This window comes from Paraburkholderia sediminicola (assembly GCF_902859805.1).
In the GTDB taxonomy this organism is placed as follows: Bacteria; Pseudomonadota; Gammaproteobacteria; order Burkholderiales; family Burkholderiaceae; genus Paraburkholderia; species Paraburkholderia sediminicola.
This window is the reverse complement of the sequence record NZ_CADIKC010000005.1, coordinates 1-57,671: the sequence shown is the minus strand read 5'-3', so window position 1 is coordinate 57,671 and position 57,671 is coordinate 1. Positions and strand designations below refer to the sequence as shown.

Sequence of the window (57,671 nt, the reverse complement as noted above, 5' to 3'; positions counted from 1 at the left end):
GACTGCGGCCTGCACTGCCTCGCGCGCCGCTGCCGGATCCGTGACATCCAGCGCAACCGCGCGAACCTGCTCGCCGTAGCGCGTCACCAGATCTGCCAACTGACGCGGATCGCGCGCCGTAGCAACCACCCGCTCACCGGCACGCAACGCCGTTTCAACAATGTCGCGCCCAAGCCCGCGGGCGCTTCCCGTAACCAACCAGACCTTCGACATAATGTGCTCCTGCATTTAATTGAGCGCGTACACGCTCATTAACAAGACAAAAAAATTAGTTCTGGGCAATCGCGTGCCAGAACGCCTCAAAGCCGGCCTTGCGATAACGGTCGGCATTCGCCGGTTCGCGAGCGATGAAATCCATGGTGGTTTCGGCCAATGCCGCCATGATTGCCGACAGGAAAGCCGGCGGATGATCACGCAAGGCGCCGCTCGCCACGCTTGCCTGAATCATTGCGTTGATGTCTGCGAAGGACTCCATGCCGGTTGCACGCGTGCAGTCGGACAGACGCTCCGACACGGACAGTTGCGCCATGGCCCGGCGCTTTTGCGGTTGCGCCACGCCCCAGTCGACAAACCGGTTCCACACGTGCTGGACGCGCTCGCGCACGCTGGCCTGCTTCGGATAGGTCGTCATCATCACTTCGCGCAGATCCGCCTTGATGTCCAGGTAGAGCTGATTCAGCAACTCGTCCTTATTGTCGAAGTACGTGAACAGCGTTCCTTCAGCCACGCCCGCGACTTTTGCGATGCGCGCGGTGGGCGCGCTCAAACCCTGCTCGGCGATGACCTCAGCTGCGGCGGCAAGGATCGCGTTGCGTTTGTCTTCGCTTTTCGGACGGGCCATACGGTTCGTTTCGACTACAGGCAATTAATGAGTGATTGCTCAATCATATCCATGCATGACCATTTGTTCAAGCCGTTTTTTGCTGCCCGATGCTCGCGAACAGATCATTTTCCCAGACACACCCCGAAAAATGAAATGAATATGTAAGACACATGTTTTCACCATGTGCCTAAATATATTCAAATCAACCAAAAATCATGCGTTCTTCGCTCATCGTGCGCAAGCTTAGTAGAGGAATACCCGAGATTTCTTAAGTCCGAAAGAATCCGATCCGATAACCAATAAATGGGATACCCATTTATCGCCTGATGTTCGACGCACCTTCGGGATGCGTCCTGAGGACGGCATAAAGGGTAAACCGCGCGGGGCTGCCGCGATGACCGGCAGCCAGATAGACGCTCCCATGCCCGGACCTGAGAGTCCATTGCGAACGCTTCAACGTTTCGTTATTGGAGAAAAAAAATCGTGGCACTCAAAAACCTCACCATCAAGACCAAGCTCATTGCCGGTTTCGGCACACTGTCCCTCGTTGTCGTCGCGGTTTCCGGCCTTTCCCTGAAGGCGCTGAGCGATTCGACCGATGGGTTTTCCACCTTCGTACACGGCATCAACGCACGCGCCGATATGGCAGTGCAAGTTCGAACTGCCGTGGACCGCCGAGCGATCGCGGCGCGCAACCTTGTGCTCGTGACCAAACCGCAAGACCTCGAAATAGAGAAGGCCGACGTGACACGTGCGCACGAAGACGTGCAAACCGATCTGAAAAAACTCAATGACATGATCGCTAGCGCGACCGATACGTCGGAGAAAGCACGCAGTCTCGTCGCCGACATCAACCGGGTCGAAGCGGCTTATGGCCCGGTTGCCCTCAACATCGTCAATCTCGCGCTCACGAACAAGCGGGACGAAGCGATCGCCGAGATGGACGAGCATTGCCGTCCGCTGCTCGCCTCGCTGATTCGCTCGACCAACGCGTACGCCGACTACACGCGCTCGCGCCAGGAACAGCTGGTCAGCGAGTACACGGCGCATTACGAAAGCCAGCGCAATCTGCTGATCGCGATCTGCCTTATCGCGTTGGGGCTCGCCGTCGGCGCGTGCGTGGTGATCACGCGTGCCGTGACCGGACCGCTGCGTTTTGCGATCGACGTCGCGCGCACCGTGTCGGAAGGCGATCTGCGCACGCGCATCACGGTCGAAGGCCGCGACGAAACCAGCAAACTGCTGACCGCCCTGCGTGAGATGAATGAACGGTTGACGGTAACCGTCGGACGCGTGCGCGACAGCAGCACCAGCATCGCCGGCGCGGCACGCCAGATCGCAGCGGGCAATATGGACCTGAGCCAGCGTACCGAGCAGCAGGCTGCGTCGTTGCAGGAAACTGCTTCCAGCATGGAAGAACTCACCTCCACGGTTAAGCAGAACGCCGACAACGCGCAGCAAGGGAGCATGCTGGCTGCGAATGCATCGTCGGTGGCGCAGAAGGGCAGCGAGGTGGTCGGTCAGGTGGTGAACACGATGCATGACATCAGCGACAACTCGACGAAGATCGCGGACATCACGGGCATCATCGAGGGCATTGCGTTCCAGACGAACATCCTCGCGCTGAACGCGGCAGTCGAAGCGGCGCGGGCGGGCGAACAGGGACGAGGCTTCGCGGTGGTGGCAAGCGAAGTCAGAAGCCTGGCTCAACGTTCATCGAGTGCGGCCAAGGAGATCAAGGACCTGATCGCCACTTCCGTGGACAAGATCCGCGACGGTTCGGCGCTTGCCGGCGAGGCGGGCAAGACGATGTCCGAAGTGACTCAGGCTGTAGCACGCGTGACCGACATCATGTCGGAGATCGCGGCGGCATCGACCGAACAAAGCCGCGGGATCGAGCAGGTCAATCTCGCGATTACCCAGATGGACAACGTCACGCAGCAAAACGCGGCGTTGGTGGAAGAGGCGGCGGCGGCTTCGCGGTCGATGGAAGATCAGGGTGAACAACTGACTGACGCCGTGGCGTTTTTTCAGGTGAAGGATGCGACGCCTGCGGCTGCGGCAGCTCCGGTTCCCGCTCGGCGGGAGGCGCAACGGCGTGAGGTGGCGGCTGCGCCTAAGCGCGTTGCCCGGGCTGCGGCCGCTGCGCCAGTTGCTGCGCCTGCTACCGCAACTGCAGATGAAGGGTGGGATAAGTTCTGATCGGATCGTTCTGATTCAGGAAAGCGCCGCGCTCCCGCATGACAAGCACACGGGAGCGCAGTCAATCACGACGCGGCGCGTCGTCTTAGGTCGGCACATTGGACTTCGTTAGAAACAGAAAACCCCGCAGCCGGAAGGCTTGCGGGGTTTTCGGACAATCTCTGAGACTGGAAGCAATTTCTTGCACTCACCTGGAATCATCTTTTTGCACCGCAACTACGGTGATACAAGGGATCCAACTAATTGAAGAATCGCACCGAGAAGCATGTTTTTGCACTTTGTTGAATCTGGCCGGATTTCGTTGCACTTTGTTCTTAAACGGAACAGTCGGATCGCAAAGATCACAAAACTTTCGGGCGTGAAGGCGATTATTGGAGCTGTTCACGAACATGGGGCCGCATCTCCGGCCCCACGTTCGCGATCTAAAAGAAGCGTCTGACATTGGTGCCCGCGAACTGGGAAAATTCCCAAGGGTGGATCGCTCATTTGCATTCGGGAGCGCCTCTCAATGCACCGAGCCACGAGAAGTCGCGCCAGATCCACGCCAGCACCGTCCAATGCGATCGTCACTCGGAGCCTGTCATGAAATTGGCTCGAACCTGCGCCGCTTGCGGAGTGGCGCTCTCTCCCGAAGCTCCGCCGACGCGAGATGTCCCGGTGTAGCATGCAATTTACGCTCCAATTGGTCCACCTCAACTCACGATTCCGGAGTGCAACTGCCTTGTAATATCGAGCTCCCGTCCTCAATCGCGCGAATGATATGGAGATGTTAAGTGGCTTCCCCCAAACGTTGGATCATTGAAATTCACGACCCTGCTGATGGGAGCGGCGACGGCATCTTGCAGATTCCCGACGAGCTCTGGAACGAACTAGTGGTTCAGGGGTGGCAAGCTGGAGACGTACTCGAAATTGACCCGCTTGCTGAACCCGGCTCAGCGGTGATTCGGAATCACTATGCCGAGTGTCGTCAAATTTCTACGTCACTTAAGTCGTAGACAACGCACGCCGAATGGGATGTATCGTATCCCAGGACTGCATCTGCGTCCGACCACGTTAGCGATCCAGAAAAAGCGTCTGACATTGGTGCTGCGAACTGTCAAAAACGCCCAAGGGTGGATCTCGCAATAGCATTCGGCGGCGCTTCTCGAGGCACCCAGCCGCGAGAAGTCGCTATAGATCTGCATCAGTACCGTCCATGCGGACAACAATGGTCCGTTCAGGATCGCACTGTGAGCGTTGGCTTAGCCCGCCTGGATCGATGGTGCCAAAGCGGACACAGTAGGCCCCACCAAACGATGAACTGAAGAATCGGTAGCAGTACCGTTCACGGCAACACTTGGGGCGTGGAAGCGGTACTGACGGCCCCGCTCGTTAAGCGGCGCCAGAAACTCAAGCGCCGTCTTGTCACCGAGACCAACACTGCGTAGTGCGGCATAAAGCTGGTAGAACTCGCCATTCAGATCACCGGCAAAGATGCCAGGGTCATCTGACCCAAGAGAAACCATAATTTCAGGATCGTGCTCTTCGACAAAACCTGGTACTCGCATCCAGCGCAATGCGTGATGCTCGACGAAGCTGTGATATTGGCTGATGCGTACGTTACTTGACGGCAGCGTCTCTACAACGATGCCCTTGTCCCGTACGAGACGCATCAACGATTGCTGCAATCTCACGTATGTATCGTTATCAAAGAAGGCCCCCTCCACTTCCATGAGTTGCTCGCTGCGCTCCCAAAGATCAACATCGATGAACCAGCGAACAAGCATCGCAACGTCACTAGGATTAGAAGCCTGCGCGTCTGCCACCCTCTTTGCTTCGGGCAACCACAATGCGCTGGCAGCTGAGGCTCGCCAGTCCCAAGATCGCGCAGTGGAATCCACCAGCAGTCGAACGTTCAACCCTCTCAGCTTCATCACGCGACTGAGGGTCGTGCAGCTCACTTCTTCCTGAAAAATTTCTCCTGCCAGATCAAGGATCATTCCTTCCACCCGATAGGCTTCGGCTGTCTCTTCCGGCATTTGACGCAGCATCTGCCAAGCAAAAAGTAGATCGAGCAACCAGTCTCCCTTTTTCGCGACTAGCTGCCCGGGCATCCGATCGACCCAGAGCTTCGGCGATATACCCATCGCAGTTCCATGGCCAAGGCGGTCCCCGCCACCCAAACCGAGCAAATCAATCGCGTCGGCCATGTGTCGCAGGCCACTAACCAAGTGGGTGAAATCTTCGCCGGCGTGATAAGTTCGACGCGTCAGTCCAGCGGTTTCACATACTCTAAAAATACTGGCAAACACCTCGGGCGGCGCATGCAGCTCATTAGCCGCAGCGTCGATGCCTCGCACCCAATTTCTCAATCGCGGCCATCGCGTTAGCGTGGAGATCAAGACGTTGGCACGATCTTCAAGTTCGGCCCGCAAGCCGGCAAAGCGGAATAACCCGGCTTTCCCTCGAGGCGTGGAACTCCACGGAAGCTTGATGAAGTGCGCGACCAGCGCAAGGCTATGGACCCGTCTTGTAGTGTTGCGTTCGGCCTTGAAGAAATTGTCGAGCTCGCGAAGGGCCGCTTCGAGCGAAGTAACCGGGGCGGTAGCTGGAATTTCATCTCGCACCGCAGAATCTCTCAGATATCGGAGATAACCAACTAGAACATCTTGGAGTAGGCCCGCATTCTTCTCGATGGAAGCCTTCGGAGCGAAGCGTCCTTCAAGGTAGATTACCCGACTCGTGTCCGGGGAATCGCCGTGCATCGTGGCAAAACGTTGATAGTAATCACGCTCCGCTGGTTCACGTAAATCAGAATAGGTCAGCTTTTGGAACTGATCGAAACCGAACTGCTCCTCGCTTTGAACCAGAAGCCGATAGTACTGGTTCTGAAGAACGAGGTAGAGATGAAACATGCGACTATAGATCGCATTTGGGCGAGATTGAAGATGCGCGACCACCTTCATCAACCAGACAAGCTCATCACCTCTTCCCGGCATCTGTGGAATCAGACCAACGTCGGCATAGAATAGCGGACGCTTCGCCGTTCCTTCCGCAAAATCATCGTAATGAACGGGTATCGGTGTGTCGTCGTCAACCCAGTTGCACGCTGCGGAAAATAGCCACTTTCGAAGCTGACCAGCAACTCGTAGTTGCCTTGATAATTCGGCCGGCGTGAGCGAAGGATTGACCGAACGGACGAGTTCGCGCAGTTTTGACGCTTGCGGATTCGAAACGTCTCGCCATTTTTTGTTGAAGTCTTTTACTTCGGCGTCGGGCTCGCGCAATGCTCGCAACCAGCAAATTTCCGCATGCGTACTCCCATTCAAATGAAGATGAGTTTCATGAAGACCTTCCCGTCCGATGTAGTCCTCGACACTCGCGTCGTAGGGAGATATTAATTCCCGTGACGACGAATCATCTGGACGACTATCCTCCATTCGCCGGTGCGCATCCGACTCAAGTCTGCGCTCCGAAACACTCGCGAATGCCTGAATCGGCAATCCACCGATTCGACTCAATACGCTTTGTTGCCACGCACCGAACTTGTTCAGTTTTATTCGAGCCGCACGATGGCGAATCTCTACGAACTCGCTCGCTAACTGGGATAGAGAAATTTGGGCAGCATCGCCCTCCAACTCAAATCTCATGCTGCGATGCGCCTTCAGCCACTGCCAACTGTTCTCAAAAATATGATCGGGCTGACGTGCGGCCCAAGGTTGGTATGTCAGGTACACGGCCTCCCTTAAATCACTTTCGGCCAACGACGCATTGAACGACGTTGCCTTCAGGACTTCGAGCACCCGGAAACTGGACAAAACTGCGGTCGCGATAATGCTGTGATTTGAACATGCCTGTTCTTTCATATCAGGCATCATCCATTACATCATCGCTTTCCCGTCCGGCATCGGCTTCACCTCCGTCTTGGTCCTTGCGTTTCGGCCCGAGGATACGGACTTTACGCATACAGTGCCATGAGCCAACATGGCACGTGAAGCTGCTTGTCGGCAGTTCAGTTTCCATCTCCAGCTTGTCTAGCATGGTCCCATAGTTTGTGTCTGACGCTAACAACCCAAGGATCAATGGACTACTAGCAATCAAGAAAGTCAAAGGCAGATCACGCATGTTCACATTAGCTGATTCAAACTTCTGCGTGACGATCCTTCGTGAAGTCAGCGGATTCGATCGATCAACGCGTGTCCATGTTTGCGACAAGTCGACACGGTCGTCGGGAAGTCTGTGATCCATTTCTTCAACTAGGACTGCGTTGATCGCGCAAAGTGCAAATAACTCCATCAGGTCTGGAACACTAACATTGCCGCGTCGATTTGCGGACACTCTCTCCAAACTGAAAAATAAGCGTGTCCAAATCTTTCCAATCAGAATGGCCGACGGTTTAATGCGCGAACGAAGCAACTGCGTATGTCGCAGCCACCTCACTACGCGGTGTGCCAATTTGTCAATGCACCCACTTTCGCGCTCGGTAAGCGATAGGTCCTTCGATGACGTGAAGTCGATTGCCGCGTAGGCTTCATCTTCCCCTACGGTGCCGTCCCATCGCGGTCCCGAAATCGTAGGCGTTTTAAATACACGCGCTAATTCACGTGCAACCTTGTCGTGCGTGGCGTAGCTATCGTCAGCGTCGATCCGAAGTACCCGATCCAGCAACCCCAATATATTGTAGATTGACGCGTATATACGGCCGCCAGATCCCGAAACTTCGACAAGCCCAAGAGCGAGTGCAGGTAGATCATTTGCCTCCATTACGCACTGCTGAACCGCCGTGGCTACGGTTACACGATTTGCGCGTGTCGTCTTGTTTAGACCGATGACACCAAAATCGACGAGATGCCGCCGTGCTGTAACAGGCGACGGGCCAGCCAAGATCGCCGTGGCGTGCCATGCCCAGTGCAACGCATCTTCTTTTCGTCCGATTCCGATATATTTCTTGAATCTTGTCCTAAGCGAGTCCTGATTCGCGTAACCAGCGGGTACTCCGGGTTGGGATCTCCGTAGATATTGGCCATATACAGCGACGCTCCCTGGGCCGCCTAACATGTACTGAAACACAGCGCTGGGTTCGTCGGCACAAAACTGCGTAACTTCAGCGGCAAGGGCCGCAAACGATAGCTTCAACCCCACGTCTGTGGGCTGTGGGCGTAGATATACGGTGTCGTAATCTTCATCTTGAACTACAAGATCGAAAACGGCCTCAATGAGCGCCGGCATCTCGCCAGCAGTGATGGCGTCCACATCGACGTTGTAGTTGTACAAACTCCCCAAGCCTATTGCTCTAAGGCTGTCAGAAACGGCTTCGGACAGATTGGCATTCCAGGTCGCATCGCGATTTCCCTCCATATCGTTTTCACACAGGAAGGCAGCGCAGCGAGACAATACCTGCAAGACGGATCTGAGCGGTTGTTTGAGTAGAAACTCGTAAAACAGATTCAAATCGCTTGCTCCTCGAATCCGCAAGCCACGTCGCATCAGTTCTTCGACAACACTTTTCAGTTGTCGACTGGACTCTGGCCATTTTTCGCTAACAAGCGCAAACTCATTGTGCTTAAGGAGGTTCCACAGAGGACGCAACTGAATTCGACGCCGAATTGGAAACAGTTTAAGTAGATACTGCTCCTCAAGATGATCAATCATTTTGACGCGCTGGGCATCACGTCTTTTGTCAGGTGATCCTTGCGATGCCAACCGCTTTTTGAACTCATCACGCGCCAGCTGCGAGTAAAGTTCCAAGTCTCCGGTGACCAGCACGACCAATCTCGGTGTATCGAGATATTTCCGGATAACTTCAAGGACGCCGATTGCGCTATCAAATTTCGTGTCCGCGTCATCAAATGCCAACGCAAGCGCGTCAACATTCAGAATCTTGCATGCGGTCTCTATCAACGCATGTAATTTTTCGCGAAAGCCTAAACCGTAGCCGGCTCGCTCGAGTCCCCAATCCAAAAATAGCTCGGGATCAAGGTCTTTCAAATGGTCTTTGCCGTGTGCGAGTAGGCTTAACCCACCGGCAAGGTCTTGAAATTGCCGTCGAAACTCGGCTTCCATGTGTGCTCCGCCCTGCGTACGCAATGAACGCTCAGGCCACACACGGCGTTTGAGTTCCTGTAAAAGCGGCAGCAGAATGATGTCACTTGCCTCGATACGGCTTGGATCAATATATGTCCAGGCTCCGATCGTATGCCCCGGAACGAAATTACGTTCTTCAAATGCGCGGAATAGCGAATGAAGAAAAGTTGACTTCCCGGCGCCGCGTGTCCCGTCTATGAAGTAGACAAAGCCCGATCCAGGAGGATGCGGCATATCACGCAGGCCCTTTGCCTGAGAGATATCCCGTCCGATTTCAGCGACAATCTTTCTCAAATTATCTTGCTGAATGAGGCTGCCGGAAGCGATCTCACGACTATTGTCGCTTTTATCAAGGTCAACAATGATGGAATTGACGCTGGATTGCATAGTTTTTTATTATCAGTCTGCAGCTGTTATAACTTGTCGAGCAACGCAACGAATGCCCTGCTTGGAGCATTTGGACGAGTTAAACCCGACCTCTCACATAATTGGCTGTGCCTGAATATTTCCAACACAACCACTTTGCCAAACGGAAAGTCGCCTCGATAAAATTAGAGGGCTAGCATTTCCAGAACCTTCTATCTTGTGATTAACGGCCAAGAGAGCAAAAACTTGAATTCCGTCGGAGGCCTGCGCTCACTAATGAACCCGATGGGGGACTTCGCAGCGGCGCTCAACCAGAATGCGATTGCGATGGGGACGCAGATAAAATCGTGGACTATTTTGAGGTAGGCTACCCAATGTAAGTACTGAGATGAGCCTGCATGTGCTGGCGAACAACCTCAAGCGCGTAATTGCGATATTGGGATTCTCGCGAACCGTGAGGGCAATGCGGTTGGCGGGTGCGTGAGGCACCTGAGCTCTCCACATATCGAGGAAAACAGCCAGCATTACGGTAGTGGAATCACTCGGCATCTCGCAGTTGATCAATTGATTGCGGGAGCGCAAAGCGGCACCATGACTATGGAATCGGATTTCTTGCACGCCGATCTGCGTTTCACGTTTCCACGCAGCCTTATATGGACACCGCCCGGTTTGCCAAGCTGATCTAGATGTGATCTTAAAACGAGGTACTGGCTGCAGTCTTATATCCGGCCTGTGGTGCAAGCCGAAGCCTGCTGGCCCTGATGGAATGCACCAGGAACGTCCTCATCTCGGTCGCGCACGTGTAGTGCAAGGCTGTGTTCAGGTTTGCGTTCCTGCGGTCCGACCTGTTTCGCCATCACATGTAAATCAACCTCAGCAACCTATCGGTACTGCTCTTCGACTGCCTGTCTGCTAGGCAGGTTTTACACTAATGTGATCCTTCTCGTATGCGCAGCCGTGAGCCAGGATGGCCCACGCCGTTCGCGCCATCTTGTTGGCGATGGCGATTGCTGCGACGTTCGCCGGTCGTCGCTCCTGAATCGCTTTTTGCCATGCAGTTGGTACTTTCGAGTGGTACATCACCGAGCGCGAACCGTGGATAAGCAACGTGCGCAGATACGGATCACCGCGCTTCGATATTCTTCCCAGCCACACCTTGCCACCGGTACCACTTTGCCTTGGCACCAGTCCGAGAAAGGACGCAAACTCACGGCCAGATTTGAACGTTTTTGCATCCCCCATCGTGGCGATCAACGCGGTCGCGGTGAGCCTGCCAATCCCCGGCACGGCCGCGATTGCCTGACACGCGGCTTCCTGCTTGTGCCAACCGCTTATCTGCTTCTCCAGTTGATCAATGTCTTGTTCGATCCCATCGATACGCTTCAACTGGTCCTGCAGGCTGTTGAGCATAATTCCCGGCAGGAAATCCTCGAGCTCTGCCATGCGTGCGCGAATCTCGGCCAGTCCAGCCGCACGCCCGGCCCGGAAGGACGCGCCAAACTCGTAAAGCAATCCTCGCAGCTGGTTCACCTGCATGGTGCGAAACTTGATGAGCAACGAGCGCATCCGGTGAAGGCAAGCATCGCCTGCTGCTCTTCCGTCTTTGTCGCTACGGTTCGCATCCCTGGCTGCTGAACGGCTGTCCAGATTGCACGGGCGTCAGCTGCATCCGTCTTGTTTGTCTGAACGAATGGCCGGATGAACTTCGGGTGTAACAGCACCACTTCATGTCCGATCGCCTTGATCTTGCGGGCCCACCAGTGTGCACTGCCACATGCTTCGAGCGCCACGCGACCGGCCGGTCGCCTCGCCAAAAAGCTCATCAGTTCGTCGCGTCGGAAGCGTCGGTTCGCTATCTCGCCGGTTTGAACGTCGACCCAGTACATCTGGAACACGTGCTTTGCAATATCCAGTCCGTATGTCGTAGCATTCATTTGGGCCCTCCGTTCCTCAAGTGGACGTGTCGAAACTCCACTCTGGCACATTGACGCCGTTCGGCTCTGGAGGGCCTCCGCTTTCCCGCCGGACCCTGCGTCCCCGAAGAGAGGGCGGTGTCCATTCCATCTCGGTCGAACTGAGTCAGTACGCATCGGACGGTAGTCGGCCAGGATCCGACACGCCATGCGATCAACCTCGCCGCGATAGGCGCGCACAGTAGAAGAGCTGAGGCGGTTGTCGCGGTCATAGATCCACACTACCGTGGCGTCGGCGAACGAAACGGCAAATGAAGCTTGCACAATCAAAGTTTACGTACTCATAATCTTAGGTTATGCAAGCTAAATCCACCCTGCCGAATTCTGGCGCCGCAGGTGCGGTCGAGCCACTGCTTCGCTGGGCCGGCAGCAAGAAGAAGCTGCTTCCGGTGTTGCTCGCGGCTGCACCCGACGACGCTGAGCGCTACATCGAGCCTTTCGCGGGCTCGGCCGTGCTGTTCTTGCGCCTGGGTGCGGGCAACGCGATCCTTGGCGACCTCAACGAGTCGCTGATAGAGACCTACCGCATCGTGCAGCGCTACCCGCGCGCTGTGTGGGAACGAGCCTCCATGCTGGGCAACACCCCGGACGACTACTATGCGATCCGCGCAATCCCGCGAGCGCGCCTGAACGCCTTCGAGCGCGCAGCACAGTTCGTCTACCTCAACCGCTACTGCTTCAATGGGGTGTATCGGACCAACCGCGCAGGCCAGTTCAACGTGGCGCGTGGCAAGGGTCACCTTTTCATGCCGGACCTCGATGCATTCAAGGCGTTCGCTGGGCGACTGAAGGCGGCCGAGCTGCGCTGCAGTGACTTCGAAGAGCTTCTGTCCGAGGCTGGAAGCGGCGACTTTGTCTACCTCGACCCACCCTATGCCCTAGGTGACAAACGGGACCGCGGCGAGTACGGCTGCGATGCCTTCCGCGAGAAGGACGAGCGTCGCCTGATCGCCGCACTGCGGTCTGCTGATCGCCGCGGTGCCAAGATCCTGCTGTCCTATTCCCCGGCCACGACGGTGCTGCAAGGCCTCAGGAAATGGCAGCGCCATGATCTCACTGTTGCGCGCAACGTTGCAGGCTTCACGTCGGCCCGGAGATCGGCCGACGAGGTTCTGCTATCGAACTACGACTGGTCGCGCGGTTAGCATCCCAACAAACCAATATTCAAGGAAGCGCGTCGTGGTGGAGGACGTTACCGAGCAAGAGATAGGCACAGTTGAAGCCGTTTTCGCGATCTTGGGTGATCCGCATTTTACCGAAGAGCACGGATCCCATCTCAAGATCAAGAAGAGCGGTGAGCTGGCCAGCGACCTTCCAACCACCAACCCATGGGCGGGGCTCAAAGAGTTGGTCGCTGACAAAGGACTGGAAGCCGACGCGATTCTGTGCCCAGGCGACATTGCCTTCCAGAACAGCGCCAACACGCTGTCTGCCGGATGGAAGCACCTGGTTGACTTGGGCAAGCTCATGAACTGCGAGCACGTTGTCAGTGCCACAGGCAACCATGACGTGACGTCACGCAGCCAAGCCGAGATGCTTAAGAAGGCGGTGATCCGCAACCTCAAAGCCGGCTACGGCCCGTTCGAACAGCTCAAGTGCCTGCACCCGCCCTATCCATCGGTGACCCGCGGCGACATAGATCACCAGCAAGGGCGGGACCACCGCATCCGCTATTTCGGCGCCAGCCTGTTGCTAGTGACGGCAGCCAAGTACCAGATACTGATCGTGAACAGTTGCAGCGAGCACGGTCACGACGAGTTCGAGCATGAACGGGGCACCTTCCCGCCCTCGGCCGTCGGCGAACTCAAGGTCGCGCTGACGCAGTGCGACCCCAAGAGGATCAGCGTGGCCATCATGCATCACCCCCCAGAGTCGCATACACAGGATGGAGCCGGTGCCCACGATTTCATCGACAATGGACAGGAACTGCTGAAGCTGTTGGCCGACCAAGGCGACTGGCTGGTCGTGCATGGTCATAAGCATGAAGCTCGACTGGGGCAGGCATCGGGCAGCGGCCTTCAGCCCGTCGTTTTCGGCGCCGCCAGCTTGGCCATCCACATTGAGGAAGTCAAGGGCACCGTAAGGAACCAGTTCTACCTGCTCAAAGTCCGCTTGGAAGCTCACGGATTGACGGGCCGGTTCCAAACCTGGGACTGGTTCACCGGGCGTGGCTGGGAGCCGGCCAGACCGGACGGTGACGGCATCTACGACGGAGCGGCCTTCGGCGCACGAGATGTGGGTCGTGTAATCACTGACATCGCGGCGCTGTCGCCACTGCCCATGGATTGGAGCGAAGTAATCCGCAGGGTGCCTGACGCTGATCTACTGCCTCCTGAGGACCGCAACCGAGTCCGCCAGCGCCTGCGCGCGCGGCACAGCTTGCATATCCACGTCGACGGCAAGGACGGCCAGTGGACGAAGCTTGAAAAGGCAGCATCATGAGTCGCCAAACCTTCCTCGAACCCTTCAACGCCAAGGCGATGTCCTACGCTGAGGTGGCAAGGACGTTCGTGCCATCCACAAAGTTCACCCAGCTGGCCGGCGCTTGGAATTCGGTGCTGGTAGGTCCGCGAGGCGGTGGCAAGACGACGCTGTTCAAGATGCTCAGCGTGGAGGGCCAAGAAGCCTGGACCGGCGCCGCCGCCGAGCCATACAAACAGACGGTTGCCTACACCGGAGTCTACGTTCCCTCGGACATCGCCTGGGGCACGATGCTCGAATCGCTAATCGAGGCTGGCCAAGACGAGACGGTCGGCATCTTGTTCTCTGAGGCCGCTTTTGTCACACACGTGCTGCTCTCCGTGGCGATCGGCATAGACCGGCATGTGGCACTTAACCCCGTGCTTCGCCTCGAACCGGGTGCCGAAACTGCAACTGACGAGCCGACACAGGCTGACCTGGAGCGGGTCATTGCGACGATTGCGAGGCTTTGGAAAGTCCAGCCCGTATCGCTATCCCCGGCCAGCCTGGTCGATGCCCTTAGAGAACGGCTGCTCAATATCAAACGCGACACCCGGCTACGGGCCAAGCTTAAGCTCACCGATACCCCAACTCAGGAATACCTGGGCATTGATATGCTGGAGTCCGCTTCGCAGGCGCTGCAGGCCTTTGATGCGGCCTATCGTAGGCCGCATCACCGCTGGTGTCTGCTGCTCGACGAATTTGAGGTGGCGCCCATGCACCTGCAAAAGACCGTGCTGGCCGCGATGCGCGCGAGTGGCGCGCAAAAGCTCCTCCTGAAGGTGGCACTAGCTCCTTGCGGCCCAGACCTACTCTACGACCAGCAGGGCAGTGCCCCACCCAGCCAGAACAATGACGTGCAACAGGTCCAGCTCTGGTATGCGGACAAAACCGAGGCCATCGAGTTCTGCCAGCAGGTGTTTCTGTCGCGCAGCAGTATCTACCCTGCGCTCGCCGGCAAAATGCCGAGTGAGGTCTTCGGTACCTCGGCCTATGCTGTGGTCGACGATAGCGAAGACGCGGCGCAGATCGACCTGTTTACCCTAACAGGCCGCAATAAAAAACAGGTGACGGAGCAGTTCCAAGCGCTGGCCGAGAAAGATCCGACCTTTCAGGAGTTCTTGCGCCGCAAGCAGATCGACGTGTCGCGTGAGTTGGGAATGCAGCCCAGCGATCGCCACGGCAATACCCTGCGCAAGATCGCGCCACTGGTGGCCTTCCGCAATGCCTACAAGGGCAAGAGTGTTGGGAAGAAGCGCGGCGTAAAGCCATTCAACACGGCCTACTCTGGCTGGGAGTCAATCGCGGCGATCAGCGAGGGTAATCCGCGCTGGCTGATCGGTCTCATTACGCGGATCATGTCGAACAACGATCAAGTCCAGTTCCCGGTGCCAACGCCGCAGCAGACTGCAGGGGTGCAATGGAACTGCCAGCGCTACGCTGAAATGCTGCAGTCCGTCGCCAACGAGCAATTTGGCTCTATCAAAACGTCCACGCCAATCTACGACGTGCTGTCCAAGATCGGTGACTACTTCCACAACCGGCTCGTCACGGCGACCTTCGTCGAAGACCCGCCCATGTCGTTCGTCGTTGATGAGCGCGTCAGCGATGACGTGGAACATGCCTTAAGAATCGCCGTGAACCATGGTGCAATCGTCTGCTACCAGATCGCTGCCGACGTCGGTGGATTTCCCACCCTGCGTGGCTTGCGGTTCCGTCTGACCTATTTGCTCGCCCCGGTTTTCAAACTGCCGATGCGGAAATCGAAGTCGGTATCGCTCTCGACCATCTTAGAGGCCAAGCCGGAAACACCGACCAGCCAAGACGATCCGACCGCCAATCCAGCCGGGCAATTGATCCAGGGAGACCTATGGGCGAACTAGCCGTCCGCAACCTGAGCCAAAAGAGAATCGAGGGCAAAGGGCCTACAGCTAGCCTGAGCAAGGCACCGTCTCTGGTGGTCGTTGCCGCAGACTCTGGTTCGCGCCGCGGCCACATGCTCAATCTACTGCAGGACGAAATCGACGTCGGCGGCTCTCGGGTCGTCGCCGTCTGCGACACTCCTGCAACCACCGACCCCAAGTCGCTGCGCCGTCAACAGATCGAGCAGCTGACCTGCTCCGCAGCGTGTGACACGGTCCGCACCCTGGCGCGTGATGCGGATGGAGCCGCATCGATCCTTATAGACCTGTCATGCCTGGCCCGGCAGCACATTGGCGCGCTCTTTGCTGCGGTTAAGGATCTGGCCAAGGAGGGTCCCGTCGAGCTGCAGATCACCTACAGCCTGGCGCGGTTCGTGAAGCCGCCGGTGAACTGGTCGACGGCCATTCGGCGCATCGCCCCGGTGAACAGCGAGTTCGCGGGCTGGACAGCCGCGCCGGACAACCCGATCGAGTTGGTCATCGCCCTAGGCTATGAGAAAGGCAAAGCCATCGGCGCGGCGGAGTATCTGGAGCCGGGCGGCACCTGGCTCTTCGTGCCAACTTCTCCGGAGGAGAAATACCTCCGCGAGGTCCAAGCCCAGAACAAGGAGCTACTGCTTGAACGTAAGACCAAGCAGTTGGAATACGAGGTACTGTCACCCGTCGATGCCTATCACACGCTGTTGTCGTTGGTGCGTGGCATGCGCAACGTGGCACGCCCGATCCTGTTGCCATTCGGCCCCAAGATCTTCTTTGGACTGTCACTTTTGGTTGCGATGGTCATCGACGAGGCCGCAGTCTGGTTCGTCGATGGCGAGAACACCAGCAGCTCCGATATGAGCCAGCCATCGCTTCATGCGGTGATCATGGGCTGCCGCATCGAGCCCCTCTCGGAATCTGCCACCAACGCGTAGCCGTCGCAGTCGACACTTCGACCTAGCCGCCGGTCCGCCGGCAGCTTACGCTCACAGACCGGTCATTGAAACATGCTGGTTCGCGCCCCAATGACCGCAACGAGTCTGTCGCCGCAAACACGATGAGGGGCACCGACCGACCGAGGTCGTTTAGGTTTATTCAACGCCTGCCCGCACGCGGCGTCGTCACCCACGAGTGCGTGCTTGTGGGCAGGCATCGAATAAACCTAAACGATGACGGTCCACCGCGCCCGGCAAGTTTCGGCCACAAGCAGACTGTCACAGCTGCCCGACAGTGGCTCGCTCAAACGGCCGATATGCGTTGGTCAGTGGACTGATCCATAGTCTGTGGCGTAGTCGTCGCCCTAAAGGTTTTTGTATTCATCTGCCATCGAACCTGAGCAGATGACCAGTTAAAACGATGACTCGGTTCCCGTGACAATTGAACTTGGGCGTGTAATTCACTGATGCGGTGGCCTTCTTCCAGTTGCCGCGTCGAGTCCGGCGCCGAACTGTCGTTCGCGGGCCTCCGCGCCGTATAACGCCATTCCCGCACGGTCTGCGACTAGCGAACCGGAAAAGAAAAGGGCCGGCAGGGGCATCCCATGCCAGCCTTTTCGTTCAGTCTCGTGTAGTTTTCCACTGGGTGCGGCGATAGCGCTTCCAGCAACGGTCGCCGCTGGACGACACACCGTAGTCGTCGTAAGCATCGGGCAGATTGCAGAAACTGCGAGCACTGCGCGGCGGCACCTCGCCTTCTTCCTTAAGCACCAAGGCTGCCTGACGGCGTTCCATCATGCTCTTGGGGCGCCGAAAGTAGTGCCGGCCGCCGCGGTGACAACGCACGCCCGGCACCGGGCCTTCGCCATTCCACTTATTTAGTGGACTCTGCCAGCGCAATCGCCGGCGGCGCACGATGTACGGGTGGAAGCTGGCCAGCGTCACGACTCCATCCGCGTCGTCGCGCATGATGAAGTCACGCAAGAGGTAACGAGGTTCGCAGACACATGCGTTGCGTACCTGGTCAAACCATCGCGTCGAGCGGTCGAACATGCGAAAGTCTGCGCCGACGTTGTCCGTAATCCAGCGCTCGCCGAGTGCCTTGAGCGCCGTTTTCAGCGAGGGGTACACCGAAACGCGGCCGTCGCGCGAGAACAGCGTAACGCTGGACTGGTACTGTTGAATCTGGTGCACTTGAAGCTCCTAGTTATCGATAACTAGGGCACTCCCGATGCAGTAGGCAGGTAGTTTTTCATGGTCAATAGTATAAGCCGGCGAGAACGGTCGCGTGACTCCGGGAATCAGTCGCTGGATGTTCTAACAACGAGCGACCGAGTTCAGTTGCACTCAGCCGCACGCCTTAAGACGACACGGAGCGATTGGATTCGACACGCTTCGGACGGCAGTCGGTCCGGAGCAGACCTTCGACACACTGCCAATCGCCCGTCGCTAGCCGAAAAAATCAACGCTTATCCCCTTGCGCTCGCTCACTCGCCTCTCTTCCGGCTCAATCTATCTCGCAGATGCCCAGAAACGAAAAGGCCGACTCTAGGTCGGCTTTGTCGTCGAAGCATTAAGTTGCACTTTGTATATGAAAGCATATCGCTGCACCTAGTGCAAAAATATCCTTCCTGTCTCATCTCGGACAACTTTCGATGTGATCTATGGTGGAGAGGAGGAGGATCGAACTCCCGACCTTCGCATTGCGAACGCGACGCTCTCCCAGCTGAGCTACCCCCCCAACGTGCAAACAATTCTAGCACAGGCATTTTGCGATTTGCCAAGCCCCCACGGCGCTAAAACCCGGAGGCAAAAGGGGCAGCAAAACATCACTTGGACGGCGCGCCAGCCAGCACCCAATCCACCACAGTACGAATATCCGCGTCGCTCATCGACTGATGCGCCGGCATCGGAATCATGCCCCACACGCCGGAGCCACCGTCCTTCACCTTGCGCGCCAATTTTGCAGGCGCTTGCGCATCGCCTTTGTACTTCGTAGCGATCTGCTGGAACGACGGGCCGACCAGTTTACGGTCTACCGCGTGACATCCCATGCAGGCATTCGAGTTAGCAACGATCTGGCCACGCGGTGCATCGGCCGCACGCGCTGAAGATGCAAAAGCACCCGCCAGCGCGCCAGCCGTCAACATCGCGACAACGAAAGCAACGCCCCGCTTCATGGGGTCGTCGCCTTCGGATTACCCGGATGCACCGCGTTCGAATTGGTGACCGGCGCCGGTGCCTGCTGATCGAGCGGACGCGAGCTCACCGATGAATCGGGGATCGCACCGACAGTCGGCGCGCTCGCGTCCGGCTGCGAAGCGGCAACCGGTGCGGTCGCCGCCGCAGCGGCAGCCGCTGCGGCTTCCTGCGGCTGGATGTACTGGAACACCTTCACGACCTGCACCACGCCCGGCACGCGGCTCGCGACGTCGGCGCCGCGATTGCCTTCGTCCATCGTGACAAGGCCCATCAGATACACCGAGCCGCGCTCGGCCACGACCTTGAAGTTGTTCGCCGAAATGTTCTTCTCGGCGATCAGCGCAGTCTTCACGCGCGTCTCGAGGTAAGTGTCATTCGTGCGCGACGAGAACGAGCTGGCCGGCATGATCGCCAGTTCGTTGACGATCGTGTTGACGTTGTTCAAGCCACGCACGATGGTCTCCGCACGTTGCTTCGAGACGTCCCCCGCCACTTCGCCGGTCAGCAGCACGCGGCGGTTGAACACGGTCACGTTGACGTGCGCGTTGTCGGGCAAGTTCTGGCTGATCTGCGCCAGCGCCTTCACCTGCATCTCGCGATCCTCGGTCTGCGCGCCGAGCGTGCGCCGGTCGGTCGCTACCAGCGCGCCGCCGCCCGCCGCGCCGGCAACGGCGAGAAAGCAACCCTGCAACGTCGCGGACAGTCCCGCGGCGAACCCGACCACCAGCACGGTTCTCACCAGTGTTTTCTTGACGCGGAATACGCTCATCAACTAGCTCTCCTTCGGAATCAATCTCAGTCTTCGCCCAGCAACATGGCATCGATGCCGTCGCACAGACAATGGATGGTCAGCAAATGCACTTCCTGAATACGCGCGGTGCGATCGGACGGCACACAAATATGAATATCGGTATCGCTCAGTACTTCCTGCATACGGCCGCCGCCCTTACCGGTCAGCGCGACCACGATCATTTCGCGCTCGTGCGCGGCATCGATCGCGGCCAGCACATTGGCGGAATTGCCGGACGTGGTGATGGCAAGCAACACATCGCCTGGCTGGCCAAGCGCCCATACCTGCTTCGAAAAAATCTGCTCGAATGAGTAGTCGTTGGCGATGGCGGTGAGCACGGAGGTGTCGGTGGTCAGCGCAATCGCCGGCAAGCCAGGGCGCTCCCGCTCAAAGCGACCGATCAGTTCGGCGGCGAAATGTTGTGCGTCGGCCGCCGAGCCGCCGTTGCCGCACGCAAGAATGCGGCTGCCGTTGGCAAGCGCAGCGAACATCGTGTCGATCGCTGCGGCGATCGGCATCGACAGGGATTCGAGGGCTTCGAGTTTGACTGCCGCGCTGTCGCGGAAGTGTTGTTGAATGCGTTCGACTGACATCGAGTCTCTGGTTTCTACCGCGAATAGACCGCAATGCGCGGCCGTGTTGTGAAGTCGTATTGCGAAGTCGTGCCGCTCTGATGAACCATGCCGGCGACACCGCGCGAATGCGCAAAAACATCTCGAAATGCGCTACGCCGTCGCTGCTTTTTGTACGCCGGTGTGGTTCACGAGGTCCGCACGCGAGCGCAAGTTTATCGCACTCACGCCTGTTCTCCGTGCACTGCATCAGACTTCGTCGGCGCGAAACGCATCGCGCAGCCACACGAGCCGGCCAGCTTCGAACGCAATCACGTCGAAACGGCACGCGGGCTCATCATGCGAAGACCTGGTGCGGGTTGCCAGGTAGTGCCGCGCCGCACGCACGATCCGCTGCTTCTTTTGCCAGCCGATGCTCGCTGCCGCGCCGCCATAATGCTGCTGCGCACGCGCGCGAACTTCGACGAATACCAGCGCGCCGTCACGGTCGCGCATCACCAGGTCGATCTCACCGCCCCGGCACAGCACGTTGCGCGCAACGAAACGCAAACGCTGCCGCTGCAAAAACTCCATCGCACGCACCTCGAAAGCCGCGCCGACGAGTTTGGACCCGCTTGGTCTCGAAAAGTTGTGGCCGTCAGCCCGGGCACTCGCCTGCCCACCGCCCGGTTCACGCGCCGCTGCGTGGCACAATGGCGGCCTCGTTCTGTCTGTCTGCGTCTTCTGCCTCATGACTCCTCTCTCCGAACTCGCGCAAGGGCAGCAGTACCCTGCCGCCGCGCTGTATGTGGTGGCCACGCCGATCGGCAACATTGCCGACGTCACGCTGCGCGCGTTGCATGTGCTCGGACTGGTGGATCGCATCGCCGCCGAAGACACCCGCAACACCGGCCAACTGCTCGCGCGCTATGGCATCTCGAAGCCGCTTGTCGCGGTTCATCAGCACAACGAGCGGGCCGCGGCGCTGCGCCTGATCGAGCATCTGCAAGCGGGCGAACGCGTGGCCTACGTATCCGATGCGGGCACGCCCGGCATCTCGGACCCCGGTGCGAAACTCGTCGACGCCGTGCGCGAAGCCGGTTTCCCGGTCATTCCTCTACCCGGCGCAAGCGCGCTCGCCACCGCATTGAGCGCTGCCGGCGACTGGGTCGCGACGTTCTCGTTCCTCGGCTTCCTGCCGCCCAAGGCAAAAGCACGTGCCGCGGCGCTGCAAGCGCTCGCAAACCACCCGCACGCAATGGTGTTCTACGAAGCGCCGCACCGGATCGTCGAAACGGTGCAGGCGTTGGCTGACGCATTCGGGGGCGAACGCAAGCTGCTGATCGCACGGGAATTGACGAAGTTACATGAAGCGCTGCATCGCGGCACCCTGGCCGAAGGGCCAACGTGGCTCGAGGCCGATCCGAACCGGCAACGCGGTGAGTTCGTTCTGGTGGTGGAAGGCGCACAGCCGGAAGCCGCGGGCGAACACGATCACGACGCGTTGCTGGGCATCCTGCTGGAGGAGTTGACGGTGAGCAGCGCGGCAAAAATTGCGGCGACCCTTACCGGCGCGTCGCGCAATGCGCTCTACACGCGCGCTTTGGCGCTTAAGAAAGACGAGGAATAAGGCGGGAGAGAAGGGATGCCCGCCAGCGGATCAGGCTTGCAGAACGAGCCAGGACCGAAAAGAATGAGCGGCTGCGTGCAGCCACGGTTGATGAGTAAAAGAAAGGGGCCGCGCGAAGCGGCCCTCTGTCTTTTGGCGAACAACGGCGCGAGTTGGCGCCATGTTGCCCGGCGTCACGAGCGCGTCAGAGACGCTCCCGCGGCCACTGCACATTACTTCTCTGAGTTCGACGCCAGCGTTTCATTCATCTCAGCACGTGCTTCCTGGCGCGTCAATCCTTCGATCTGAACGCGCGCGGTACCGGCGTGGCGCATGTCGAGCGCAGAGGCGGCGGCCATCGACAGATCGATGATCCGGCCACGCGCATACGGGCCGCGATCGTTGATGCGCACGACAACCGAGCGCGACGTGGCCGGATTGGTCACGCGAACATACGAGCCGAGCGGCAGCGTGCGATGCGCCGCGGTCAGCGCGTGCATGTCGAAACGTTCGCCGTTGGCGGTGCGGCGGCCATGGAAGCCGCGGCCGTACCACGAGGCGCGACCGATCTGATGAAAGTCCGAAACGCTGGGACTGTCGTCAGTGAGCGGCTGCGCATCGGCCAGCGACGAGCCTTTGGCGGCTGCGCCGGATGCCGGCGCGCTACCGAAAGCTTGCGGGCCGAAGGAACCTGCCTGCGCATTCTTCGTGCTCAGCGGCGCGCCGCTGTCAGACGTGCTGCTCGCGCCCGGAGGCGTGGCACAGCCGGCCAGCACAAAAAAGGCAAAAAGAGTCCCCAGACCACGGGATAACCGAGTTTTCATAAGACGTGCAATCAAATTGTCGAGCCGCATCACGCGAAAAGTTGAGCGTGTTGCCTGCGACTCCGGCGGCAATGGACGACAACGCGCCGCGCAGAAAAGCGCAGTACGTCAAGGCCCGGATGCGGCTACCCAGCCGCTACCGCACGGTTAATTTTCACGTCTGGCGCAACCTGTCCCCGGCAGCCTGACCAGACCCCACATGCCGCCATCGAACGTGGCAAACACGTTCTTGCGCGCGGAACTCAGCGCGCAGGAACAGCGGCGTAGGCCCCACCCAGCGTCACGGCATTTAAGTCCGTTGCAGGCGCGCGGCGCCTGGCTGGGTAAGACGTGTGCATCGAATGCATCGATACCTGATGGCCGCCCAAAACTGCGACAGCCCATACTTGAGTGGCAATCCGCGTGCCCATTTTTGATGGGGACGCATCGCCGTGTGGCATGCACAATTCCTTGTGCATGGAGGCCATTATACCCAAAAGAAAAATTTGGGATGGCAAGCGACTGAAAACCTTGATGAATTTTCACTTCTGCTGCAAAAATGGGCAGCCCAAAGCCTGCTGCGGCAGGGCCTCCGCGCGCTCGACGAGCGTCGACGAGACGCCGGTACAATCAACGTTTTTCCAGCGGCGCCGTCATCCATGAAAGTCACCCTGATCCCCGTTACGCCGTTCCAGCAGAACAGCTCGCTGCTCGTTTGCGAGGCAACCGGACGCGCGGCTGTCGTCGATCCGGGCGGCGACCTCGATGTCATCCAGGGTGAAATCGCGCGCCAGAAAGTGACGGTCGAAAAAGTATTCCTCACGCATGGCCACATCGATCACTGCGCCGGCGCGAAGACACTTGCCACGCATTACGGCGTGCCGATCGAAGGACCGCATCCTGACGAAAGCTTCTGGCTCGACAAGCTGCCGGATCAGAGCACGCGCTTCGGCTTTCCTGCTGCCGAAGCGTTCGAGCCGGACCGCTGGCTGCAAGACGGCGAGACCGTGAAATTCGGCGACGAAACCCTCGAGGTCTATCACTGCCCCGGCCACACGCCAGGCCACGTGGTGTTCTTCAGCCGCGCGCATCGGCTCGCACTGGTGGGCGACGTGCTGTTCGCCGGCTCGATCGGCCGCACGGATTTTCCACGCGGCAATCACGCCGACCTGGTACGCGCGATCCGCGAAAAACTCTGGCCACTCGGCGACGACGTCACCTTTGTTCCGGGCCACGGCCCCACTTCCACGTTCGGCGCCGAGCGCCGCACCAATCCGTATGTCGCCGACGGAGTCAAAGCATGAGCAGCGAAATCTACGTGAGCACCGATGTCGAAGCGGACGGTCCGATTCCCGGTCCGCATTCGATGCTCAGTTTCGCCTCCGCCGCGTACACGGAAGACAAGCAACTGATCGCCACGTTCTCCGCGAATCTGGAATTGCTCGACGGCGCCACGCCGCACCCGGTGCAGGAAGCATGGTGGAAGACGCAGCCGGAAGCGTGGGAAGCCTGCCGCAAGGATTTGCAAAATCCGCAGGCCGCGCTGACGGCCTATGTCGAATGGGTTGAGGCGTTGCCGGGCAAACCGGTGTTCGTGGCAATGCCGGCCGGTTTCGACTTCACCTATATGTTCTGGTACATGATGCGGTTTGTCGGCCGCTGCCCGTTTTCGTGGTCGGCGCTCGATATCAAAACGCTGGCCTTTGCACTGACTGGCCTGCCGTACCGCAAGAACATCAAGCCGCGTTTCCCGAAGCACTGGTTCGACGAACATCCGCACACGCATGTCGCGCTGGATGACGCGATCGAACAGGGCGCGCTTTTCTGCAACATGCTCAAGGATCTGCGCGCCGTCCAGGCGGCCACGCTGACGGCCGCTAGAGATGGGGACGGCTCAGGACAAAACGCCGCTGAGGAACCAGCAAATTAGGTAATCTCCCTCGCCGAAGCCGTTTTACATTGCGTTTCGTTTTCGAGACCTCTACCATGCGTTGATAGGGCGACGCCAACGGAGGCGCAGTTGACACTCGATACGTTCTCTCAAAAAATCCTGCGCCTGCTGCAGCTCGACGCACGCCGGTCGGTGCAAGAGATTTCCGACCAGGTCGGCCTGTCAAGCACCCCGTGCTGGCGCCGTATCAAGGATATGGAGCAATCCGGGGTGATCCAGCGCTACACGGCATTGCTGGATCGCGAAAAGCTGGGGCTGCACGTCTGCGCGCTCGCGCATATTCATCTCACCCGTCACACCGAGGGCGGGGTCGAACAGTTCGAGCGGGAAATCGCGACCTGCCCGGAGGTCACCGAGTGCTACAGCACGACCGGTGAATCCGATTACATCCTCAAGATCGTCGCGCCGGACATCAAGGCGTACGACAGCTTTCTGCACGAACGCATCTTCAAGATTCCCGCCGTCGCGCAAGTGCGCACGAGCGTCGTGCTGCGCGAGATCAAATTCGATACGCAGTTACCGTTGTGAGACTGTGAACCCGTCACGACATATCGCAATACCGTCTTAACCTTAAACCTGCCGCGCCGCCGCCACGCTCTGAGGCGGCGGCTTACGCACGGCTGGCCGATTCTCGGCTCGAGCCCCGGCACTCACGTGGCGCTATGCGGTTGCTCAGCCTTGGCGCTGGCGATGGTGTCGCCGGACCCTGCTTCCGTCGGAACGCTGCTTTCGGCCTGCGGCGCGTCCACTCCCTGCAGCACGTTCAGCTTGCGGGCGCCGAGACGGCGCCTTAGCGCGTCCAGATCGACATGAGCAAGACATGGTTCACCGCTTTCGGCCGCGCGCACACCCGGCGTCGGCAGAACCACTTCGACATCGAGCCCTGTGCTCAAGTAATGCATATTGACCGATGCGGCCTTCACGCCACCCGCGGCGAGCGCCGCGTTGACTTCGGCGACCACCCGCTCCCGGGTCGGCAGATTGACGGGCGGGCGCGCAACCGCGTCGTTCTCCGGATCGACATGGATCAGCGCGTCGAGCACGCGGTTGTCGGCCAGCACGCGCAGGCGCGCCGATTCGGCGATGTAGTGCCCTTCCGATACCGAGATCATCGGGTCGACCAGAATGTGCGCGTCGACCAGCGCGAAGTCACCCATCTTGCGGGTGCGCATTTCATGCACGTCGCGTACGCCGGGCGTCGCGAGCAATAGCGCGCGCATGTCGGCGGAGGCGGCTTCGTCGAGCGCGCGGTCGGAAAGATCTTGCAGCGCGTCCCAACCGAACATCCAGCCCATGCGCGCCACCATGAAACCGACAATCGCCGCGGCGATCGGATCGAGCAGACGCACGCCCGCGAGGCTGCCGATAATGCCAATCGCGACCACCAATGACGAAGCGGCGTCCGAGCGTGCATGCCATGCGTTCGCGATCAACATGGCTGAACGCACGCGTTGCGCTTCGCGCAGCATGTAGCGAAACAGGCTTTCTTTGGAAATCAGCACCAGCACAGCGACCGCGAGCGCGCTCATATGCACGGCGGGGATGCTTTGCAAATCGGCGAGGCGCGTGCCGGCGCGCCACAACATACCAACGCCGACCACAATCAGCAGCGCACCCAAAAACAATGACGCAACCGTTTCATAGCGGCTATGTCCGTAATTGTGATCCGCGTCGGGCTTGGCGCCGCTGTGCCGATTAGCGATTAGCACGACAAAATCGGAAATCAGATCGGCTAACGAATGGATACCGTCGGCGACCAGCGCCTGCGAATGGGCAAACACGCCGATGACAATTTGCAGCCCCATCAGCACCGTATTGAGCGCAATACTGACAAAGGTAGTTTTGCGCGCAACGCGATGTTTCTCGACGGACTGGACGGCGGCGGTGGAAGGCATCTCTGAAACAAACGGAAAAGTTCAATGCCTGCATTCTACCCGGCACATCTCGATATGCGCTGGATAAACCACAAAAAAACCTTTTAAATCAGACGCTTATCTAAACGAAAAGCATTCGCGTTCCAGTTTCATGGAGCGCGTGTGACAAAGAGTCACGGCAATTTGCAGCGGAAATAAAAAAACCGCGCCCTTGACGGTACGCGGTTTTTTTCCGGCAACAGCGCGCGCTTTAGGCGCCACTGATTGACCGTATAACTATTACTTCTGGATCAGAAATTTCTCGCGATCCAGACCTGCGATCCAGCGCGGCGGCTTGCCGCGGCCCGACCACGTGCTGCCGCTATCCGGGTCACGATACTTCGGCGCGACGCCAGCACGCGGACGACCGGCTTTAGCAGCCTTGGCACCACGGCCACCACCGAGTTCAGTCAGCGAAATGCCGTAATCGGCCATTTTCTGCTTGATCTCATTCAACACTTCTGCATATTCACGCGACTTTGCTTCTTCGATCTGCTTTTCGAGCTTCTCGCGCTGTGCGAGTAGTTCCTTGTAGGAAGACATAGGTTCCCTTATGGTTTGGATAAATGACTGCCAGTCTTAAGCCGGCTTGCCCTTTGAAGTGATCATGCCTCGGAATTTGATGGCGAGATTAACACAAAATAGAAAAACTACAAAAGCGGCGCCGTAAAATTAATCTCAATACGTTTCAAAAAATTTCACTGAGACGCGGTGTTACGCGAACCCTTTCAAATAGATAATTTTCGCATTCCGCTGAAAAGCGCGGCTGCACATCAGTGATTAATGAATTAACTATCAAAAAATGAAACGTAAGATAAGAAAATTGCTCCAACATTTCATGCGATGAAAGCTTCAACATGAAACGTCGGAACATATTACGGCCCGCGCTCTTTCTTGTTATTACGGCATGAGTGTTTTCCCCAAACAGCAATCGAAACTCAATTAGCGTGACGCTCGATGCAATCTTCGAGCGCCGCATGCAAGGTTTCAGTATTGCGTTTCACATCGTCGAAGACAAAACGGGTACGCGCGCCGCCCAGCTTCAGATCAGCGCCATAGCGATCGACGCCAAGCAATTGAGGTCCGTCGGCGCCTTGGGAACGAACGGCGAAATGCTCGATGAGCGCGTTTTCTTCATCGAGACCAAGTGGCGGCAGGGGATCGAGGTCGGCGCCGGCAAGCCAGCCCATCGCGCCGAAGCCGCCGATATAGCGCAGCCGTTCCAGCTTCATCGCCCAGAACGTGAAATCGCCGAGAACCAAGTAGCGTTCGGCGTCCGGGTGATAGCGCAGATAGCGCCGTACGACTTCGGGGGTCGAGTCGATCGGTTCGAACGTGCCGAGCAAAGTGACGCGCTGGCCGCTCAGCACGTCGCCGTCCGGTGCGTCGACGACCAGAAAGCCGGCGCGCGGGTCCGCGTGCAAGTTGTGCGTATGCTCGGCGAGCCGGCTCACGAGAATCGTCGGACGATGCTGCGGGTCCGGTGCGAACGGCAGCACCGAAGGGTAAGGAAAACCTTCCGGCTGACGCGCGTGAGTAGCGAGCGTACCGATAGCGGCCATATGAAGCAGATGCAGCGGAGCGTGAGCGGGAATGTTCAAGTGCGCGTTCCTCGATGGCTAAGCATTGGATCAATTCGCTCCAAGCATAAGACAGCGCGCTTCGTTAGAATCGGAAATTCGCTTTCAGCGCGCTTTCTTACGCGCACTCCCTCCTCGAGATTTCCGTGTCAGACCGCTCCTCCGAATTCGTCACCCTCCCCGCTGCTCATCGCGATCTCTCCGACACCGCACGACAGCGCGCCCGTGTCGCCACGATGGCGTTGTTTTTCATCGCCGGCATGATGTACGCGTCGTGGGGGGTGCACGTGCCGACAGTGCGCGACCGCTTCCATCTGAACGCGGCGATGCTTTCGTACGCGCTGCTAGCTCTCGCCGGTGGCTCGATCGGCGCCATGGCGGCGAACGCTTCCTGGATTGCGCGGGTCGGCACGCGCCGGGCTTGTCTAACGGGCGGCCTGGTGATGTCGGCATGCGCGGTGCTGATTCTGATCGTGCCGGCTTACTGGATGTTGCTGATCGTGCTGGCCGTCTTCGGCGCGGGCATGGCCACGCTCGACGTCGCGATGAACGCGGAAGCCAGCGCTGTCGAGAAAGCGCTCGGCCGGCCGATCATGTCAGCGCTGCACGGCATGTTCAGCGTCGGCGGGATGGCTGGCGCGGCGGTGGGCGGGGTCCTGTTATCGCGCGGCATGGCGCCGGCCGTGCACCTCACGCTGGCCGCGGCGATCAGCGCGCTGGTGCTGATCGCGGCCTGCCCTTCCGTACTGCCGCACGTGCCCCACGCCGACCATCCCGACGCCGCCACGCCGCGCGCCAATCGCTGGCGATCGCCGGCCTTGTGGGCGCTCGGTGCCATGGCGCTGGTCGCGCTGATCGCCGAAGGTGCGATGTACGATTGGGCGACCGTCTACATGCGCGACGTCGTGCTGTCCACGCCAGCTCTCGCGAGCGCGGCCTACGCGGCGTTTTCGGGCGGCATGGCAGCGGCGCGTTTCGCCGGCGACGCCGTGCGCGCCCGCTTCGGTGCCCCGCAACTGGTAATGGCGAGCGCGTCGCTTGCCTGCGCGGGGATGGTCGGCGCACTGCTGCTGCCAAATCCGGTCGTCGCCCTCATCGGCTTCACGCTGATGGGTCTCGGCCTCGCGAACATGATGCCTGTGCTGTTTGCGGCAGCGGCGAGCGTCAAAGGCATTCACGCGGCCGAAGGGCTCGCGCATGTCGCCGGGCTGGCGTACTTCGGGTTGTTGCTCGGGCCGGTGATCATCGGCGCGGTGACGCAGGCGACCAGCTTGCCAATCGGATTGTCCGTGGTGGCCGTGTGTTCAGCCCTGATCGCGATCGCCGGTCCGAAGGTGCTGCGGCGTTTGAAGATCTGACGCAGACTCGCGCTGCTGTTGCATCGGCGATGCGTCACGCCATATGAAACCCGGCGTTCTTACGTTACGTTACGCGAGCCCTGCACGCTGATGTGTTCCCCGCCACATCGGTGGCCTGAGCACCCTCCCCGTTTCGTGCGCACGCTCGCAACTTATTGATCTGTATGACTTTATTCTTTGCATCGATCATGCAAACATAAATGGCATAGGCCTTGCAGTTAGCTCCCTGGCAATTTCCAAATTACGGGGGAGCAGACCATGAATCGCAATTTCAAACTATCGGCGATCGCCATGTGCGTGACGTCGATGATCCTACTGACCGGATGCGGAAGCACGTTGGTCAGACCGGGCGTCTCGAGCGGGTCGGGTAGTGGTTCCGGCAACGGTTCAGGCTCGGGCTCCGGCTCGGGGAACGGAAGCGGCACGCCGACGCCGACACCCACGCCTACTCCGACACCGACACCCACTCCGACTCCGACGCCTACTCCGACTCCGACGCCCACACCGACGCCTACTCCGACGCCGACGCCGACGCCGACGCCGACGCCTACTCCAACACCGACGCCCACACCATCCAGCGCCAATCCGATCGGCGTCGTCGTCCAGAACACTGGCAACGTGGTGTCCGCGACCGGCCAGACCGTCTCCGCAATCGGCAACCAGATCGGCCTCACGCCGATCCCCGGCTCGAATCCGGCCACCACGACCGCGCTCGGCAACGTCGTCTCGAATCTCGGCGCCGGTGTCACCGCAGTCGGCACAGGTGCGGCGAACGGCCTCGGTCAGCTCGGCAATTCCACCGATCCGCTCGGTACGACGCTGGCGAGCAGCGGCGGCCTCGTTTATAACGCAGGCCAGGCCGTCAACAGCGCCGGCCAGCTCGTGACGAGTCTCGGCAGCGGTCCCACCGCACCGCTCAGTCCGCTGACCACGCCGCTCGGCAGCACGGTCTCGACGCTCGGCATTGCAGTCAGCGGCCTTGGCACGCAACTGACCTCGCAGCTAACGAACGGCCCGATCCAGCAAGTGACGCAGACCGTCAGCACCGCGATCACGCCGATCACCGCCACGCTCGCGCAAACGACCCAAACCGTCGGCGATACGACCGGACTCGGCGCACCGCTGAACGGTTTGCTGTCGACCATCGGCCACGGCCTCGATACCGCGGGCAGCCAGGTCAGCAACGCGACCAACAACCCGATCGGTCAGAACCTCGGCAATGTCGTGACCAAGCTCGGCGACACGGTCACGTCGGCCGGCGGCCTGCTGACTGCGGGCGGCACGAGCAGCGGCAACCCGCTCGGCGGTCTCACGGGCATCCTGAATCCGGGCGGCAGCGGCGGCGCAACGGGCAATCCGCTGGCGCCGTTGACCAGCATTCTCACCGCATTGCCCGGCACCTTGAGCGGCGGCCTGACCGGAGGCAGCGGTTCGGGCAGCCCGCTTGCGCCGATTACCAGCGTCCTCAATACCGTAACGGGCAGTCTCGGTGGCCTCGGCGGCAGTTCAGGCAGCAGCCCGCTGGCACCACTGACCAGCGTCCTCAGCACCGTAACGGGCAGTCTCGGTGGCCTCGGCGGTAGCTCGGGCAGCAGCCCGCTGGCACCGCTGACCGGTGTGCTGAACTCGGTCACGGGTGCATTGGGCGGCGGGACCGGCGGCAGCGGCGGCGGCAGCAACCCGCTGGCACCGGTGACGTCGGCAGTGTCGTCGCTGACAGGCGCGCTCGGATCGGCTGCGGGTTCGGGCGGCACGGGCAGCACCAGCAACCCGCTTGCGCCGATCACGGGTCTGCTGGGCACCGTCACTGGCGCATTGACCGGTTCGGGCACCTCGACCGGCGGCACCACGGGCGGTGGCCTGCTCGGCGGTCTGGGCGGCCTGACGAGCAAGAAGTAACGAATACGAAAAACGACAGTCAATAAAGACGCGAAAAAAACAAGCGTCGAAGGGGGGAGCGGCGAGCCGGGTCAACCGGTTCGCCGTTTTTTTTCACAGCTCGTGATACGTCACGTAGTCGCGCGAGAAGTCGTTACGCTGCAGAAAATTGGTGAACGTCATCGTCACCGACGCATCGAGTCCTTCCACGTAATGCCACCAGCCGATCGGCAGAAACAGCAATTCGCCGGGTTCGAGCGTGCACTCCATCAAATGCGCATTGCGCATCGACGGGAAACGCTCGTAGTCGATCGCACCACCGTCCACCTCCGAATAACAATGCAGCATGTTTGCCATATGCGGCGTATCGGACAACGGCACCAGCTTGATCTGTTTGCGGCCGACCACCTGCGCCATGAAGTTATTGGTCAGATCATGGTGAAACGGCGTTTTCGTTCCTGGCGGCCCCATCCAGAAAAAACCCGTCTCGGGCGACTCGGCATCGAGATATTCGCGGATAGCCGGCACGTCTGACCATAACGCCGCAAGGGCCGCGCGATTGTGCGAGGTGTTATTGGCGGTCATGTAGAAATCGTTAGTCGGGCCGCTGCGCTCGACGAGATCGACATAATCGGCAAAGCGCATCATGCGCTTGAGCTTGGGCTGATTGATTTCGTAATTCGCATCCGACTCGCGGCCGAACTGCACTTCGACTTCACACTCGCCGCACCGCTCGCGAAAGTAGTCGAAACTCCACTGCGTGCGCGCCGGCCAGAAATCGAACGCGCCGGTGATGATGACCGGCCGGTTCTGAAAGTAGTACTGCTCAAAGAACTCGTCACGCGATAAGCGCTCGCGCCGTTCGACCACACCGCTTCCGGCGCGCATGCGATTGAGCGTGCCGTACACCGACAATATCCATTCGCGTTTGCGCAAACGATTGCGCAAACGCACGGCACCCTCAAAGTAGGGACTCGCGAGCGCCGTCTCGATTTCGCGCGCGGCATCGGCCGGGTCGAAACCATGTCCGACCAGCGCACCATGCAGCGCGGGCGGCGGTGCGTCGAGCAGCAGATTCTCGGCAATCCAGCGGCGCCAGCCGTTGTCGATCGAACGGATCTCAGTGGTCACGGCATTCTCCCAAACGATGTTCCCAAGCTCGCCAGCCTCGCACGCAAACGCTCAAAAGAAAAGGCACGCGAGCCTTGCGGCGCGCGTGCCTTTTAACTGCATGACCGAAGACAAACACAGCTGTCTTCGGTCATGCGGCTCTTACATCTTCACTACGTCGAGCAGCGTCTTCTTGCCTGCCTTGTAGTTGTACAGCGAGATCACGCCGTGTTGAAGGTCGCCCTTCGAGTCGAACGTGGTTTCGCCGATCACACCCTTGTAGTCGGTCGCCGGCATTGCTGCCAGGATCTTCGCCGGATCGGTCGAGTTCGCACGCTTCATAGCGTCGACGATGATGTACACAGCGTCATACGTGAACGGAGCGTAGATCTGGATCGGCTGACCGAAACGCTTCTGATACTTGGCGAGGAACGCTGCGCCGCCAGCCATCTTCTCGAGCGCCATACCGGCTTCCGAGCAGACGATGTTGTCGGTTGCGTCGCCAGCCAGGTCCGACAGCTTGTCGGTACACACGCCGTCGCCTGCCAGAACCTTCGCACGCAGGCCGAGCTGCTTGGCTTGCTTGGCGAACGGGCCGCCGGTTGCGTCCATACCGCCGTACATGATCGCGTCCGGGTTTTCGCCCTTGATCTTCGTCAGAATCGCGCGGAAGTCGACAGCCTTGTCGTTCGTCGCGTCATGCGACATCACGTTCAGGCCCAGCGACTTGGCGGTCTTTTCGAATTCGTTGGCGAGACCTTGACCGTAAGCGGTCGAGTCGTCGACGATCGCGACGCTCTTCACTTTCAGGCCCTTGGCTGCGTAGTTAGCCAGTGCCGGACCTTGTTGCGCATCGGTCGCCACGACGCGGTACGTCGTCTTGAAACCTTGTTGCGTGTAGGCCGGGTTCGTTGCCGACGGCGAGATCTGCACGATGCCAGCATCGCTATAGATCTTCGAAGCCGGGATCGACGTGCCCGAGTTCAAGTGGCCGACCACTGCGACGACCTTATCGTCAACCAGCTTCTGCGCAACTTGCGTAGCCGTACGCGGGTCAGCTGCGTCGTCTTGTGCGTCGAGTTGCAGCGTGATTTTCTGGCCGCCGATCGTCAGGCCCTTGGCGTTGATTTCTTCAACAGCCAGACGCGCGCCGTTTTCGTTGTCTTTACCCAGGTGAGCGATACCGCCGGTCAACGGTGCAACGTGGCCGATCTTGACGACCTCGTCCGCCACCGCGCCCGTAGCCAATGACGCAAACAACATGGCCGCAGCGCTGATCGGCAAAAGCTTTTGAATCTTGATGTTCATGTAAGTCTCCAGTTTCGGTCCCAAAAACAACGTAATCGCCCTGTGCCCCCGCTTCCCTACACGTGTCGCTCAGTCCCGTGGACGACCACGCCGGTTGCATCGTTCATGCACTTGGCCAGCACGTTCACCGGACTGTTTGTGGCAGACGGCAAACCGTACTTGCGCGCAAGTGTAGGCCATCAAATTAAATTGTGGGACTTTTTTGAGGAAGTGGGATGAACACTAATAGCGTTTATCCAACAAGAGCCGATTCCGGCTGGGAAGACAGGCTGGAAAGCACCAGCCCATGCGGGTTTCCGCTAGGTATGCCTATCGTCTAACAGCGCAGCCTAAAGCTTTTAGCGTGTTAAACCGTTAATGGTTCGAATAGGCTTTTTGCGTAAAAACAAAGCGCGCCGCAGTTGCCGCGACGCGCGTCCGAGCCATGCCGAATCAACGCTTGAGCGCGCCGATCCGTGTTGCCACCGCATGCCATTCCTGCTCGAGTTGCCCAACCAGTTCGGCAGCGCCGAGGCCTTCCCGGCGCTTGCGGGCAAGCGGCGCGCCCTGGCCTGACCAAAGAGACAGATAGTCGCCGTTGCCCGCGCGGCTCGCGGTTTGCCGCAGCTCCTGCGTCAAGGCGTTTTGCACCGGATAAGGCGCGACCTTATGCGCCGACTCGCTTAAGCGCTGCATCAACGGATTGCGTATGCCGCGCGCATGGCGGCCGGTGATCGCGCGCGTCACGGAGGTCGATGTATCCGACACCGAACGCACTCGGGTTTTCCATGCCTGCGGTATCGCACTCTCCAGACAAGTGAGGAACGCCGTGCCCATTACCGCGGCTTGCGCGCCGAGCGCGAGCGCGGCGACGATGCCGCGTCCGTCCATGATGCCGCCGGCGGCCAGCACCGGCAGGCCGGTCGCATCGACGAGTTGCGGCACGAGCGCCATCGTGCCGACCAGCGCGTCTTCGAATGCGCCGATGAAGGTGCCGCGATGCGCGCCCGCCTCCGCGCCTTGCGCCGCGATTGCATCGGCGCCCGCGTCGCGCCAGGCGACACCCTCGGCAACATGCGTCGCGGTGCCTATTACATATAGCCCGTTTTCATGCAGTCGGGCGACGTCGGCAGCTGGGAGCAAGCCGAATGTGAAACTCGCCACCGGCACGCGCAATTCAATCAGCGTTTCCAGTTGCGCGCGGAAATCCGGCGCATAGCGTTCGAGCGGCTGGCCCGATGGCAAACCGAGATCGGTGCGTAATGGATCGATGGCTTCGAGCGCGCGGCGCACGGTGGCTTCGTCCGGCGCGGCCGGCTCCAGTACAAACAGATTCACGCCGAAGGGGCGATCCGTCAGCGCGCGAATCGCCGCGACTTCGCTCGCGATCTTCTCGGGCGACAGTGCCGCCGCCGCGAGGAAGCCGAGACCGCCGGCATTCGATACCGCCGCCACCATCGCCGGCGTCGTCGCGCCGCCCGCCATCGGCGCCTGCACGACCGGTACCCGTAATTCGAAACGCGCCGCAAACGGCGTCACAAAACTGCCTTCATTCATGATCGATTCCTCTCCGGCAAAGCGCTCGTAGCATCGACGAGCCAGTACTTTGGACTCTACCGAGCCATGCGCGCGCGGAGAAATGAATTATCGAGAATGTTTCATTCGCCTTACGAGATCATCGCCGTGCGGCGGGCGTTGTCGGGCCGCGCCCGGCCTCACTGCAAGCCGTTTCTTTTGGTGGCAAACTGACCGCCCGTCTCAGGCATTCAGGCCTCGGGCATTCATTCAGACCGACCGCGCGCATCAACGCACGAGTAAATGGAGAGCAACATGAGCACGACTTCCCGCTGGATCGACATTCCCGCCGGCAACGACAGTTTCGGCGGCTATCTGGCGCTGCCCAAAGGCGGCAAGGGACCGGCCGTCATCATCATTCAGGAAATCTTCGGCGTGAACAGCCATATCCGCTCGGTCGCGGATCAGTATGCGCAAGACGGATACGTCGCGCTCGCACCGGACGTGTTCTGGCGCGTGCAGCCGCGCGTCGAATTGACATATGACGGCGCGGATCGCGAGAAAGGCATCGAGCTGATGCAAAAGACCAATGTCGATCAGGCAGTGGCCGATATCGGCGCAGCCGCCGCAGCATTGCGCGCGATGCCGGAAGTCACCGGCAAGATTGCGGCGATCGGCTTCTGCTTCGGCGGTCAACTCGCGTATCTGGCGGCTGCGCAAGGCACGCTCGATGGCGCGGTGGCGTACTACGGCGGCGGCATCCAGAACAAGCTCGATCAGGCCGCGAAGATCAAAGTGCCGATGCAATTCCACTACGGTGAACTCGACGCGCATATCCCGCTGTCGGCAGTCGGCCAGATTCAGGAGCGCTTCGCCGGCCGTGCCGATGCGGAATTCAATATCTATCCGAACGCCGATCACGGCTTCAACTGCTCGGACCGCGCGTCGTACAACCAGCCCGCTGCAGCGCTCGCGCATGGCCGCACGCTGACCTTCCTCGGTGAGCGGCTGTAACTTCGCGGCCTTAACTCGCCGCTTCGACCCGCCGCTTTGACTCGCGGTTGTGATCGCCGCCTGTAACTCACCCCTGTACCTGAGTTACTCTCTCGAAGACGACGTGCCATCGGTGCGTCGTCTTCTCCCATGCGTGCCGATGAACCAGGAACATCCGGACGTCCAGCCACCACGTTCATCACGCGCATAGGCAACCGGCAGATTCAACACTCGATAGCGAGGGTCCCTCCGTCGTGCAATCAGACTATCTCGCCTATGACGCCATCGGCCTCGCCGAACTGATTCGAAGCCGCGAAGCAAGCGCGCGCGAGTTGCTGGACATCGCGATTTCGCGCACCGAGGCCGTCAATCCCGCGATCAATGCAATCGTCCTGAAGGACTACGACGCCGCGCGTCAGCGCGCCTCGCGTGATGACGCGAGCAGAGCGAACGGCGCGAACCCTGCGAATGACGGAAGCACCCAGGCAGCGCTCGCGGGCGTGCCCTATCTGATCAAGGATCTGGGCGCAGCCGTCGCCGGATTGCGGATGTCGATGGGCAGCCGTCACTACCGCCATTTCATTCCTACCGAGGACGCACCGGTCGTTGCGCTCGCAAAAGCGGCCGGCCTCAACATCTTCGCCAAGACCAGCACGTCCGAACTCGGCCAGATGCCTTATACGGAGCCCGAATTGTTCGGCGCGTGCCGCAATCCGTGGAATCTCGACCACACGCCCGGCGGTTCGAGCGGCGGTGCGGCAGCTGCGGTCGCCGCGGGCATCGTGCCGCTCGCACATGCATCGGACGGCGGCGGCTCGATCCGCATTCCCGCTTCGTGTTGCGGACTGTTCGGCCTCAAGCCTTCGCGCGGACGTGTCCCGCGCGCGACACCGACTCCCGCCGTCGGTGAGCTCGGCATCGATCACGCGGTATCGCGCAGCGTGCGTGACAGCGCGTTGCTGCTCGATCTGCTGGGCGGCAACGCGGACAGACCGCTCGGCGCAGCTGGCACCTTCCTTGGCGCCAGCCGCGAGCCATGCAAGCCGCTGAACATTGCCTACGTCACCGATTCGATGCTGGCGCCCTCGCTTTCCGCCGACTCGCGCGCCGCACTCGAAGACGCCGCGCAACTCGCCAGTTCACTTGGCCATAACATCGAACCGGTATCGCTCGGCATCGACTTCGCGGCAGTCCGCCATGCGTTCCTGATGCTCTGGTCCGTGACAGCCGAAGAGATGGTGCTGAACGCCGATCGCATCACCGGCCGCAAGCCGCTGCGCGACGAATTCGAAATCTCGACGTGGGCAATGGCGCACGTCGGCCGCAAACTCGGCGAGCGCGGCTTGCCCAGCGCGCTCGAAGAACAGCGTCGCATCACCGAACGTCTCACGGATTTGCTGAGCCGCTACGACGTGGTCCTGTGCGCGACGCTTGCTGGCGCGCCGATCAAGATTGGCGAAATGCATCCCACCTCCGCGGAGCGCATGCAGATGCGCGCCGTCACGGCGATGCCGCTCGAAGCTTTGATGAAGAAGCTGCTCACCGAAGCGTCGAACAAGGCGTTCGCGTGGGCGGGATGCACGGAGTTGTTCAATCTGAGCGGACAACCGGCGATGTCAGTGCCGCTCTACTGGAACGCACGCGGACTGCCTATCGGTGTGCAGTTCGCCACGCGTGACGGCGGTGAGGCAACGCTTTTGCGACTGGCCGCGCAACTCGAAGCAGCGCGGCCCTGGTTCGACAAGCGGCCGCCGTTGATACCGGCACGCAGCTAGACGAACGGACGCCGTTCGGCTGAACCTTCAAGCCGGTTTGCGCCGCGCATCGAGATCCGCGTGGCGCTTGCCGGGAATGCACGCCACGGCCACGATCGACAACGCCAGTCCGCCCATCACGTAATAGGTCGGCGCGAGCGGCGAACCCGTGGTGTTGATAAGCCAGGTCACGGCGAACGGCCCGAAGCCGCCGAACAGCATCACCGCGACGTTGTACGCGAGCGATAAGCCGGTCGAGCGCACGTTCGCCGGGAACAGTTCGGCGATCAACGCACCGAACGGCCCGTAGTATCCGGACAGCGCAATCGACAGCAGTGCCTGCACGAGAATCAGTTTGGACACGCTCGGCGCCGCCGCGAGCCACGCAAATAGCGGATAGATGATCACGAGCGTCAGTATCAGCGACCACAGCGAGAGTCCCTTGCGTCCGATCCTGTCCGACCATGCGCCCGTCAACGGTGAGAGCACGGTAAGCAGCAGATTGCCGACGATCACCGCGTAAAAGGATTGCGCATAAGGCAGCTTCAGTTGCTTGACCGCGAAGGTCGGCAGATAGCTGATCAGCACATAGATCGTCACGGTGAGCGCGATCACGGCACCGAGTCCGCACAGTACGTCGCGGCTATGGCTCCTGAACACTTCCCCGAGCGTTGCGCGCCGCGCCGTTTTTTGCGCAAGCAGAAAGGCTTCCGAATCGGAGAGACGCCGGCGGATATAAAAGCCGATCGGCCCGATGATCAAGCCGAGGATGAACGGTACACGCCAACCCCATGACTTCAGCGCCTCGGGCGAAAGGCCGTGCGTGATCAACGCGCCAACCACAGCACCGAGCAGAAGCGCCGCCGCCTGGCTCGCCATCTGCCAGCTGCCGTAGAAGCCGCGCTTCGAGAACGGCGCCGCCTCGATCAGCAAGGCCGTAGAACTGCCGAATTCACCACCGGCGGAAAAGCCCTGCAGCAAGCGCCCGAGCACGATCATCAAAGGCGCGCCGATGCCGATTGCCGAATACGGCGGGGCAATCGCCAGCAGCAGAATGCCGAGCGTCATCAGTGCAATGACGAGCGATAGCGCCGCCTTACGTCCCGCGCGATCCGCGTAAAGTCCGAGCACGATGCCGCCGATCGGCCGCATGACGAATGCGACGCCGAAGGTCGCGGTAGTCAACAGCATCGACGAATAATCGTTTCCTGCCGGAAAGAATAATTGGGCGATCACCACCGTGAGGAAACCGAACACGGTGAAGTCGTACCATTCGAGCGCGTTGCCGATCACAGCCGCCACGACGGCGCGTGTGTTGAGGCTCCGTGACGCTGGTGCCATTCGAATCTCCAGCCTGCGAAAAATGTCGCGTGGTACGGCGTCTCAGCGTAGATGTGCTTCAGCGTGCGTGGGTGCACCCTGGCGCGAGCGAGAAAAAATAACGCCCGCCGCAGCAATCGCCTTGGAGTGTAAAGAGCGGGCAAGCTGTTTTCAAGCAACAAAAAGGCGTCTGTCGCGCAGAGCGGCAGACGCCTCGATGATCGGACCGCAGTCCGGCGCCGCAATGTTGCGACGCACTTACCGCGACACTGAATGTGTGTGCGGCTGAAACGGAATCAGGCCTTCTTGTTATATGCGCTGCACCAACCCTTGCTCGCGACCTGCTTGCCCGCGAACATCGGGCAGCCGGCGTAGGCGTCGGTTGCCTTGCCTTGATAGAAGCTGCAGTTGCCGCAGTCCTGGCCCGCTGCGTATTTCGCGAACTTGGCCTTGTCGACTTTGCTCGCGTCGGCCTTGTAGCCAAGCGCTTGTGCGGTCGGATCGGTCTCGGCGACCTTCGGTGCGTCCGCGAAAGCCTGACGCGACAGGGCGAACGTGGATGCCACACCAATGCTGGTGATCAAAAACGTACGACGGGAAGATTTCATGGGGGACTCACTCCATTTATATTGAACTGATCGCCGTTCTGATGACAGCGGTCCCCAAGGATAGCAATGAAGCCGTCGCGCGTGACGGCCCAAATGATAGAGATAACCGAATTGGTACGAGTCCGCGCGCGCGTTGTACGCTCGGAATGCCTGTTGATCGCATGGCCTGAGCCGCGGGACGCGAACGCGAGGGGTGCGACAATCAAGCGCGCCCGCTCAACTCGCAGACACGCTGAGCAATCGCAAGCGACGCCGTCAATCCAGGCGATTCAATTCCGAACAGATTGACGAGTCCACGCACGCCATGCGCGGCCGGACCTTGAATTACGAAATCGGCTGCGGGCTCGCCCGGTCCGGAAAGCTTCGGACGAATGCCTGCATAAGCGGGCTGCAACGCGTCGTCAGGAAGCGCGGGCCAGTACGCGCGAATCGCCGCGTAGAAGGAATCCGCGCGATGCGGATCGACGTCGTAATTAATCACATCGACCCATTCGACGTCCGGACCGAAACGCGCCTGGCCACCGAGATCGATCGTCAGATGCACGCCGAGGCCGGCTTCGTTCGGCATCGGATAGATCAGACGGCTGAACGGCGCACGCCCAGAGATACTGAAGTAGTTGCCGCGCGCGAGATAAAGCGGCGGCACATGCCGCGCATCGAGGCCGCGAATCGAGCGCGCCAGCGCATTCGCCTGCAAACCGGCGCTATTGATCACGCAGGCGGCGCTGATCGTGGTCGGCGCGCCGCCACCCACCTTGATGATGAAACGGCCGTTGCTCGCTTCGATCGCCTCGACCGGTGCATGGAACGCACACACCGCGCCGTCGCGCTCGGCGTCGCCCTGAATCGCCAGCATCAGTTGATGACTATCGACGATGCCCGTCTGCGGCGAGAACACCGCTTCCACACATTCGAGCGCGGGTTCGAGCGCTTGCGCCTGGTCGCCGTTGATTCGCATCAGGTCGAGCACGCCGTTCTCACGGCCCTTTGCCATGATGCTTTCGAGCTGAGGAATCTGATTGCGCGAGGTGGCGACCAGCAGTTTGCCGCAGCGCGAATGCGGCACGTTGTGCTCGACGCAGTAGTCGTAGAGCATCTCCCGGCCGCGCACACAAAGCGCCGCTTTCAACGAACCGCGTGGGTAGTAGATTCCCGCGTGAATCACTTCGCTATTGCGCGAACTGGTGCCCACGCCAATCGCTTCGGCCGCTTCCAGCACGATCACCTCGCGCCCGCGCGCCGCTAATGCGCGCGCCACGGCAAGACCGACGACGCCAGCGCCGATCACTACACATTCGATCTGATCCATGTCCCTTGACGCGGCTAACCTCGCCGCGCGCTGCCTCGTTCACCCGATATTCATGAAGACAGGGTACGGCTATCGAGGACCGCACACCGCTCGCTGTCGAACGCACCTGGCCTTACGCAACCGTTCTACAAAATTGTACGACGCTGCACAGACAGAAATGCCCGCAGTCAGACGACTGCGGGCATTCGGTCTTGAGCAGGGCTTAAACGTATGGGCCGGACAAGACCAGTGTACGCCGTCGACGGTTGTCGCGCTCGATTCTTGATGCGCGCGATGGCATCGCTCCGCGCCCTGCGAAATCGCGAAACTCGCAACAATTGCTGCGACATTCATCCTGTTTTAAGTGTCGAACCGCCTGTTTCGCGTCGGCAGAAAGCCGTCCGAAGACGGTTTTCTGCCAAAAACAGGGCAAAAACACTCAAAAACCGATCGGTTTCCTGCGATTTCCGTAATCCAGGCGGATATCGCCGGCTTCGATCCGATCGCGCCCGTCGATACGCGCCGCGCCGAAGCCATTCAGGATCGCACGCCGCATTTCGCGCGGCGAGGCCCGCTTCAGCGCATCGAGCGCGGCGTCGCCGAGCGTTTCGGGAAAGCGCAGGCCCCAGTTATGCGCCGAACGAATCTCGTCGTAAATCGATTGAGCGATACGGCGCGCGCCATCACGATCCGGCGGCGGAATCTCATACACGTTCATCCGGTTCAGAATCGGCTCTGGGATCGAGCGTTCGTCGTTCGCGGTCGCGATCCAGATCACGTGGCCGGCATTGATCGGAATCTCCGCGAATTCGTCGATAAACGTCTGCGCCGTGTCGTGTTCGAGCAGCGCGTAAAGCGCGCCGAGCGGGTCGTATTGCGAGTCGCCAGTGGCCTTGTCGATTTCGTCGACGGCTATCACGGGGTTTGCGTAGCTGCCGTTCACGAGCGCATCGAACACCTTGCCCGGCTTCGCGTTCTTCCATTGCGACGATGCGCCCGACAGAATCCACCCCGCTGTCAGCGAACTCATCGCTACGTATTGGTATGCGGTGCCGAGTATGCGCGCCAGTTGCTTGGCAAAGTGCGTCTTGCCGATGCCTGGGTCGCCGAGCAACAGGATCGGCATCAGTTCGAGCCGGTCTTCGGTCTCGAGACACAAGGCGACCTGCTTGCGGATGTCGTCGAGCGGTTCCGAGAAGTTGGGCAGCGCGTCGATCAGATCGTCGATCGACGGCATCCGGTTCGGCTTGACGCAGAAGCGCAGATTGCCGGTTTTGAGCATCTTTTCGTACGTGGCGCGCAGCGCCTCGTTCGCCCCTTCGCTGAGCTCGTTCAGCGCGGTCTCGACCTGATCGAGGTCGTACACCCTGCTGAAAGATGCCACGGCGATTTCCTGTTTGACCATTGCTGTTGTCATCGCTCACCCCGTCTGGCTGGTCTTGCTGCTGCGGCGCCTGATGGGCACCGTTTCAGGTTCAGTGTAACGAGGACATATTCGCGTGCAAGCCAGCAGTCATGCGGGTCTGCTGCTAACAGGGGCATGTTTCCTGCGAGGCCCCGGAGGCAGCCCCGTTGAGGATTCACCTTCTCATCGGAAATGGTGTTTTGCTGAACCCGGCCCCGTTTGAGGTGTCAGAAAGGCGTTCAGCCCATCAGGCGTAAGATGGCCTTCTGTCTACTCTGCCGGATGCAGTGACCGGAGAAACCTTCTATGTGGAAAACCAGTATCGTCGCCGTGCTAGCCGCCGCGCTGTTCGGCACTTCGCTGCTTGCGAACGCGCAACAAGGGGCGACGCAACAGTCCGTGCAATGGCAGTTGCAGGTCATGCGCGACGGCCAGCAGATCGATTCGTTCGACGGCACCACCACCGTCGGCCAGGCGCGCACGGACACGCATCACAAGATGGTCCAGCATAACGTCGGTTGTAAAGACCAGCCCGGCGGCAGCATCGATCTGGCGCGCACGCTGACGATCTCGCCGCTGCAGGCGGATGCGAGCGCGGTCACGCTTTCGATCGAAGCCCAGGAAACATTCGAGGAAGACGCCGCGCGACAAACCGACACCGGGTGCAAGTTGCCGCCGCAACCGCGTCAGGTGAGCGCGAGCCATCCGGGTCTGAAGGTGCCGCCTGGTCAGTGGGTCAGCTGGACGATCGTCGACAAGAATCCGAACCTGGTTTATCGCGTGCGTGCAAGCCTTGCGAACAGCGCGAACTAGTGCAATGTGAACTGCACGCACCGAAGCGGATAACCCAGGCGAACAACCGAAGCCCCCAACAGAACACGTGGACAACGCGGCATGCGAAACCCAGAAGAATTGATCCGCGAGAGCGCAGCGCCCAAGGATTTCATTGCGGTCAGCTGGAATCTGCATAAGGGCCGCACACCGCTCGGCTTTCAGGCCTGGCAGGCGATGCAGCGCTGGGTTCAGTCGACCCATGCGGACGCGTATTTTTTGCAGGAAGCGATGGCGCGGCGCATGCCCTCGCCGATATTGGCCAGTAGTTTCGGCTCACCGCTCGCCGATCCGTTGAGCGATGTGTGGCACTGTCAGGCCACCGAGATCGCGCGCGCGGCCGAACTCGAAATCGCGCTTGGGCCGAACGTTTTCAAGCCATCGTGGCGGCACGGCAATGCGATTCTGTCACCGCATCCGCTCGATCTCGGCGGGCGCTGGGATATCTCCGCGCATCGCTTCGAAAAGCGCGGACTGCTGGTGGCCCGGGCGACCTTCGGTGGTCATTCGGTCACGCTGCTGTGCGCGCATCTCGCGCTCACACGCTCGGCGCGCTTGCGGCAAATGAACTGGATCGCGCACTGGATCGCGAAGGAAGCGCCAGAAGGTCCGCTGGTGCTGGCCGGTGACTTCAACGACTGGCGCAACGACTCGGTGCCGCTCTTCGCCGAACACGGCCTGCAGGAAGTGGCCACGCTACTCGGTGAAGCAGGCCGTACATTTCCGGCCTTCTCGCCGGCGCTCGCGCTCGACAAGATGTTCGTGCGCGGCATGGAGCCGGTCGAATGGATCCAGCCGACGCAGGAAACCGCGTGGCTGTCGGATCATTTGCCGTATATGGCGCGGTTGCGAGTCGAGTGAGCGTAAAGCCGGCAGTGTAGTTGCCGGCCTACGCGTATTAACCTCTTCGCGGCGTCCAGTTCAGCGCCGCCGCGATCTCCTCACCCGGCTGCAACACGCAGCCGCCCACCTGCTCCCGCATGCCCACCGCGTTGAAGCAATCGGTGGTGTTGGTCACCGGCTCCACGCACAGTTGCGCATCGTTGGCGGGCGCGAATATCACCATGTGATCGAAGGGCGCATCGGCGGTCATCGTCAGTTGACGGTGTTCGTCGGGCCATGCAATCGTCGCCTCGCGCGACCAGTTAGCGAAATTGTTGTCGAGCGCGAACGCGTCCGGCGACATGCCGTGGCGCAACGCCTCGACCGCCGGGTGCGGGCCGAGATGCGTGGGCAGCACGTCGGCGTCGGCATGCCACATAGCTTGCACATCGGCGTAGACGCGGGTCTGCGCGGTGCGCGGATAGTACGGGTGATGCCCCATGCCGAAGGGCATTGGCCGGTCACCAAGATTCTGCGCGGACAGCGTGATGCGCAACGCGCCGCCGATCAGCTCGATACGCTGCCGTGCGCGATAACGGAACGGCCAGTCGCCGGGATGCCGCGGATCCGGTTCGTGTTCGAAGTGCAATTCCACCGAACTCTCCGTGCGCGCCACCACCTGCCACGGATGCCGCCACGCGTTGCCATGCAGCGCATGCGTAAAGCGCAGGTCATTGCCGTTCAGATCGACTGTGCCGCCGTCGAACTGGAAACGCGCGTCGCGAATCCGGTTGCAATAGGGAAAGAGTGGAAAGCTCGCCATGCGCAGCGGATCACGTTGATCGAACGCTGCTTGCGTGGCGGGTCGCAGCCAATGCAGCGGGCCCTCTGGCGTCGACTCGTAGTAAGCCGCGAGCGCACCGCCGACATCAGGCGCGACTACCACATGCATGGCGCCGGCCGTCAGCGTGACAAGCGACGGCGCGAGCGCGGGGTCGTCGAGCCACGTGAGTCCAGTTGCGAATGGCCGGATCGGATTCAAGGAAACGTCGCGCATGGTCAGGAAAGGCTGGGCCTCAGGCAGATGGCGGCATGAACGCCCATCGATGTCTCCTATGACGTGCCGCGCACAGCGCGCGGCCGGCGGAACCCTCAAGGTCCGCGCGACCGAGAATCGCACGCCAAAGCGCATCGGTCAATATTATTAGTAATAAATTCATCGAAACCAGTCGATTTCTGCCTTACCAAATCTCCCAAATGGCGGGTTAGCGTGCGTTGCCGCGCGCATATTATTAGTGGTACCGTCAGCATCACGAATGCCACCGGCATGCCTCTGCCTTAGCGCCGCTGCAGCGCGGCCCGCACAATGAAAAAATCGACTCAACGCCGCCCGACCATGACCGACATCGCCAAGCTCACCGGCGTGTCGCAATCCACTGTCTCGCTCGTGCTGAACAACGCGACCGGCGCGAAATTCTCCGAGACCACCCGCAACAAGGTGCTGAAAGCCGCGCACGACCTCGGCTACCGGCTGTCGCTGCGCGAACCGGTATCGGTTTCGGCCGATGAACGCAACCTGATCGTCTATCTGGCCGATGAGATTTCGACCAGTCCGCATCCGGTCGTCAACGTCGACGGCGCGCGCGATGCGGCCTATGCGAGCGGCAAGATGCTTGCCGTCTACTCGACGCACGGCAACGCCGACATCGAAAAGCAGGTGCTCGATGCGACGCTGTCGAACCCGCACGTGTTCGGCGTGATCTACGCGACCGTCTACACCCGCAAGGTCACCTTGCCGGCGGCGCTCTCGCAGGTGCCCACCGTGCTGCTGAACTGCTACACGAGCGAGGGCGGGTTGTCGTCAGTAGTGCCGGCCGAGGTCGCGGGGGGCCATCTGGCGACCGACTACCTGCTGCAGTCGGGGCATCGGCGCATCGGCTATATCAACGGCGAACCGTGGCAGGACGCCTCGAAAGACCGCCTCAAGGGTTATCGCACGGCGCTCGCCACCGCCGACCTGCCGTACGCGCCGGAACTGGTGCGCGACGGCGACTGGAGCTCGGGGGTCGGTTTTGAAATGACGCTCTCCCTGATGCGCGAGGCGCATCCGCCGACCGCCATTTTCTGCGCCAACGATCTAACCGCGCTGGGCGCGATCGAGGCCCTGAAGCAACTCGGCCTGCGCGTGCCCGAAGACGTGTCCGTGCTCGGCTACGACGACCAGGAAATTGCCCGCCACACGCATCCGCCGTTGTCGACGGTGGTGCTGCCGAACTACGAGCTGGGACGCTGGGCCGTCGAAACCCTTCTGCAGGAAGAACACAACCGCGCAGCGGGCGCGCCGGTGCGGCATCGCCTCGTCAAACTCGACGGACCACTCGTCGAACGCGGGTCGGTCAGGGTAATTACCGAGGCAGAAAAGCCAATAATTAATATTATTAGTGATTGACCGATAATAATTCCCGGTGGAATAATCGGCACGTCCGGTCGAGGTGAATCAGCTCGGCCGACAGGAGAAACACTAAAAAGCAAATACACCTCACCAGGTACTGGAGGAAGACAATGGCGTCGCTCAACACGCAGTCGCGCAAGCACGCGCGCAGGCAGCAGAATCGTCCGCTGGCAGGTTCGCTGCTGGCTCTGGCCATCGGTTTCGGCGTCGCCACGGCACACGCCGACGACGCGCTGCCGAAGTTGCCTACCAAGACTCCGCTGAAAGTCGGCTTCGCGCAGACCGAAAGCAACAATCCGTGGCGTCTCGCGGAAACCAAGAGCTTCAAGGACATCGCCGCGAAGTGCGGCTGGCAGGTCGTGATGACCGACGCCAACGGCTCCAACTCCAAGCAGGTTTCTGACATTCAAAGCATGATCGCGCAGCACGTCGATCTGCTGGTGTTCCCGCCGCGCGAAGAAAAGCCGCTTGCGCCGGTTGTGCTGCAAGCTAAAAAGGCCGGCATTCCGGTAATCCTGGTGGACCGTGACGTCGATCAGTCGGTGGCCAAGGCGGGCCGCGACTACATCACGTTCATCGGCTCGGACTTCATCGATCAGGGTCATCGGGCGGCGGACTGGCTCGTCAAGGCGACCGGCGGCAAGGCGAAGATCATCGAACTCGAAGGCACCACGGGCGCGTCTGCTGCGAACGACCGCAAGAAGGGCTTCGACGAAATCATCGCGAAGAACCCGGGCATGACGATCATCGCCTCGCAAAGCGGCGACTTCGCGCGCGACAAGGGCCGCCAGGTGATGGAAACGCTGCTGCAGGCGCATCCGGAAGTGACCGCCGTCTACGCACATAACGACGAAATGGCGCTCGGCGCGATCGCTGCGATCAAGGCCGCCGGCAAGCAGCCGGGCAAGGACATCCAGATCGTCACGATCGACGGCACCAAGGGTGGCATGGACGCGATCGCCGCCGGCGAACTCGGCGCGAGCGTGCAGTCGAGCCCGTTCTTCGGCCCGCTCGCCTGCGACGTCGCTCAACGTTACGCGAAGGGCGAAAAGATTCCGACGTGGGTCAAGGTCTCGGACCGCTTCTACGACAAGAGCAACGTGCAGCAGAGCATGCAGTACGGCTATTGATCGACAGCCGCCGCCGTACACGCGATTTTGCAGCTTGAGGGTAGCGCTTTAGCGGAGTGTCCAAGCGCTCCGTACCTCGGAGAAAGCCTCTTCGAGGGCTGTGCCCACAGGACGTCTCCGCCCCGAATCAGTCTCCTCGGGGGGCGGGTGACGGGAAGGGTTCGGAGCGACGCGTTCGTGGCAGCACGGACCGTCGCTTCGCTTTTATGCGGCGTAACATGGTTCGACGACACCGCCGGCATGGAGCCCGAACGAACGGCCACAGCGGCTCGCACGGCCCAGCGCATAACGCAGCACGTAAAGCAGCACGTGAAGCAGCACACGCATCAGGAGGACACCCCGTGACGGAATCCGGCACGCAGACACCGCACTCTCCCCTTACCCGTTCGCCGCTGCTCGAGATGCAGGACATCGGCATCAGCTTCGGCGGCGTCCCTGCGTTGCGCAGCGCCAATCTGAGCGTGGCCGCCGGCGAAGTGCATGCGCTGATCGGCCAGAACGGCGCCGGCAAATCGACCATGATCAAGATCCTGACCGGCGCCTATCGGCGGGGCTCGGGCAGCGTGCGCTTCGAAGGCCGCGAAGTCGATTTCCGCACGCCGAAGCAGGCGCGCGAAGCCGGCATCAGCACGATCTATCAGGAGATCAACCTGGTGCCGTTCCGTTCGGTGGCGGAAAACATTTTCCTCGGCCGCGAGCCACGCCGCTTCGGCCTGATCGACTGGCGCGCGGTACAGCAACGCGCCGCCGCCTTGCTCGATTCGTTCGGTTTGCAGATCGATGTGAAGAAACCGGTCGGCCGCTATTCGACCGCGATCCAGCAGATGGTGGCGTTGGCGCGCGCCGTCTCGTCAGACGCGAAGATGGTCATCATGGACGAGTCGACCTCGTCGCTCGATGAACGCGAAGTGGAATTGCTCTTTACCGTGGTGCGCAAACTGCGCGACGACGGCCGCGCGGTGATTTTCGTCTCGCACCGGCTCGACGAACTGTATGCGCTATGCGACCGCGTCACCGTGATGCGCGACGGCCAGACAGTCGCGCAAAGCACGATGGCGGAGATGGACAAGCTGCAACTCGTCACGACGATGCTCGGCCGTACGCTCGCCGCCGTCGTGCACGAAGACGCCGCTGCGCGCGAGGCGAACCTTGCGCGGCGCGGCAAGCAGGCGATCGCCGCGACGAACCTGAACGCCCATCCGAAAGTAAGCGACGTATCGCTTGAAGTGCACGCGGGCGAAGCGGTGGGGCTCGCGGGCCTGCTCGGCTCGGGCCGCACCGAAACCATGCGCCTGATGTTCGGCGCCGATCCGCTCGAACACGGTTCATTGTCGATTGGCGGAGAAAAGGTGGCATTGAAGTCGCCGCAGGATGCCATCGCGCGTGGGCTGGCTTACCTCACCGAGGACCGAAAAGCCGAAGGCATCGTCCCCGAACTCTCGGTGCGCGACAACCTCACGCTCGTCTGCTTGCGCACGCTGGCGAAGAACGGCGTGGTCGACGTGAAGAAACAGCAGGTGATCGTCGACCGTTTCATTGCGTCGCTCGGCATCAAGCTGCGCTCGGCCGATCAGCCGATTCGCGAACTCTCGGGCGGCAATCAGCAGAAGGTCCTGCTCGCCCGCTGGCTCGCTGCCGAACCTTCGCTATTGCTGCTCGACGAGCCGACGCGCGGCATCGACGTCGGCGCCAAAGCCGACGTGGCGAAGATCGTGCGTGAACTGCGCGATGCGGGCCTCGCCGTGCTGCTGTCCGCCTCCGAACTCGAAGAACTGACCGCCGTGGCTGACCGCGCGGTGGTGATCCGCGACGGCCGCACCGTCGCCGAACTGAACGGCACCGACATGAGCGAAACCGCGATCATGGATGCCATCGCCTACGGCAGCGAAGGTCAATCGCAACTGGTCGAAGCCGCCCAGACCGCACATATCGAAGACGCGTTGGAGGGCGACCGTCATGGCGCTTAAGTTGCACACCGAGTCGTTGCATAACGAAACCGCACCGCCGATGCCTGCTACTGCCGCGCCGCGCGCCACGGCTGCATCGACGGTGAAGAAATGGCGTCATCTCGCCATGCAACGCGAGGTGATCGTGTTGCTCGCCATGGTGCTCTTCAACCTGATCTTCACCCCGCACTTCTGGTCGCTGCAGACCTTCAACGTCAACATGACGCAGGTGGTGACGATCGTGATCGTCGGCATCGGCATGACGCTGGTGGTGGCGACGGGCGGCATCGATCTGTCCGTGGGCGCGTCGATGGCGATCTCGGGGGCGCTCGCCCCGATGCTGTTCCTGAATATTCCAGGACCAGGCGGCATTGCGCTCGCATTCGTGCTGCCGGTGCTGGCCGCCGCCGCGTGCGGTGTCTTCAACGGCTTGCTGGTGACGAGGCTATCCGTCCAGCCGATTGTCGCGACGCTGGTGCTGTTCATTGCCGGGCGCGGCATCGCCCAGGTCGTCACTGATGGCAGCCTGCAGGCGTTCAACACGCCCGCCTTCCAGTGGATCGCTTTGGGCAAGGTCGCCGGCGTGCCGTTCCAGGTGCTGCTGATGCTTGCGCTGGTCGTGCTGTTCGCGTGGATCGTGCGCAAGACGCTGTTCGGCCAGTATCTGCTGATTACCGGCGGCAACGAAAAGGCCGCCTATCTGTGCGGCGTGCCGACGGCCACGGTCAAGCTGATCGCTTACACGTTGTGCGCCGCGCTCGCCGGGTTAGCGGGGCTGATTTCGATTTCGGTGAACTCGTCCTCGGATGCGAACGTGGTAGGGCTCGGCGTCGAACTCGACGCGATCGCCGCAGTGGCGGTCGGCGGCACGGCGCTGACGGGCGGCAAGGCGTATATCGGCGGCACGCTGATCGGCGCGCTGATCATCCAGTTGCTGCGCTATACGCTGCTCGCGCACGGCATTCCCGACGCGGCGGCACTGGTCGTGAAGGCCGGCATCATCGTCGCGGCGGTTTATGTGCAGCGGCGCTCGCGCTAACGCCTCCAGGACACTTCGGATTCGATGCGATGAAAAAGAACCTTCCTATCCTGCTTGCTCTGGTCGCGCTGATCGTGCTCGGCCTTGTGCGCTACGACCATTTCGGCTCGGCCTACAACATCACCTCGTTCTGGCGCTACAACTCGATGTTCGCGCTGATCTCGATCGGTATGGCCTTCGTGATCATCACGGGCGGGATCGACCTGTCGGTCGGCACGGTGGCGGCTTTGGCGAGCGTCGTCGCCGCGTTGACCAGCGTGTACGGCGGCTGGGTCGCGGTCGCGGCCGGTTGCGCGGCAGGCATGGCCGTCGGCGTGCTCAACGGCCTGATCATCACGCGGCTGAAAATCCTGCCCTTCATCGTGACGCTCGCGACCAGCCTCGGCGCGCACGGCGTCGCGCTGCTGCTGGGCAAGAACGATGCTGTGTCGATTGCCGCCGACTCGAACTTCGGCAACTTCGGTCAAGGCGATCTGTTCGGCCTGCCGATCCCGGGGATCGTCGCGGCGGTCGCCGCAATCGCCGGCTGGCTCGCGCTGCGCAGCACGCGCTTCGGGCGGCATTCGCTGGCCATCGGCGGGAGCGAGGAAGCGGCGCGGCTGATGGGCCTGAACGTCGACCGCACGCTGGTGATGGCTTATGCCGTGAGCGGGCTGCTCGCCGGCATGGCGGGCGTAATCCTCGCCGCGCAGTTCGGCGCGGGGCAACCGAACGAAGGCGTCGGCTGGGAGCTGTTCGCGATCTCCGCGGTAGTACTTGGCGGCACCTTACTCACCGGCGGCGAAGGCTCGATTGCGATGACGATCGCCGGCGTGCTGTTGCTCGGGCTGGTGTTCAATCTGCTGAATTTCGAAAACGGCCTGGGGTTCATCAGCCTGTCGGCGTACTGGCAATCGGTGATTCGCGGGGTGTTCCTGCTGCTGGTAATCGTGCTGCAGGCGAGAGTGCTGAAGCAGCGCGGCAAGAAGCGCGTGACGGCTCCGGCGTAATCAAAACAGGAAACGCTGGAATCCTTATTTCTCAGCGGATTCCGGCTCTTCGTCCAAGCGCCAATCCGCCTTTGTGTACCAACCGGCAAGACCAGGCAGCGCGAACATAATTGAACGTGTTCGCCCTGCGCGTCTCGCCTTTACGGCCCAATTTCCTCAACTTTCGCACCGACCTCCCGCCCTTTTGCCAGTTTTATCAGCAGGGTCAATGCTGCGGTGCACGGCGGGTTTCGGTATCATCCTGAAAATGTTGCCCGCGCGGGGCGCCTATCCGGCGCATGCCGGACAGCCGATGGCAGCCGCCCTGCGCGGTTTTCGCCCATCGCCGTACCCTTGCTGAAGCGCGGCTGCAACCACGCCAACGTCCTTCGCGGCGCCGATCGTCACAACCGTCGACGCCGACGCTTCCAGGTCCGGTAACCCGCTTCACCACGCTCAACCGCCGCGCCAGAGCCCTCGGGCAGCGGGCGCGGTAAAATAGCGGATTGCGCGTGATTCCCGATCTCGGGTTAGCGCAGCATCGCCCTTGCCGTGCCGGCCGGCTAAAACGACTGGCCGCCTTTGTTTTCGCACTATCCAAGAAGCCATGAGCAACCTGAATTCACAAACAGTCCTGAGCGTCCATCACTGGACCGATACGCTTTTCAGCTTCACCTGCACGCGCGATCCGTCGTTCCGTTTCGAAAACGGCCAGTTCACGATGGTGGGCCTCGAAGTCGACGGCAAGCCGCTGATCCGCGCCTACAGCCTTGCAAGTGCGAACTACGAAGAGCACCTCGAATTCCTGAGCATCAAGGTGCAGGACGGCCCGCTCACGTCGCGTTTGCAGCATTTGAAGGTCGGCGACGAAGTCCTGATCGGCAAGAAGCCGGTCGGCACGCTGATGGCCGACAACCTGCTGCCGGGCAAGACCCTGTGGCTGTTGTCCACCGGCACGGGTCTCGCGCCGTTCATGTCGATCATTAAAGATCCTGACATTTACGAGCGCTACGAGCGCGTGGTTCTGACGCACACCTGCCGTTTCGTCGACGAGCTGGCGTACAAGGAATACATCACGGATCACCTGCCGGCGCACGAGCATCTGGGCGAGCTGGTGCAGGAAAAGCTGCTGTACTACCCGACGGTGACGCGCGAAGCGTTCCAGAACCGCGGCCGCATCACCGAGCTGATCGAAACCGAAAAGCTGTTCGCCGACCTCGGCGTGCCGGGCTTCTCGCTCGAAAACGACCGCGTGATGCTCTGCGGCAGCCCGCACATGCTGCGCGACACGCGCAAGCTGCTCGACGACGCGGGCTTCCAGGAAGGCAGCAACAACGCGCCGGGTCACTACGTGGTCGAAAAGGCGTTCGTCGGCTAAGCAGACGCGCAAATTGAGCGGCCCACGCCGCCTCGTCAACAGAAAGGAGCCTTCGGGCTCCTTTTTTGTTGCGCAGTTACAAATCGCCGCCATCGCCCTGACATTTGATGTCAGCATTCTTCCTACAATACCAACGCCGCACGACATCAACCATTGCGTCAAATGTAGGCGCTAACCCTTGGTGCACCTGCATTTTTTTCTTTTTTTGAGATATCATCGCGGCGCACGATTAGTCGGATTAATATGACACCCATCGTACGGTCGACTTGTTACTGAATGTAAATTTCGTTACGCCGCGACGTAGCAATCTGTCCATCGCGCACAACGCGTAACGGACGTCACTGGAGGCCAGAGACTCGCATGCGTTCTTTCGTCTTCGCGCCGCCGATGCGCACCTGCTTCGCCGTTCGCACTGCTTCCTGAGAGGGAAAGTCATGGATACGTCGACCGTCGTCCCGTTTAGCGCCCACATCCCGCCTTCACTTGCGCACGCCGCGCCGCCCTCTGCTGCTGAGCGCGAGCTCGCGCAGCTGCGCGCCCGCGTACGCCAACTGTCGGCTGAGCTCGTCCAGGCACAGGAAGCTGCCTGCCGCCATGTGGCGCGCGAGTTGCACGACGGCGTCGGTGCCGAGCTGACCGCGACGCGCTTCGCCCTTGCCGGCGTCGAAACCTGGCTGCCCGCCGATGCGCCGCCGCAGTGCGCGGCCGCGCTCGCCGTTGCCAATCGCTCGCTCGACGCCGTGTGCGCCGCCAGCCGCCAGGCCGTCGCGGAACTGCATGCGCCATCGCTCGAGGCGGGCATTGTCGGCGCGCTGGCGCAATGGACCGGCGACTTCGCCGCGCGCACGAACCTGCGTACGAGTTTCGTCTGCGCCGCCGATGTACGGCTCACGCGCCTGCCCAGCGACGCGGCACTGGCCGTGTTCCGGGTCGCCCAGGAAGCACTGAACAATATTGCCAAGCACGCACGCGCCGAATCCGCCGACGTGCGGATCGAGGCCGGCCGCCGCCACCTGACCTTGATCATCAGCGACGACGGCATCGGCTTGACACGCACCGCCCGCAGCCGTCGCGGCCATTTCGGCCTGAGCGGTATGCAGGCGCGCTGCGCCGCCTTCGACGGCACGCTGCGGATCAGCGCCCGGCGAATCGCCTCAGGCCGCGGCGACAGCGGCACCGCGTCGCGCGGCACGCTCGTGCAGGCCCGCTTTGCCTGGGACGCGATGCTGGCAAGCGCACCGGGCGCCGAGCGTCGCGCGCTGCAATCGTGAGCACGCCATCATGAGCCTGCGCATCCTCCTCGCCGACGACCATGCGGTGGTTCGCCAGGGCGTCCGCCAGTTGCTGCTCGACCGCGGCGTGGCGCGCGAAGTCACCGAGGCGCAAACCGGCGCCGAAGCGCTCGAGGCCGTTTCCCAACACAGTTACGACGTGGTGCTGCTCGACATTTCGCTGCCGGACATGAACGGCGTCGAAGTGCTCAAGCGTTTGAAGCGCAAGGCGCCGCGCGTGGCCGTACTGATGTTCTCGATGTACCGCGAGGACCAGTACGCGGTGCGCGCGCTGAAGGCCGGCGCCGCCGGCTACCTGTCGAAGACGGTCGACGCCGCGCAGATGATCGGCGCAATCCAGCAGGTCGCGGCGGGCCGCAAGTACGTCAGCCCGGCCATGGCCGAAGCGCTGGCGGACTATGTCTCCTTCGACGGCGAACAATTGCCGCACGAAAAGCTCTCGGACCGCGAATACCAGACGCTATGCATGCTCGCGTCCGGCAAGCGGCTCACGGATATCGCCATGACGCTATCGCTCTCGGTGAAGACGGTCAGCGTGTACCGCACCCGGCTGCTCGAAAAGATGAAGCTGCGCAATAACGCCGAGCTGACCTTCTATGTGATGAGCAACCGTCTCGTCGACTTGAATCCGGCGATGGCCGGTTGATGGCCGGTTAAAGCTTTCTTCCCCAGATCGCTAAATAAGCTTCAACCAGCGCCGGTGCGATCGCACGGGCGCGCGATTTCACCCGATGGGTCGTGCGGCGCGCGAAAGGCTTTCCACCACGCGTTGCGCTCAGGCAAACGCCACGCCCAAATCGCTTTCATCAGGCATTTTTCGCCTCCCCTTCAGACGCTAAAAACACCGTCCCAAAATGGTGCAAAGGCGCGCATCCGTTAAAATCGCGGGTTTCCCCTGACATTCGGCGCGCAAGATGCGTGCACTACTGGAGACCCACCGCCAATGTCCCTGTTCCGCAAGAAGAGCGTCGAGCACATGATCGCCGCGAGCGCTCAGAACGCCGGCCTGAAGAAAGCGCTCGGCGCACTCGACCTGACTTTCCTCGGCGTCGGCGCCATTATCGGCACCGGCATTTTCGTGCTGACCGGCACGGGTGCCGTTCAAGCCGGCCCGGCCCTGATGGTGTCGTTCCTGATCGCGGCGATTGCCTGCGGATTCGCCGCGCTCGCCTATGCCGAGTTCGCCTCGACGATTCCGGTTGCGGGGTCCATCTACACGTATTCGTACGCGACGCTCGGCGAACTGGCCGCGTGGATCATCGGCTGGGACTTGATGCTCGAGTATGGGCTGGCTACGTCGGCGGTATCGGTCGGCTGGTCGGGCTATCTGCAATCGCTGCTGTCGGGCTTCGGCGTGAGCTTGCCGGTCGCGCTGACGGCGGCGCCGGGCGCTTTGCCGGGGCACGAGACATGGTTCAACCTGCCCGCTTTCCTTGTGATGATGGCGATCACGGCACTGTTGTCGCTTGGCGTGCGTGAATCCGCGCGCATCAACAACATCATGGTGGCGATCAAGGTGATCGTGGTGCTGCTGGTGATCGGCGTGGGCGTTTTCCACGTGACGCCGGCGAACTGGCATCCGTTCATGCCGAACGGCTGGAACGGCGTGTTCGGCGCGGCGGCGGTGATGTTCTTCGCGTTCATTGGGTTCGATTCGGTGTCTTCCGCGGCGGAGGAAGTGAAGGATCCGAAGCGCGATTTGCCGATCGGAATTATTGCGTCGCTGGGCGTGTGCGCGGTGCTGTACGTCGCGGTGGCGGCTGTGGTCACGGGTATCGTGCCGTCGGCGCAGTTCGCGAACATTTCGCACCCGGTGTCGTACGCGTTGCAGGTGGCCGGTCAGAAGTGGGTAGCGGGCTTTATCGACCTTGGCGCCGTGTTGGGCATGCTGACGGTGATTCTGGTGATGGCGTATGGCCAGACGCGCGTGATTTTCGCGATGTCGCGGGATGGGTTGTTGCCTGCACGGCTTTCCCGGGTGCATCCGAAGTTTGCGACGCCGTTCTTTACGACGTGGCTTGTGGGGATTTTCTTCGGGCTGATCGGTGCGTTGGTGCCGTTGAATGTGCTGGCTGAGCTGATCAACATCGGCACGTTGGCTGCGTTTTCGATGGTGTCGATTGCGGTGCTGGTTTTGCGGAAGACGCATCCTGAGTTGCCGAGGGCGTTCCGGTGTCCTGGTGTGCCGGTGGTGCCGGTGTTGGCTGTCGCATCTTGTCTGTTTTTGATGCTCAATCTTCAGGCTGTTACCTGGGTGGCGTTTGTTGTTTGGTTACTGATTGGGATGGTTATTTATTTTGGGTATTCTCGCCGGCATTCTAAGTTGGCGAAATGAGGGTTCTGGTTTTTTTGCCTGCTCGGCGCTTTTGTTCGTGTTCCTGGCGCTTTGGCCTTGTTCTGGCTTTGGTGCCTTTCCTTGCTTTGTTAGTGGTCTATTAGCGTTGCCCCTGTGCGGGGCGGCACCTACTTTTCTTTGCCTGCCGCAAAGAAAAGTAGGCAAAAGAAAGCGGCTCAAACCGCTAATGCTAAGTGGGGCCCGTGGTCTGCTACAGGTAGTGGTGCATCTGGAATCTGGGTTCGTGCACCTGCATACGCTTGTGACAAGGGCGTCATACTTCCGGCGGCGCTGCGCGCGCCGAAGAGCACTTCTTAAAACCTCCCTCTACGTTTAACTCCTACGCCTCGCCGACGGGTCGTGGCTCGTCATTGCACCGCCATCACCATCTCGATTCCGATTGCAACGCCAACGGCAACGGCAACCGCAGATGCGAACGCGACCGTGGCTGTGATTGGGGCAGGATGGAGCGGGGAGGGGCGGTGATTCAGCACACCGGCATATCGTTTAAAGAGGGCGTTCCGCGCTGAATGCAGAGGCGCGTCGCCGAGGCGAAGCCGACGGCCCCCACGGACCTCAACCGAAGCCCGTGGTTTCCCATGCAGACCCGTCCGCGACGCACGCAGTGCGGAGTGGGAGCTGATGACACCTTTGTCACTAGCGTGGAGTGTGCGAGAGCACGGATTCCAGTCGCACCACTACCCGCAGCAGACCACGGGCCCCACTTAGCATTAGCGGTTTGAGCCGCTTTCTTTTGCCTGGCGGTTTCAAAATACAAGTGCAACAGCCTCAGTTAGGATGCGTTGCATGGGAAAAATATACGAACATCTGAGCGCCGAA

46 protein-coding genes, 1 tRNA gene and 1 pseudogene (1 of these 48 running past the window's edge) are annotated in these 57,671 nt (G+C 60.7%); 25 read left to right on the top strand and 23 right to left on the bottom strand.

Features of this window, described 5'->3' with window-relative positions; genetic code table 11:
• Together R8871_RS18965 and R8871_RS18960 are read right to left on the bottom strand one after the other, a co-directional pair.
• Positions 1-213, bottom strand: the 5' end (the start) of a protein-coding gene (locus tag R8871_RS18965) for an SDR family NAD(P)-dependent oxidoreductase (protein WP_175051858.1). 663 nt of this gene lie to the left of the window's left edge; 213 of the gene's 876 nt are visible here — the first part of the coding sequence; its start codon is at positions 211-213; the stop codon falls past the left edge of the window.
• 55 nt (positions 214-268) lie between these two features.
• Positions 269-841, bottom strand: coding sequence for a TetR/AcrR family transcriptional regulator (locus R8871_RS18960; protein WP_175051857.1), 573 nt, complete (start codon positions 839-841; stop codon positions 269-271).
• A gap of 465 nt (positions 842-1,306) precedes the next feature.
• Between R8871_RS18960 and R8871_RS18955 the strand changes: the two genes are divergently transcribed.
• Together R8871_RS18955 and R8871_RS18950 are read left to right on the top strand one after the other, a co-directional pair.
• Positions 1,307-3,025 (top strand): methyl-accepting chemotaxis protein, encoded by a 1,719-nt coding sequence (locus R8871_RS18955; RefSeq protein WP_175051856.1) that lies wholly within the window; start codon positions 1,307-1,309, stop codon positions 3,023-3,025.
• Positions 3,026-3,798: 773 nt separating this feature from the next.
• The gene (locus R8871_RS18950; RefSeq protein ID WP_175051855.1) at positions 3,799-4,020 is read left to right on the top strand and encodes a hypothetical protein; all 222 of its coding nucleotides are present in this window, start codon (positions 3,799-3,801) and stop codon (positions 4,018-4,020) included.
• A gap of 246 nt (positions 4,021-4,266) precedes the next feature.
• Here the strand turns inward: R8871_RS18950 and R8871_RS18945 are convergent, their stop codons facing one another.
• The 3 genes and pseudogenes from R8871_RS18945 to R8871_RS18935 all read right to left on the bottom strand — a co-directional run bounded on the left by R8871_RS18945 (position 4,267) and on the right by R8871_RS18935 (position 11,388).
• Positions 4,267-6,870 carry an amidohydrolase family protein gene (locus tag R8871_RS18945; RefSeq protein ID WP_175051854.1) on the bottom strand — a complete coding sequence of 868 codons (2,604 nt, stop codon included), beginning with the start codon at positions 6,868-6,870 and terminating at the stop codon, positions 4,267-4,269.
• A 1-nt stretch (position 6,871) separates the two neighbouring features.
• On the bottom strand, positions 6,872-9,475 hold the full coding sequence (locus R8871_RS18940; RefSeq protein WP_175051853.1) for a hypothetical protein: 2,604 nt from the start codon (positions 9,473-9,475) through the stop codon (positions 6,872-6,874).
• Positions 9,476-10,366: 891 nt separating this feature from the next.
• Positions 10,367-11,388: pseudogene (locus tag R8871_RS18935) on the bottom strand (IS110 family RNA-guided transposase).
• A 335-nt stretch (positions 11,389-11,723) separates the two neighbouring features.
• Here R8871_RS18935 and R8871_RS18930 point away from each other — a divergent pair.
• Genes R8871_RS18930 through R8871_RS18915 form a run of 4 tightly spaced genes read left to right on the top strand, consistent with a single transcriptional unit; the run spans position 11,724 to position 16,723 of the window.
• Positions 11,724-12,572: a DNA adenine methylase gene (locus R8871_RS18930; RefSeq protein ID WP_175051852.1), complete on the top strand. Its 849-nt coding sequence runs from the start codon at positions 11,724-11,726 to the stop codon at positions 12,570-12,572.
• Positions 12,573-12,606: 34 nt separating this feature from the next.
• Positions 12,607-13,869, top strand: a complete 1,263-nt coding sequence (locus tag R8871_RS18925) for a metallophosphoesterase family protein (protein WP_175051851.1) — start codon at positions 12,607-12,609, stop codon at positions 13,867-13,869.
• The gene (locus R8871_RS18920) at positions 13,866-15,770 is read left to right on the top strand and encodes an ORC-CDC6 family AAA ATPase (protein WP_175051850.1); all 1,905 of its coding nucleotides are present in this window, start codon (positions 13,866-13,868) and stop codon (positions 15,768-15,770) included. The genes R8871_RS18925 and R8871_RS18920 overlap by 4 nt, the downstream gene beginning before the upstream one ends.
• Positions 15,758-16,723, top strand: coding sequence for a hypothetical protein (locus R8871_RS18915; RefSeq protein ID WP_175051849.1), 966 nt, complete (start codon positions 15,758-15,760; stop codon positions 16,721-16,723). Before R8871_RS18920 ends, R8871_RS18915 begins: the two co-directional genes overlap by 13 nt.
• A 621-nt stretch (positions 16,724-17,344) precedes the next feature.
• Here R8871_RS18915 and R8871_RS18910 read toward each other — a convergent pair.
• The 6 genes from R8871_RS18910 to R8871_RS18885 form a co-directional block, all read right to left on the bottom strand.
• Complete coding sequence (locus tag R8871_RS18910; RefSeq protein WP_175051848.1) at positions 17,345-17,917, bottom strand: hypothetical protein; 573 nt, start codon at positions 17,915-17,917, stop codon at positions 17,345-17,347.
• 471 nt (positions 17,918-18,388) lie between these two features.
• Positions 18,389-18,464, bottom strand: a tRNA-Ala gene (locus R8871_RS18905).
• A gap of 88 nt (positions 18,465-18,552) precedes the next feature.
• Positions 18,553-18,903 (bottom strand): c-type cytochrome, encoded by a 351-nt coding sequence (locus R8871_RS18900; RefSeq protein ID WP_175051847.1) that lies wholly within the window; start codon positions 18,901-18,903, stop codon positions 18,553-18,555.
• On the bottom strand, positions 18,900-19,694 hold the full coding sequence (locus R8871_RS18895) for a BON domain-containing protein (RefSeq protein ID WP_175051846.1): 795 nt from the start codon (positions 19,692-19,694) through the stop codon (positions 18,900-18,902). Before R8871_RS18895 ends, R8871_RS18900 begins: the two co-directional genes overlap by 4 nt.
• Positions 19,695-19,720: 26 nt before the next feature.
• A complete protein-coding gene (locus tag R8871_RS18890) occupies positions 19,721-20,308 on the bottom strand; it encodes a phosphoheptose isomerase (protein WP_175051845.1) in 588 nt (195 codons plus the stop codon).
• Between the two features lie 228 nt (positions 20,309-20,536).
• Positions 20,537-20,980 carry a YraN family protein gene (locus tag R8871_RS18885; RefSeq protein ID WP_407673176.1) on the bottom strand — a complete coding sequence of 148 codons (444 nt, stop codon included), beginning with the start codon at positions 20,978-20,980 and terminating at the stop codon, positions 20,537-20,539.
• A gap of 37 nt (positions 20,981-21,017) precedes the next feature.
• Between R8871_RS18885 and rsmI the strand changes: the two genes are divergently transcribed.
• Entirely contained in the window at positions 21,018-21,896 is an 879-nt protein-coding gene (rsmI, locus tag R8871_RS18880; protein WP_175051843.1) for a 16S rRNA (cytidine(1402)-2'-O)-methyltransferase, read from the top strand.
• A 212-nt stretch (positions 21,897-22,108) separates the two neighbouring features.
• Here rsmI and R8871_RS18875 read toward each other — a convergent pair whose 3' ends face one another.
• Positions 22,109-22,699, bottom strand: a complete 591-nt coding sequence (locus R8871_RS18875) for a septal ring lytic transglycosylase RlpA family protein (RefSeq protein WP_407673167.1) — start codon at positions 22,697-22,699, stop codon at positions 22,109-22,111.
• A gap of 638 nt (positions 22,700-23,337) precedes the next feature.
• Between R8871_RS18875 and R8871_RS18870 the strand changes: the two genes are divergently transcribed.
• The 3 genes from R8871_RS18870 (at position 23,338) to R8871_RS18860 (ending at position 25,157) form a co-directional block, all read left to right on the top strand.
• Complete coding sequence (locus R8871_RS18870; RefSeq protein WP_175051841.1) at positions 23,338-23,982, top strand: MBL fold metallo-hydrolase; 645 nt, start codon at positions 23,338-23,340, stop codon at positions 23,980-23,982.
• Positions 23,979-24,608, top strand: a complete 630-nt coding sequence (locus tag R8871_RS18865) for a 3'-5' exonuclease family protein (protein WP_175051840.1) — start codon at positions 23,979-23,981, stop codon at positions 24,606-24,608. Before R8871_RS18870 ends, R8871_RS18865 begins: the two co-directional genes overlap by 4 nt.
• Positions 24,609-24,698: 90 nt before the next feature.
• A complete protein-coding gene (locus R8871_RS18860) occupies positions 24,699-25,157 on the top strand; it encodes an Lrp/AsnC family transcriptional regulator (protein WP_012431468.1) in 459 nt (152 codons plus the stop codon).
• A gap of 122 nt (positions 25,158-25,279) precedes the next feature.
• Here R8871_RS18860 and R8871_RS18855 read toward each other — a convergent pair whose 3' ends face one another.
• The 3 genes from R8871_RS18855 to R8871_RS18845 form a co-directional block, all read right to left on the bottom strand.
• On the bottom strand, positions 25,280-26,524 hold the full coding sequence (locus R8871_RS18855; RefSeq protein ID WP_175051839.1) for a cation diffusion facilitator family transporter: 1,245 nt from the start codon (positions 26,522-26,524) through the stop codon (positions 25,280-25,282).
• 258 nt (positions 26,525-26,782) lie between these two features.
• A complete protein-coding gene (locus R8871_RS18850) occupies positions 26,783-27,085 on the bottom strand; it encodes an H-NS histone family protein (RefSeq protein WP_054037926.1) in 303 nt (100 codons plus the stop codon).
• Between the two features lie 395 nt (positions 27,086-27,480).
• Positions 27,481-28,143 (bottom strand): HugZ family pyridoxamine 5'-phosphate oxidase, encoded by a 663-nt coding sequence (locus tag R8871_RS18845; RefSeq protein ID WP_175051838.1) that lies wholly within the window; start codon positions 28,141-28,143, stop codon positions 27,481-27,483.
• Positions 28,144-28,268: 125 nt separating this feature from the next.
• Here R8871_RS18845 and R8871_RS18840 point away from each other — a divergent pair, with 125 nt between their 5' ends.
• Positions 28,269-29,480: an MFS transporter gene (locus R8871_RS18840; RefSeq protein ID WP_175051837.1), complete on the top strand. Its 1,212-nt coding sequence runs from the start codon at positions 28,269-28,271 to the stop codon at positions 29,478-29,480.
• 258 nt (positions 29,481-29,738) lie between these two features.
• A complete protein-coding gene (locus R8871_RS18835) occupies positions 29,739-31,379 on the top strand; it encodes a collagen-like triple helix repeat-containing protein (protein ID WP_175051836.1) in 1,641 nt (546 codons plus the stop codon).
• 93 nt (positions 31,380-31,472) lie between these two features.
• Here the strand turns inward: R8871_RS18835 and R8871_RS18830 are convergent, their stop codons facing one another.
• The 3 genes from R8871_RS18830 to R8871_RS18820 form a co-directional block, all read right to left on the bottom strand.
• On the bottom strand, positions 31,473-32,489 hold the full coding sequence (locus R8871_RS18830; protein WP_175051835.1) for a cupin-like domain-containing protein: 1,017 nt from the start codon (positions 32,487-32,489) through the stop codon (positions 31,473-31,475).
• Between the two features lie 141 nt (positions 32,490-32,630).
• On the bottom strand, positions 32,631-33,776 hold the full coding sequence (locus R8871_RS18825) for a branched-chain amino acid ABC transporter substrate-binding protein (protein WP_054037935.1): 1,146 nt from the start codon (positions 33,774-33,776) through the stop codon (positions 32,631-32,633).
• A gap of 432 nt (positions 33,777-34,208) precedes the next feature.
• Positions 34,209-35,312 (bottom strand): NAD(P)H-dependent flavin oxidoreductase, encoded by a 1,104-nt coding sequence (locus R8871_RS18820; RefSeq protein ID WP_175051834.1) that lies wholly within the window; start codon positions 35,310-35,312, stop codon positions 34,209-34,211.
• Positions 35,313-35,585: 273 nt separating this feature from the next.
• On the opposite strand from R8871_RS18820, the gene R8871_RS18815 reads away from it, so the two are divergent.
• Entirely contained in the window at positions 35,586-36,284 is a 699-nt protein-coding gene (locus R8871_RS18815) for a dienelactone hydrolase family protein (RefSeq protein ID WP_175051833.1), read from the top strand.
• Positions 36,285-36,517: 233 nt separating this feature from the next.
• Positions 36,518-38,038, top strand: coding sequence for an amidase (locus R8871_RS18810; protein WP_175051832.1), 1,521 nt, complete (start codon positions 36,518-36,520; stop codon positions 38,036-38,038).
• 27 nt (positions 38,039-38,065) lie between these two features.
• Here R8871_RS18810 and R8871_RS18805 read toward each other — a convergent pair whose 3' ends face one another.
• The 4 genes from R8871_RS18805 to R8871_RS18790 all read right to left on the bottom strand — a co-directional run bounded on the left by R8871_RS18805 (position 38,066) and on the right by R8871_RS18790 (position 42,650).
• Positions 38,066-39,358 (bottom strand): MFS transporter, encoded by a 1,293-nt coding sequence (locus R8871_RS18805; protein ID WP_175051831.1) that lies wholly within the window; start codon positions 39,356-39,358, stop codon positions 38,066-38,068.
• A gap of 275 nt (positions 39,359-39,633) precedes the next feature.
• Positions 39,634-39,945: a high-potential iron-sulfur protein gene (locus tag R8871_RS18800; RefSeq protein WP_175051830.1), complete on the bottom strand. Its 312-nt coding sequence runs from the start codon at positions 39,943-39,945 to the stop codon at positions 39,634-39,636.
• 202 nt (positions 39,946-40,147) lie between these two features.
• The gene (locus R8871_RS18795; RefSeq protein WP_175051829.1) at positions 40,148-41,254 is read right to left on the bottom strand and encodes an NAD(P)/FAD-dependent oxidoreductase; all 1,107 of its coding nucleotides are present in this window, start codon (positions 41,252-41,254) and stop codon (positions 40,148-40,150) included.
• Between the two features lie 418 nt (positions 41,255-41,672).
• A complete protein-coding gene (locus R8871_RS18790; protein WP_175051828.1) occupies positions 41,673-42,650 on the bottom strand; it encodes an AAA family ATPase in 978 nt (325 codons plus the stop codon).
• 294 nt (positions 42,651-42,944) lie between these two features.
• On the opposite strand from R8871_RS18790, the gene R8871_RS18785 reads away from it, so the two are divergent.
• Both R8871_RS18785 and R8871_RS18780 read left to right on the top strand, forming a co-directional pair.
• Complete coding sequence (locus R8871_RS18785; protein ID WP_175051827.1) at positions 42,945-43,451, top strand: hypothetical protein; 507 nt, start codon at positions 42,945-42,947, stop codon at positions 43,449-43,451.
• 81 nt (positions 43,452-43,532) lie between these two features.
• Positions 43,533-44,330: an endonuclease/exonuclease/phosphatase family protein gene (locus R8871_RS18780; RefSeq protein ID WP_093644867.1), complete on the top strand. Its 798-nt coding sequence runs from the start codon at positions 43,533-43,535 to the stop codon at positions 44,328-44,330.
• A gap of 37 nt (positions 44,331-44,367) precedes the next feature.
• On the opposite strand, the gene R8871_RS18775 is transcribed toward R8871_RS18780, so the two are convergent.
• Positions 44,368-45,348, bottom strand: coding sequence for an aldose 1-epimerase (locus R8871_RS18775; RefSeq protein ID WP_175051826.1), 981 nt, complete (start codon positions 45,346-45,348; stop codon positions 44,368-44,370).
• 339 nt (positions 45,349-45,687) lie between these two features.
• Here R8871_RS18775 and R8871_RS18770 point away from each other — a divergent pair, with 339 nt between their 5' ends.
• The 9 genes from R8871_RS18770 to R8871_RS18730 all read left to right on the top strand — a co-directional run bounded on the left by R8871_RS18770 (position 45,688) and on the right by R8871_RS18730 (position 56,831).
• A complete protein-coding gene (locus R8871_RS18770) occupies positions 45,688-46,740 on the top strand; it encodes a LacI family DNA-binding transcriptional regulator (RefSeq protein ID WP_175052178.1) in 1,053 nt (350 codons plus the stop codon).
• A 113-nt stretch (positions 46,741-46,853) separates the two neighbouring features.
• The gene (locus R8871_RS18765; RefSeq protein WP_175051825.1) at positions 46,854-47,873 is read left to right on the top strand and encodes an ABC transporter substrate-binding protein; all 1,020 of its coding nucleotides are present in this window, start codon (positions 46,854-46,856) and stop codon (positions 47,871-47,873) included.
• Positions 47,874-48,274: 401 nt separating this feature from the next.
• Positions 48,275-49,840, top strand: a complete 1,566-nt coding sequence (locus tag R8871_RS18760) for a sugar ABC transporter ATP-binding protein (RefSeq protein ID WP_246287633.1) — start codon at positions 48,275-48,277, stop codon at positions 49,838-49,840.
• Between the two features lie 40 nt (positions 49,841-49,880).
• Positions 49,881-50,858, top strand: coding sequence for an ABC transporter permease (locus tag R8871_RS18755; protein WP_175052177.1), 978 nt, complete (start codon positions 49,881-49,883; stop codon positions 50,856-50,858).
• 29 nt (positions 50,859-50,887) lie between these two features.
• Entirely contained in the window at positions 50,888-51,847 is a 960-nt protein-coding gene (locus tag R8871_RS18750) for an ABC transporter permease (protein ID WP_175051823.1), read from the top strand.
• A 586-nt stretch (positions 51,848-52,433) separates the two neighbouring features.
• Positions 52,434-53,204, top strand: coding sequence for a ferredoxin--NADP reductase (locus R8871_RS18745; RefSeq protein WP_175051822.1), 771 nt, complete (start codon positions 52,434-52,436; stop codon positions 53,202-53,204).
• A gap of 434 nt (positions 53,205-53,638) precedes the next feature.
• Positions 53,639-54,475: a sensor histidine kinase gene (locus R8871_RS18740; RefSeq protein WP_175051821.1), complete on the top strand. Its 837-nt coding sequence runs from the start codon at positions 53,639-53,641 to the stop codon at positions 54,473-54,475.
• Positions 54,476-54,485: 10 nt separating this feature from the next.
• Positions 54,486-55,142, top strand: coding sequence for a response regulator transcription factor RqpR (gene rqpR, locus R8871_RS18735; RefSeq protein ID WP_175051820.1), 657 nt, complete (start codon positions 54,486-54,488; stop codon positions 55,140-55,142).
• A 297-nt stretch (positions 55,143-55,439) separates the two neighbouring features.
• A complete protein-coding gene (locus tag R8871_RS18730; protein WP_175051819.1) occupies positions 55,440-56,831 on the top strand; it encodes an amino acid permease in 1,392 nt (463 codons plus the stop codon).
• The last annotated feature ends 840 nt before the right edge of the window (positions 56,832-57,671 follow it).

What these genes read in the sequence shown, in the direction of transcription:
- R8871_RS18900 (WP_175051847.1), bottom strand. Translation starts at nt 18,903, where the DNA reads ATGAAGCGGGGCGTTGCTTTCGTTGTCGCGATGTTGACGGCTGGCGCG.
- R8871_RS18805 (WP_175051831.1), bottom strand. Translation starts at nt 39,358, where the DNA reads ATGGCACCAGCGTCACGGAGCCTCAACACACGCGCCGTCGTGGCGGCT.
- R8871_RS18745 (WP_175051822.1), top strand. Translation starts at nt 52,434, where the DNA reads ATGAGCAACCTGAATTCACAAACAGTCCTGAGCGTCCATCACTGGACC.
- R8871_RS18855 (WP_175051839.1), bottom strand. Translation starts at nt 26,524, where the DNA reads ATGCCTTCCACCGCCGCCGTCCAGTCCGTCGAGAAACATCGCGTTGCG.
- R8871_RS18730 (WP_175051819.1), top strand. Translation starts at nt 55,440, where the DNA reads ATGTCCCTGTTCCGCAAGAAGAGCGTCGAGCACATGATCGCCGCGAGC.
- R8871_RS18765 (WP_175051825.1), top strand. Translation starts at nt 46,854, where the DNA reads ATGGCGTCGCTCAACACGCAGTCGCGCAAGCACGCGCGCAGGCAGCAG.
- R8871_RS18870 (WP_175051841.1), top strand. Translation starts at nt 23,338, where the DNA reads ATGAAAGTCACCCTGATCCCCGTTACGCCGTTCCAGCAGAACAGCTCG.
- R8871_RS18770 (WP_175052178.1), top strand. Translation starts at nt 45,688, where the DNA reads ATGACCGACATCGCCAAGCTCACCGGCGTGTCGCAATCCACTGTCTCG.
- R8871_RS18775 (WP_175051826.1), bottom strand. Translation starts at nt 45,348, where the DNA reads ATGCGCGACGTTTCCTTGAATCCGATCCGGCCATTCGCAACTGGACTC.
- R8871_RS18790 (WP_175051828.1), bottom strand. Translation starts at nt 42,650, where the DNA reads ATGACAACAGCAATGGTCAAACAGGAAATCGCCGTGGCATCTTTCAGC.
- R8871_RS18835 (WP_175051836.1), top strand. Translation starts at nt 29,739, where the DNA reads ATGAATCGCAATTTCAAACTATCGGCGATCGCCATGTGCGTGACGTCG.
- R8871_RS18760 (WP_246287633.1), top strand. Translation starts at nt 48,275, where the DNA reads ATGCAGGACATCGGCATCAGCTTCGGCGGCGTCCCTGCGTTGCGCAGC.
- R8871_RS18875 (WP_407673167.1), bottom strand. Translation starts at nt 22,699, where the DNA reads ATGAAAACTCGGTTATCCCGTGGTCTGGGGACTCTTTTTGCCTTTTTT.
- R8871_RS18850 (WP_054037926.1), bottom strand. Translation starts at nt 27,085, where the DNA reads ATGTCTTCCTACAAGGAACTACTCGCACAGCGCGAGAAGCTCGAAAAG.
- R8871_RS18940 (WP_175051853.1), bottom strand. Translation starts at nt 9,475, where the DNA reads ATGCAATCCAGCGTCAATTCCATCATTGTTGACCTTGATAAAAGCGAC.
- R8871_RS18750 (WP_175051823.1), top strand. Translation starts at nt 50,888, where the DNA reads ATGAAAAAGAACCTTCCTATCCTGCTTGCTCTGGTCGCGCTGATCGTG.
- R8871_RS18960 (WP_175051857.1), bottom strand. Translation starts at nt 841, where the DNA reads ATGGCCCGTCCGAAAAGCGAAGACAAACGCAACGCGATCCTTGCCGCC.
- R8871_RS18915 (WP_175051849.1), top strand. Translation starts at nt 15,758, where the DNA reads ATGGGCGAACTAGCCGTCCGCAACCTGAGCCAAAAGAGAATCGAGGGC.
- R8871_RS18865 (WP_175051840.1), top strand. Translation starts at nt 23,979, where the DNA reads ATGAGCAGCGAAATCTACGTGAGCACCGATGTCGAAGCGGACGGTCCG.
- R8871_RS18945 (WP_175051854.1), bottom strand. Translation starts at nt 6,870, where the DNA reads ATGAAAGAACAGGCATGTTCAAATCACAGCATTATCGCGACCGCAGTT.
- rsmI (WP_175051843.1), top strand. Translation starts at nt 21,018, where the DNA reads ATGACTCCTCTCTCCGAACTCGCGCAAGGGCAGCAGTACCCTGCCGCC.
- R8871_RS18780 (WP_093644867.1), top strand. Translation starts at nt 43,533, where the DNA reads ATGCGAAACCCAGAAGAATTGATCCGCGAGAGCGCAGCGCCCAAGGAT.
- R8871_RS18920 (WP_175051850.1), top strand. Translation starts at nt 13,866, where the DNA reads ATGAGTCGCCAAACCTTCCTCGAACCCTTCAACGCCAAGGCGATGTCC.
- R8871_RS18895 (WP_175051846.1), bottom strand. Translation starts at nt 19,694, where the DNA reads ATGAGCGTATTCCGCGTCAAGAAAACACTGGTGAGAACCGTGCTGGTG.
- rqpR (WP_175051820.1), top strand. Translation starts at nt 54,486, where the DNA reads ATGAGCCTGCGCATCCTCCTCGCCGACGACCATGCGGTGGTTCGCCAG.
- R8871_RS18930 (WP_175051852.1), top strand. Translation starts at nt 11,724, where the DNA reads ATGCAAGCTAAATCCACCCTGCCGAATTCTGGCGCCGCAGGTGCGGTC.
- R8871_RS18815 (WP_175051833.1), top strand. Translation starts at nt 35,586, where the DNA reads ATGAGCACGACTTCCCGCTGGATCGACATTCCCGCCGGCAACGACAGT.
- R8871_RS18820 (WP_175051834.1), bottom strand. Translation starts at nt 35,312, where the DNA reads ATGAATGAAGGCAGTTTTGTGACGCCGTTTGCGGCGCGTTTCGAATTA.
- R8871_RS18825 (WP_054037935.1), bottom strand. Translation starts at nt 33,776, where the DNA reads ATGAACATCAAGATTCAAAAGCTTTTGCCGATCAGCGCTGCGGCCATG.
- R8871_RS18800 (WP_175051830.1), bottom strand. Translation starts at nt 39,945, where the DNA reads ATGAAATCTTCCCGTCGTACGTTTTTGATCACCAGCATTGGTGTGGCA.
- R8871_RS18755 (WP_175052177.1), top strand. Translation starts at nt 49,881, where the DNA reads ATGCCTGCTACTGCCGCGCCGCGCGCCACGGCTGCATCGACGGTGAAG.
- R8871_RS18890 (WP_175051845.1), bottom strand. Translation starts at nt 20,308, where the DNA reads ATGTCAGTCGAACGCATTCAACAACACTTCCGCGACAGCGCGGCAGTC.
- R8871_RS18795 (WP_175051829.1), bottom strand. Translation starts at nt 41,254, where the DNA reads ATGGATCAGATCGAATGTGTAGTGATCGGCGCTGGCGTCGTCGGTCTT.
- R8871_RS18785 (WP_175051827.1), top strand. Translation starts at nt 42,945, where the DNA reads ATGTGGAAAACCAGTATCGTCGCCGTGCTAGCCGCCGCGCTGTTCGGC.
- R8871_RS18740 (WP_175051821.1), top strand. Translation starts at nt 53,639, where the DNA reads ATGGATACGTCGACCGTCGTCCCGTTTAGCGCCCACATCCCGCCTTCA.